Raw genomic sequence first — 57,671 nt, forward strand, 5'->3', positions numbered from 1 at the left:
GTTTAATTCGTCTGATCACAGATACTTTATAAAGCATTTTAATACTTTTTTGAATCTGTCAATGCGTAAGTCCTATATAATATTCACGCTTATGAATACCAACAGCAAACAATTCATCAGTCAGCAAAAAACCAAATAACAAACGCTGTTTTAATGGCAGTCTGGCAATTTCTTCACGAAAATATAGAGCATACAAATAATGCTGTGTGGTAATCAAAAATACTGAAATGATAATGGTGAGTGCAGGTGTACCCGCCATAACTAAACCCAGTGTCATCAACTGCGCTGCACCAGCAAAAACCAATGCAGACATTCCTATGGCTTGCCCAGTGGTCAGGCCAGCCTGAATCGCCATTGAGCCTGCCAGCAAGCCCCACGGCAATACCGCGAAACATAGCGGCAGTATTTTGATCACTCCTTGTAAAAAAGCATGCTGGGGGGAAGAAAGATTTTCAGTAGAATCTGGGGACATAAGAACAACAAGTTTGCGTTGGGAACTGAGGAATTATAATAAAGTTCAACATAAAAAGCGGAAAAATCATCTATTTTGAATGTAAAAAACCTCCCCGAAGGAAGGTTTTGTAAGTAGATTAAATTAGGTTATTTAGAACCTTTAATCCCTGCTTGTAATAACAAAGCACCTAAACCACCAATTTTTTGCTCTTGCGGTTTTTCAGTTTTTGGCTTGTTATTTTGTGGACGCTTAAAGTCACCTTCTTTACGTGGCGGACGTTGACCTTGGGGCTTACGCTCTGAACGTTCAGTTCGTTCTTGCTGTGGGCGCTGTTGTTGGCGTGGCGCTTTAGCAGGTGCAGAACCTTCTGCACGCATACTTAAGTTCACACGATTACGTTCCACATCAACTTGCATCACACGTACTTGCACAATTTGACCTGGTTTCACCACTTTATGTGGATCAGAAACAAATTCATTTGCAAGTTCAGAGATATGCACTAAACCATCTTGATGTACACCCACATCTACGAACGCGCCAAAGTTGGTCACATTGGTCACTACACCTTCAAGCTGCATGCCTTCAGTGAGTTGAGCAACTTCAGTAATATCTTCACGGAACTTGGCAGTACGAAACTCTGGACGTGGATCACGAGCAGGCTTTTCAAGTTCAGCTAAAATATCTTGAATCGTTGGCAAACCAAACTTGTCATCAACAAACTCATCTGCTTTGACTTGGCGAATAATTTCAGTATTACCAATAATGTCTTTTACTGTTGTGGCTTTTGCTGCAACAATCTTTTCAACCACGCCATAACTTTCTGGGTGAACCGCTGATGCATCCAATGGCTCAGAACCATTTTGAACACGTAAGAAGCCTGCTGATTGTTCAAAAGTACGCTCACCTAAACGTGGCACTTTTTTCAAGGCTTGACGGTTATCGAAACGACCATGTTCTTTACGATATTCAACGATTTGCTGTGCAATCGATTTATTTAAACCTGCAATATATGCCAAGATCGCTGGAGATGCGGTATTCACATCCACACCCACCGCATTCACACAGTCTTCAACCACAGCATCCAGTGTTTTTGCCAGACCAGTTTGATTCACATCATGCTGATATTGACCCACACCAATGGATTTCGGATCAATCTTCACAAGTTCAGCCAATGGATCTTGTAAACGGCGCGCAATTGACACTGCACCACGAATTGAAACATCAAGCTCTGGTAATTCTTGAGAAGCAAGTTCACTTGCCGAATAAACCGATGCACCTGCTTCACTGACCGTAATACGTGTGAGTTTTAAATCAGCATTGGCAGCCATCATCTCAGCAACAACGGCTTCGGTTTCACGACTCGCTGTACCATTACCAATTGCAATAAGTTCCACGTGGAACTCTCGGCATAAACGAGCTAACTCAGCAATTGAACCTTGTTTATCTTCTTTCGGTGCAAACGGGTAAATCGTGCTATGTGCGAGAACGTCGCCTGCATCACTCACAACCGCAAGCTTTACGCCTGTACGGATACCAGGATCAACACCTAAAGTGGTACGACCACCTGCAGGTGCAGAAAGGAGTAAATGACGTAAATTTTCAGCAAACACATCCATTGCTTCAGCTTCAGCAGCTAAGCGCTTATCAGTCAATAACGAATGTTCGATTTGCGGACGAATCTTACCAAGCCAAAATAATTTTGCAGTTTGTTTTAAATAATCTTGACGGCTTTGAGGCTGAATTTGTTCAAGATTATATTCAGTTTCAATACGAGCTAACGGCGTATCATCTTCGCCGTCTACTTTTAAACCCAATACATTTTCTTGACGACCACGTAACATCGCCAATAAACGATGCGAAGGTAATTTATTTAGGTTTTCAGAAAACTCAAAATAATCACGGAATTTTTTACCGACTTCTTTTTTCTCTTCAGAAGCAACTGCGCTCTTAAGAACTGCTGTTTTAGAGAAAATTTGTTTTAATTCAGTGGTTAATCCAATATTTTGTGCCCAGTCATCAATCAAGATATGCTGAATTGCATCAAGTTGGCTTTCGACATCTGGATAATCTTCATGACTAAAACCTGCCAATGCCTCAGTCGGATCAACTTGATCAGCAATAATTTTTTCAGCTATTGGACCTAGACCCGCTTCTTTTGCCTTAAATGATTTACTGGTACGTTTTGGACGGTACGGTGCATAAATTTCTTCTAATGCATTTTTAGTTTCTGCTGCATTCACACGCGCCAATAAATCATCACTTAATTTATCTTGTTCTTGTAAAGATTGAATCACCTTTTCACGACGCTCGTATAAATCACGTAGATAAGTTAAACGTGTGTCGAGTTGGCGTAATTGCGTATCGTCTAAGCCCTGCGTGACTTCTTTACGGTAACGTGCAATAAAAGGAACGCTAGCGCCTTCATCAATTAAACGAATAGCAGCTTCTACTTGGTTTGGACGTACGGCAAGTTCATTTGCCAACTGCTGAACTAAGTCAGTCATCGTGATTGATTCCACAAGGGTTAAGTCTAAAAGCACTGATTATAAAGTCCGTGACTATAAAATCCACTATTGTTTTTTTGAATATTTTTAGAGTAGATTATGCTAATTGATAAATACTTATAAAATACTAAGAATTTTTCGCCTAAATACTGAAAAATAGATCGATTGTCATAATTTTACCTGTATACATTTGGTATCTATCTCTTGATTTTATTGGCAATATTTGTTGCTTTATAACATAGCCAAAACTGTGCAATGAATCGTATACTCAAAGGTCTATTGATATTTCACAATCGCATTGCATAAAGACGATGACAATAAACGATAAAGGAGCACATCATGAGTTTAGTTGTACCTGCCGAATCGACGGAAACTGTACACCATGAGACAGACCGGGTCGAACGCATCTTAGTGGTCGATGATGATGTGCGTCTGCGTACCCTATTACAACGCTTTTTGGAAGATAAAGGCTTTGTGGTAAAAACTGCCCATGATGCAACCCAAATGGATCGTTTACTACAACGTGAATTGTTCTCGCTGATCGTGCTCGATTTTATGCTCCCAGTAGAAGATGGTTTAAGTATTTGCCGTCGTTTACGTCAATCTAATATCGACACACCGATTATTATGCTCACTGCACGTGGTAGCGATTCTGACCGTATTGCAGGTCTTGAAGCGGGTGCAGATGATTATTTACCAAAACCATTCAACCCAAATGAATTGTTGGCTCGTATCCGTGCAGTATTACGCCGCCAAGTCCGTGAAGTACCAGGTGCACCAAGCCAACAAGTGGAAGTGGTGAGTTTTGGTCCATGGTCGCTCGACCTTTCTACACGCACTTTAACGCGTGAAGGTCAGGTGGTCACGTTAACGACAGGTGAATTTGCAGTATTAAAAGCTTTGGTTCAGCACCCTCGCGAACCTTTAACTCGTGATAAATTGATGAATTTGGCACGTGGTCGTGAATGGGGTGCTATGGAGCGCTCGATTGATGTCCAAGTCTCTCGTTTACGTCGTTTAATCGAAGATAATCCTGCGCGTGCCCGTTATATTCAAACGGTTTGGGGTGTAGGTTACGTATTTGTTCCAGATGGTGCAGAGTAAGCTTAGGAAATTCTTCATTGAAACTTGAACCAATTGATCCACAAGCATTTACAGATTTCGCGACTTATTCAGAAAGACCGCGAACAAAATGGGAACGTTTTTTAGATAAAATTAAACCACGTTCTGCGGCCATGCGTACCACGATCTTGGTATTGTTCACGGTCGTTTTTAGCTTGTTTATGTCCTTGTGGTTCTTTTGGCGAACTTTATATTTACCAGAATTACAACAACATGCGCGTTATCTCGCCATTGAGCTTGAATTAGTCAATAATCCAGATATCCGTATTTTACATCGTGATACAGAAGTTGATATTGATACATGGCTTAAAAACCGTATTGGTATTGAATACATCACTGACCCCAAACAATTTCCAAAAATTGAAGATAAATTCTTAGCCGAGTTATTTACCAACCAAATCGAAACCAAACTTGCGAAAGAGCTGGGAGTCGATAACGCTGATAACGTTACTGTATATTTTAAATTCAAACCAATACCACGTATTTGGATTCAAACGCCTGAAATGCATGGCAACTGGGTGCGTGAACCACTAAAAACGTATACTAACTACAGCGTGGAACTGATTGCAGCATGGCTATTTGGCGTTCCAATTATTTCTTCAATTATTATTTTAATTTTAGTCCGACAAATGAATCGACCATTACGTCGATTACAGAATGCTGCCAACAATTATAGTAAAACTGGTAAAGCACCTTATCTTGATACCAATCATGGGCCACTCGAAATACGTCAAGTAAACCAAGCATTCAACCATATGGTATATACGCTTGAGCAAACTGAACGCGATCGACAAATCATGCTAGCAGGGATTTCACATGATTTGCGTACGCCTCTGACGCGTATTCGCCTGACCGCAGAAATGCTCCCAGATGAGTTTTTCCGCGAAGGTCTAATTTATGATGTGGATGATATGGATGCGATCCTGAATCAATTTATTTCGTATATGCGAGATGGATCTGATGAAGAACTATCACAAACCAATATCAATACATTGCTTCAAGAAGTCGCTGTACAATTTAAGCCCTTAGATATTCGTTTTGAAGCACAAGAGTTACCTATCATTCCTGCCCGAAGCCTATCTTTAAAACGTTTGATTGCAAATTTAGTCAACAACGCCAAACGTTATGGCGCAGAACCAATTGAATTATCGGCAAGCCATGTTGATGATCATATTCTGATTAGCGTCGCTGATCATGGTGAAGGTATTCCACCAGATCAAGTTGAAGAACTCATGCAACCCTTTGTTCGTGGTAATTCAGCACGCACGATTCAAGGAAGTGGCCTCGGCTTAGCCATTGTAAAACGTATTGTTGACATTCATCAGGGACAAATTAGCATTCGCAATCGCGAGCAAGGTGGTTTAGAAGTGGTGATTTCACTTCCACTCAACCATGAAAATCTTGAAGAATCTCAAACGAATGCAATTGATAAAATTAAACAGAGCATAACTGAACATTTTTAGAACAATTCATACTGGAAAAATAACTCTTTTTATCTCTGAAAAAGTATCACGCATTTCACATATTAGACCTTAGCCGTAGTCCAATTCCCTTTTCAAGTTTTAACGCTAAAATCCATATCTAACTAAGAAGTATATTGAGAATGGATCATGTCTTTAAGTCGTATTCGCCTTGCTACCCTACATGACAAAGTGATGAGCGCTGAACAGGCTGCTCGCTTTATTAAAAATGATATGACGGTTGGTATGAGTGGTTTTACTCGTGCTGGAGAAGCGAAAGCTGTGCCACAAGCATTGGTCGAACAAGCTAAAAAAAATCCGTTAAAAATCACATTAATTACAGGTGCAAGCCTAGGGAATGACTTAGACAAGCAATTGACGGAAGCAGGTGTACTTGCTCGTCGTATGCCATTCCAAGTTGATAATACTTTACGTCGTGCCATTAATAATGGTGAAGTAATGTTTATCGACCAACATTTGTCTGAAACTGTTGAGCAAATGCGTAATCAACAGCTTAAACGTCCAGATATTGCTGTGATTGAAGCGGTTGCGATTACAGAAGATGGTCATATCGTACCGACAACCTCTGTAGGCAACTCTGCAAGTTTCGCAATTTTTGCTGAAAAAGTGATCGTTGAAATTAATACCTCATTGAGCGAAAACTTTGAGGGTTTACACGATATTTATATTCCAACATATCGTCCAACACGTACTCCACTTCCATTAACTCAAGTCGATGATCGTATTGGTTCAACTGCAATCCAAATTGACCCAGCAAAAATCGTAGGCATCGTTTTTAATAATACGGCCGACTCACCTTCAACTGTGACTGCGCCTGACGATGAAACTCAAGGGATTGCAAATCACCTCATCGCTTTCTTTGAAAAAGAAGTTGCTGCAGGTCGTTTAGCGAAAAATCTAGGTCCTTTACAGGCAGGTATTGGTTCAATTGCAAATGCAGTTTTGACTGGTCTTAAAGATTCTAACTTTGAAGATTTGGTCATGTATTCTGAAGTATTACAAGACTGTACTTTTGAATTGATTGATGCTGGCAAAATGAAATTTGCTTCTGGTAGCTCAATTACGCTATCTGCACAATGTGGTGAGCGCGTATTTGGCAATCTTGAACACTACAAAGATAAATTAGTATTACGCCCACAAGAAATTTCTAACCACCCTGAAATCGTACGTCGTTTGGGGATTATTGGGATTAATACAGCACTCGAGTTCGATATTTACGGCAACGTGAATTCTACGCATGTTTGCGGTACAAAAATGATGAATGGTATCGGCGGTTCAGGTGATTTTGCACGTAATGCTCACCTTGCAATCTTTGTTACCAAGTCAATCGCAAAAGGTGGTGATATTTCATCAATCGTACCAATGGTAAGCCACGTTGATCATAATGAGCATGATGTTGACATTCTGGTAACTGAAGTTGGTTTAGCAGATTTACGTGGCTTAGCACCTCGTGAGCGCGCACGTGTGATTATTGACAACTGCGTACACCCACTTTATCAAGCTGCCTTAAATGACTATTTTGATCGTGCCTGCGAGCGCGGTGGCCATACACCTCATATTCTTCGTGAAGCACTGTCATGGCATGCGAACTTCGAAGAAACAGGTCATATGTTAGCAAACGAAAAATTAGCAAAAACTGCTTAATTTTTTGCTGCACATCTTGAAAAAGGCTGAATCTATTTGATTCAGCCTTTTTCGTTTTGATCAGAATTTCAGACCATATGAAACACCTAAAATATGCTGATCCATTTCAAGGTTAGCTTCACCACCGCCAAAGTTCAAAGGAATAGATTGACTTCCTTTTACGGTTTCTTTCAAACCATAGGTATATGCAACACTAAGCTCCTGCGCACGATCAATATTCCACGTCGCCCCCACGCTGAGATGATCTTGAATTACACCAGGTGCAAGAATATTCAAGAACGTTTGATCTTGGGGAATTGGCTGATCATTATGGCTATATCCAGCTCTTATCGTCACTTGTGGATTAACTTGATATGCCGCACCAATCTTGTAAATGTTGATATCTTTCCAACCAAAACCCTGACCTTTTTCTGAACCAAAACCATTACCCGCCATCACCGAAGCTAGACTAAAAGGATTTCCAACTGAATCTACATCCGAATAATTAATACGCGCTATATCGGTTAATACAGTTAATGCAGGCGTCAATTGAAAAGCGGCTCCTACACCGTAGCTCTCTGGTACATCAAAACCTCCTGCTTGAGCAAATAAACCGCGATATTGATCAAATTTGTCCGATTTAATTTTTGAAGAATAATTTGCACCAACAGTTACGACATCATTTAGCTTGGCACTCCAGCCGACTTTAACACCTATGCCTGTAGCAGAGTCCTTACCATTATTACTCAGTTTTTGCCCATCAACAGAAAATGGTGCAAAACCTGAAATTCCTTTAGCTTCAAATCGTTGATAAAGAATGTTGGTCGCAATACCGATGGATTGGTTTTCGCTATAACGCCAAGCCACAGATGGAGAAATAAAAATCTGCGCTAAATCCACCCCTGCTTCACCTGTATTCCCAAAAGCTGCATACGGATTTTTCTTGTAGGAGGTATTCATACCGCCGTTACCATAAATCGCTAAACCCAAAGCAACCGTATCATTTACTTTCTTATTTACCGCAAATTCAGGTAGAACAAAATATTCACGACCATTGCCACTGTATTGACCATTGGCACCTGCCAAATTCCCCTCAATTTCAGCAGAACGCTTAGGGTTAAATATAGTCGCGCCAATATCGACACGACTGTCTAACCAAGCCAATCCAGAAGGATTATTCGCAATCGTTAAAGCATCGTTAAATGCCGCTATGGAGGCTCCTGCGTTTCCCTGCACCTTTACCCCATAGCCATGCATAAAATAACCTGTTGTCGCGAATACTGATGACGATAAAGCGGATAAAAATAATGTAGGAAGTGTAAACCCAAGCAACTTTTGCATAACTTATCTTCAGTAAAAATAATATATGTACAAGTATATTGTTTTTCTTTTATTCAGATAACTAAGTTAATTTGAGAAGCATATTCTTTTTATTCATAAACAGATTTTTTGATCAAAACATATCCCATTTTGCTTCATGCATAAAAAAGCCCTAAACTTGAGTTTAGGGCTTTTTGAATATGGTGGGGGACCCTCAACCGAATTGAAGCCTGTAACCATTATGCAGCAAGGCTTTTATGTTTTACGATTTCATTTATACCAACAAAAATACCAACAATACGCAAAAGTACCCCCTATTTTTGAGCAATAAATTATTTTTTCGCTTCCTCTTTTTGGTGGAACGCAAAACCTAAATATTTGATCTACTCACCTTACTGGTGGCTCAGATTTAGAATCTTATCCTTTATGAGTAGCTTAAAGATACTCACTAACTATCTTTGAGCTAGTCACTTGCATGGGTTTCGGTGATTACCGAAACGATAACGTAATCCTAAATTAACTTAGCCGTCCAAGTGGCTGATTAAGTAGCTTGGTTGTTTAGATGCGCTCAAATTTGAGCATATCCCCCAGTGGGGGTAATCCTATGTTCAGGTTATTTGTAGCAGTAAACCGCCCGAATAATCACACTGTAATTCTATTGGGATTTTTAGCCTTAAAACCACATTTCCCTGTATCCCTCGCGTGCGCGCGCGTAGTTGTTGCGAAACTCAACTTTACGCACTGGAGAAAGTTAAGGGATGCCCATATTTTGGGTATCGGTACTGGTGACTGTACGAAAGTTCGTAGTTCATTACTGAGCGCAATTTTGCGTTTACCTTAGAAAACATGGACTTAGCCAACGCAATTTTACGCTGTCATGCTGTTAGTAAATGTTAGTTTTTCGGACTGCTTTAAAAATACAAAACCTTATAAAACCTAGTATTCAGAGATGCTCAAACGCTTTGAACCCCACAAAACCCCACTTTCATTACGGCATGATTACGGCATGTTTGTTATCAATTGTTATGGTTTGGACTACTGCAAAATACTGCATCTCAATTGCTGCTCGGACTTGTCAAAACTTGACATTGATAACCTGTCAAAACCTGTTATTCAAAACCGTGTCATTTTTTTAAAATAGTGTTTTGGGTGCGAACTTCACTGCGTACTTGTTCTTTGCGTACCAACTTATCAGACTTGTTAGAACCTGAGTTTTCCGTAGTAGTTGCTAAAAAATCCTAAGAAATCCTAAGCTCAAAACATGACATTTGAACGCGGTAGCTGTAAGCAATAGTAAGCACCTTTAACTTAATTTTAACTTTTTAACAAAAACAGAAATTTTTTTATACGTGCGGATGGTGGCGGTCTCCGCTTTGGGTTAATCCATAAGTTATGACTCCCCCCACTGGTTAGCCCTATCCAGTTTTGGATTGACCTTAAAAAACAATAAATTATTGATAGAACAATCAACACTTGCACTCTATAAAAAGGCTGCTTTGTTGTACGTAGTGATACAAGATAGGTATTCGTTAAAAACGGCGTAAACTTTGCTGCGACTGCATTTAAGCATGATTATCTTGACCATTCAGCCAATAAAAAAGCTCCCCATATTTAGGGAGCTATCCGTGCCAAGTTATCTAGCATCATAACAACTGTAGAACATCCGCCCGAATCTCGGTTACTTCACGATCTGCGCCACTTTGGTCTTTCCATTTTCTTGTTCTCAAGCTGCCCTCAATGTAAACCTTTCCGCCTTTCTTGAGATACTTACTCGCAATCTCGGCTAAACGTCCGTTGGTGCTGATTCTGTGCCATTCTGTGGCCTCTTTGCGTTCTCCAGTGGTCTTGTCTTTCCAGAACTCGGTAGTTGCAACACTGAATGTCGTAATGCTACCGCCGTTGGGAAAATTCTTAGTTTCAGGGTCACGACCTAGCACACCCATTAAAATTACTTTGTTCACGTTTGGCATTGTTCAACTCTCAAATATATTTCATTTATCTAAAAAGCTGACTAAATGACTAAATTGCTCTGTAACTATTGATATATAAGGCTTTGCGTTCAGCAGTCACCCAAAACCGCTATGACTAAATGACTAAATGAAAAAATTAATGATAAAAATCCATTTAGTCACTTAGTCACTTAGTCAAAACGTGACTGCTAAGTGAAAAGCCTTGCCCTGTAAGGCTTTCAGGCTCATTTAGTCATTTAGTCACGATTCCAGTAATAAGGGATTAATTACAACGTACCTTGTGCGCCCTATGGATTCGATCTTGATATGATTTGAGTCCTCTAGTTGCTGAATAACCATTTCCAAAAGGTTTTTGTTTTTCTGCATTGGTCTAGGGCATGAAGTTTGTATATATGAGTAAGTAAGTCTGTCTGTTTTTTGCTGCACACATTTACCGACAATCCACTTAATCAGCTTTTCGGCATCACTTTCCGCTTTAATCTCAATTTCTGCATACATTGCCCATTCATTTAATGAATGCTTAACGACCTCACAAGCTCCTTGTAGGGTTTTGCCGTCAATCTGTTGCAATCCCTCAAAATAAGCAAATACCGTTGCTAAACGGCGTGCTAATTGGCTTGCACGGCTCGCAAATGCTTGTAGGTACTCAAAACGCTTGCCTACACGTTGTAGCGACTCGATGACGTTATAAAACTCTGTATCAATCGCTATGGCTTCATTATTCATAGGAATGACATACCGCCCATTATGCAATTCATGCTCTGTCTGTACCTGTGGGCAGCTATCAAGCAATGATTCGCACCGTGTCCAATAAGCAATAAGCCTGTGGTCTTTGTTGGCGTTTTTGTTGCGATATGCTGCATTTTGTAGGCGTGTGCCTGCCAAGTTTTCAGGAATAGTTAAGAGGAATCTAGGTAAAAAGCCTTGCCCTCTCAGCACTGGGTCTTTTAAGGCATTGTCTAAAACTTCATGCTGACCTTGTAAATTAAACGTCACCCGAACATCATGCGCCCGACCACTGCCATTGAGGTTTGATTTTGAGCGTGTACGTTCCACATATCCATCATCAAACAATTTCGTATAACCGCCTAGTGCTTGGTTACGTGTATCGGCTTTCATGGTATGCCCACCGAAAAATTGACCTGCTTCATCACTTGAGATTGAAGCATTTTTCAAGATTCCATCAATAAACAATCCTGCAATAGATTCAAGGGTAATGTCACTGTATAGAGTGCTTGGGTCACTCGGTGGAGGATTCTCTGCACAGTACGCTTCACGGTCTTTTTTTGGTAATCCTGCTAGACCGCTTTTCCATTGCTCTAACTCGGTTCGATATATTTCGTACTGCTTGCGCTCATAGTCTAAAATCGCACGATCTGCTAGATTTTTGCTTGTACTCTTACGGCTTCCGCTTTGCCCCTCAGTCAGTAGAAACAAGCTGCATGGCTCGCCGTGTGCCTTGAATCTATCAGGTGCATTTACTTTAGCTTGGGCAATATGTGACATTGCACCAATCACACACTGGGCAGTCATAGCTATTGGTGATTGCACATACTCGGAGATTGCCAAAACTGCTTCTTTAGCCAATAAGGGTAGTGCATCAATAGGGTAAGGGTTGTTTGCTACTAATTCCGCTTGTTGTAGTGGCAGTAACTCGCCCCAGTGTTGAGAATCTACATCTTGATTGAATGCACCAGATTCAATAATTTGCTTCCGTTTCTCAAGAAAAAACGTTTCTATTTGTTGAGAGGTAAACGCTCTAAAAGAGTCATCAACTTGAACAAATAAATCTGAATTATCTTTAGGTGCAGACTTGCCTGCAATCAATCTAAAAACATTTTCAGGCATACCACTGTTTAAAATCTTGTATGCTTCATCTAAACTTTGATGCAGCAAAACCGCTTTGCCTGCCTTAGCAAGTTGAATAAATAAATCCATATCATTTGTACCGACTACATACGATAAATGAGGTTTATTTAAACTGCTTGCAAATACTCCAGCTTCACCAATCAAAAACGATACTTTCTGAGAATCAATTTCTTTGTGTGGTGTCTGCTCTGTGTCGTATTTTTTGGCGATACCTTTGATTGCATAGCCTATAACCTCGCTCAATTGGATTGGATTTATGAGCGTGTAGGCTTCGCAATTTTCACAGTTATAACTAGGCAATTTAGAACAAATATAGCTCTCAGGCTTAACTTTGAGATTGCGCTCATCAATACAATTTGTCGCAAAATCTTCTAGCTGAAAAAACTCTACCCGATGCCCTGTTACTGGGTCGATATTGACCACTATAGGCGTTGGTTTATTTAAAATATCGGGGTGTTTTGCATTCATACCTCACCCCCTTGTCCTTTCCATTCTTGTTCGTATTGTTTTGCTGTTTTTTCATGATAGGCATGACGTTCTTCTGCAAGATATGAGTACATATCTAAAACTGTACGCAAGTCATCAAAATAGATTTGATGTACACCTTGTTTCTGTAGTTTTTTGCTTAGGTCTATGAAGTCACGGCGAATACGATCAATAGCAGTGTGCATCCAGTTCATATCGTATTCAGCTAATGATTGAATATCATGCATGTCGCCAGCATCGTATTTTTTAGGTGTATTTGTAGAATTGTTTTGATTAGGCATGATGACTGCCTCCTTGTATTTTTGAGTTGAGATTCACGCTAATCTGAGAAATTAGGGTGAGGGGATTCACTCTCGGTATACAAGTACCGCCCGACATATTCACCATAGGCTTATTTTGTCGTGTCATCCCCTCATAGAGGGAGTACAGCCTTGTTTGTGTAGCTGAAACACTTGCGCCTGTTTTCTGCACAGCTTGAGAGGCTAGGCAAAAATTAAGCACAATAAAACCACAATGACGTTGTGGGGTGACGCTTGTATTTTTCGAGAGGTCTACAGCATAAGCGGAACGACTGCACGTTGCAAGAATTAAGCAAAACAAAACAAAACACACGCCTAAAAGTAAGCCTTTGAGTAACTCAAGAAAGATAATTTTCATGCTCACAACTCCTCTTGTATGATTTCTAGGACTTCAATCATTTGTGCTTGGATTTCTGACATTGAGAAGTTTTTTCCCTCCTCAATATCAATAATTAAACCGACTGCAACATCATAGATATTGGCTAACCGCAATTCGTCATCGGTCATGGATTGGCTGTCGGCTTGAGTTGCAGATTTAAAATCTATAATTTCGCTCATGCTGCCACCTCTTTTAATTCGTATCGGGCGTGTGTGCCTTTGCTGTTCAGGTTCTTTTCGTTATGGGTCACGATTTCAAAACCTTGCTTTCTTAATCGGTCAATGACAGCCGAAAGGCGGTAGCAGTCGCACAGCTCTATGGCTTCGGCTTGGCTTATGGTTTTGCCTTGTTGTAGGTGGTCTAGGATGACAGTTTGATGATTCATGGTTATGCCTCCAGTCCTTGCGCCTGCATCCATGCCTGCACATCAGATAAACGCCATACTGTGACGTTGCCTAATTTAATTGGTTGAGGAAATTCACCTTGTTTCACCCATTGCCATATCGTCTTGTCAGATACGCCTAGAATGCCCCTAGATGCTGGACGTGCGGAGATGCGCTTGGTTTGCCCTTTGCACTTGCCTGTTTTATGGGTTTGGATGCGTTCCTTGCGTTCGGGGAAATTAGCAAGGTCTTTGATACGTAGGAAAGCATCAGGGTTTTGTAGAATGGCTATTGTCATAGATTCACCTATCAATTAAACAATTCCCCTGTCAGTTCGTGGCAAGGGCGATAGATGCATCTAAACAGGTGAGATAATACGGCCCACAAGGGGCTTAAACGCAAAAAGAAAGGACGTAAAATTTACGTCCCTATAAGTACCTACCAATAAAATCATATAGTTAGAATATTATTTATTTTCTAATAATCTTTTTCTTGATTGGTGTAAGTCCCTAAATGGTGTAGCAATCTCTCTAATTCGCCGTGTTGGTGTATCGTCTTGCTCTCCATTATACGGCGTATTATTTTTTATCCATGTATTAGCTTTATTGTTATGGCTATCGGCTTTCGGGTTATTAACATACACGTCTAGCCACAACTTAATAGAATAGACTAAGTCAGGGGCATATCTATCTGTTTGGGTTTCATCAAGAATCAACGCTAGAATGTCAGGGTTATCGTCCTGAATAGTTGGATGTGTCTCCAGTTCCTGAATTTTAGATTTTAAATCCTGAATTTCTGTTGTTTGATCTGCTAAAAGATTCCTAAGCCGTGCAATTTCAGCATTTAGACTTTCAATGTTTGGTTCAGGTTGTTGGATGGTTGGGATTCCAACTTTTTCAATAGGTTTTATGGATGTTTTTTTAGTAACAACTCCCCAAAAGCCTAAATTGTTAATTGCGGAAAGTTCCCAATAATAATTTTTAATTTTTTCTTTCAGTTGATGGGATAAAGATTTTTCTTGAGAAGTAATACCCCCATTTAAATCAGACTCAGACTTAATATCTTTTAAAATTTCGTATGTGCTATAAATTTCTTTTTTGTCGTTATCAATATCAATAAAATCCAAGTATTCTGATTGTCTATAACAACATATATTTTCATCAATTTTATAATGTAGCAAAACCATTACCGCTTTATAGACACTCCCCTCATGGAGGGCAAGCAATTCAACTGCCGTGCTAATATTTATAAATTTGTTTTGATTCTGGTCTATTTCTTCAAATAACCCCATACATGCCTCCCACAGCATTCCCCAAAAGGTCACTAGGTCAACATATTGGGTATATGCTTTCGGATGCCTCCTAGACCTAGCTCGCCCAGTATATTAAACCGCTTAGGTAGTGGCTAGGTGTGGAAAGTATTAGCACGGCGTTATTTGTCGTCTATATGTTATGCGGTCTTATGCTTAGGGAATGGAATGAGATTCTGTTTTAGACTATCGAGATAGTCCGCCCATTGCTGCATCATCTTTTTACGCTGCGCTATAAACTTAGTACGGTTGTAGGCTGTACCCAAGTTATCAGCGACCTTGTGAGCCAATTGATGCTCAATAACGCTTACAGGGATGCCCATTTCTTCATTAAGAATGGTTCTAGCCATTGCCCTAAAACCATGCCCTGTGATTTCTTCCTGTGTGTCATAACCTAAACGGCGTATTGCTGCATTGATTGCGCCGTCACTCATAGGGATTTTATTGTTTCGGTAGCCAACAAATATATGTTCATGCTGACCTGTTAAGCATTGCAGTTCTTTTAAAATCTCGATTGCCTGTTTTGACAAAGGTACAATATGATCTTGCTTGGTTTTGGTAATGAAGTAACGCCACTCTTGTTTATCAAAGTCTATTTCACTCCATTTGGCTTTTCTTAATTCGCCAATTCTCACAAAGAACAAAGGTGCTAATTTAAATGCACTTTTTACAACAAGTGTTGTATTGGGAATGCTATCTATTGCCCTTAAAAATTCGCCTACTTTGCTTGGGTCTGTAATCGCTGCAAAGTTCCTTGTTTTTACGGGGAGTAATAAACCGTGTAATGCTTGGCTTGGGTCGTTTTCATTTTTACCTAATGCCATGCCGTACCTAAATATCTGGCCACATTCCTGTAATGCTCGTTTGGCTGTATCAGGTGAGCGTCCCTCAATACGTTTAATCACGCTCAATAGATCAGGTGATTTAATACTGGCAATATCCATTGCGCCGATAAACGGAAATATATCCGCCTCTAAACGTGCTTTGGTTTTTACACTGGTGCTTGCTGCCCATGTCTCTACTTTTTTCCTATACCACTCCATTGCCACATATTCAAAGCTATGCTCGCCGTTTAACTGGGTTAGGTTGCTCTTTTTAGCTTGGTTAGGGTCTATGCCCTCATTTAGCGTTTTCTTTGCCTCTGATAGCTTAATTCTTGCATCTGCTAACGATAGATCAGGATAGCTTCCCAAAGTAAGTGAACGCTGCTTGTTTTGGTATCGGTAGGCATATATCCAAGTCTTGCGACCAGTCGGAAAAACATGCAGTTGTAGCCCGTTGGTATCGCTGTATTTATCAGGCGTTTTTTTATTGGGATTGGCTTTAATTCGTCTTAGCTGTGCATCAGTCAACATAAGGCTTTCCCCCTTATTTGTTGGTATAAAATCTAGCGGACTGTTGGTATGAAATTAGGGCATTTGTTGGTATGAAATTGTTGGTATTGCTTTATACCAACAAAAATACCAACAAAGTATAGGTGATTAAGGGGGGTGGATGGTAGTGGCTAGGGGTATAAAAAAAGGCTTAAACCTTTATGATTTAAGCCTTTGGTAATGTCTAGTAGTGTCTATTCTTATCAATTTGGTGGCGGGACCCAGGATCGAACTGGGGACACACGGATTTTCAATCCGTTGCTCTACCGACTGAGCTATCGCGCCAATGGGGTGTATTAAGCCGTATCTCAGCTCAATAGTCAATAATTATCCTGAGCTTTTGATTTGATTGCCCATTTTTCACGCAATCAATTTTGGGTAAAAAAAATCCCCGATGGGATCGGGGATTGAAAATACAATTTATGGTGGCGGGACCCAGGATCGAACTGGGGACACACGGATTTTCAATCCGTTGCTCTACCGACTGAGCTATCGCGCCAAAGTGGGCGTATTAAACAATGTTTACACACGTGCGTCAAGCAAATTTGTGGATTTTCTTATCAAACGTCTAATTTTACTGCAAATCGCAAACCAATTAGACTTTAATTCTAGATTTTGCCCAAATGCGATAAACAACGATGAATTGCCCCACAACCTGGTTCAAAATGCTTTACACCTTGTTCCTCTTCTATACGGCACACTTCTTCAACCAAACGCTCTGCAACCCCACGTCCACGATTGGATGGATGTACGACAATATATTCTAAAACACGGCTTTCACCTTGTCCTGTTGCCCAAATTGCACCTATAATTTTGGTGTTAAATTCAGCGGTATAAACTGTGGTATATTGCTGTAGATTTTGCGCAAGTTGCTCCATTGCATCTTGCCCATCACCAAACTCTGGGCTGGTATCGTAGAGTCGCTCGAGCTGAGTACGAATTCCTAGATTATCTAGTGTACTGTAAGCATGTACGGTAATAGGCATTGATAAACCCTCCTGAGCAAACTATGATGCTGTCACTTTTTCGTCACAGCGAAACTATCGGTTTTTAATTCTATCATTTTTGACGTTTTTTGAGGAACGTGTCCATGACGCAACGTATCAGTGAAGTGGTAAGAAACACCAACGAAACCAAAATTCGAGTTCGTCTCAATCTCGATGGTACGGGTCAAGGCACACTCAACACTGGAGTTCCATTTTTAGACCATATGATTGATCAAATCAAGCGTCATGGTTTATTTGATATCGATATTCATTGCGATGGTGACTTAGAAATTGATGATCACCATACTGTTGAAGATTGTGGAATCACCTTGGGGCAAGCATTTGCACAAGCTTTAGGTGATAAAAAAGGCTTACGTCGTTATGGGCATTTTTATGCACCACTTGATGAAGCACTTTCTCGCGTTGTTGTTGATCTATCTGGTCGTCCGGGTTTATTTATGGATATTCCATTCACTCGCGCTCGTATCGGCACATTTGATGTCGATTTGTTCTCTGAGTTTTTCCAAGGTTTTGTCAACCATGCGTTAATGACCCTGCATATTGACAACCTGAAAGGAAAAAACAGCCACCACCAGATTGAAAGTGTGTTTAAGGCATTGGCTCGCGCATTGCGTATGGCATGTGAAATTGATCCACGTGCAGAAAATACCATTGCTTCGACCAAAGGTAGCTTGTAATGACACGTATTGCTTTACTTGATTATGGTATGGGTAATTTACACTCTGCAGCAAAAGCTTTAGAGCATGTGGGTGCAACTGTCGATGTGACCAATGATCCAAAACTGATTGCTAAAGCAGATAAAATTGTATTTCCTGGTGTAGGTGCTATGCGTGATTGTATGCAAGGCATGCATGAAGCAGGAATCGATGAGGTGGTACGTCAAGCTGCGTTTAACAAACCTGTATTAGCCATCTGTGTCGGCATGCAAGCACTACTGCAAAGTTCAGAAGAAAATGGCGGTGTCGATGCTTTAGGTATTTTTGACGGTGTTGTTAAACACTTTCCAGAAATTCCAAACTTGAAAGTACCTCACATGGGGTGGAATCAAGTGCATCAACTTGATCCAAGTCATCCGATGTGGAATAACATTGAACAGGATGCACGTTTCTACTTTGTGCATAGTTACTATGTAGAACCAAAAGATCCAGCGATCACGGCAGCAACTTGTGATTATGGCGTGAATTTCTGTACGGCGATTCACAAAGACAATTTATTCGCGACCCAATTCCATCCTGAGAAAAGTCATATTGCTGGTTTGCAGTTGTTAAAAAACTTTGTGGAATGGAAGATTTAATCCAATCAAACAGCAGCAATACGCTGAATAACGATTTTCCATAATGAAAAAGCCAAGTTTTCTCACTTGGCTTTTTCATTTCCATAAAACTGTTTAAGCTCAACCAAAAGTTTTGAGTTTCATAAAATGGAAATGCAGCAACAAACAACTCTTTTAAAAACGGCGGTGGCCCTGCTTTTTCAGCGTTATTTTGTCAAAAGTAAAAAATAAGCACCTCAAACTGGGCGGTCAAGCATCTAAGTCCTCAACAAATCAATTATGCTGCCGCTGATGCTTATGCCGCATTGTTGATATACCAATACCTATATCATCAGCAGTTACTACCTCCTCAAATTCAACAACAAATAGTAAGAATACTTCAAGGTTCAGCAGACAAGGCTTAGCGATTGATCAATACTTTGTTAATATGTAGCCAATTTAAACTTTATGATGACGCTAGGAGCGAAAGCATGCTAATCATCCCTGCAATTGACCTGAAAGATGGTAAATGTGTTCGTTTAAAACAAGGGCGCATGGAAGACGATACCGTTTTCTCTGATGATCCTGTCGCAACTGCACAACATTGGGTTGATGAAGGCGCACGTCGTTTACATTTAGTTGATTTAAATGGTGCTTTCGCAGGTACGCCAATTCATAAACCTGTGGTGGAAGCGATTGCACGTGCACAACCAGAACTTCCAATTCAAATTGGTGGTGGTATTCGCTCACTTGAAACCATTGAGCACTATTTGGAAGCAGGCGTATCTTTCATCATCATTGGCACAAAAGCAGTAAAAGAGCCTGAATTTGTTGAAGAGGCATGCAAACGCTTTGCAGGCCATATCATTGTTGGTATTGATGCCATCAATGGTATGGTTGCGACAGATGGCTGGGCAAATGTAACTGACGTGAAGGCAACTGATCTTGCAAAACGTTTTGCAGATGCTGGTGTTTCAAGTATTGTGTATACCGATATCGCACGTGATGGCATGATGCAAGGTGTTAACGTTGAGCAAACGGTTCATTTAGCACAATACTCTGGCTTACCTGTGATCGCTTCAGGTGGTGTGACCAATCTGGATGATGTTCGCAACTTAAAAGGTCAGCAAGGTATTTTAGGTGCAATTACAGGTCGCGCAATTTATGAAGGCACATTAAACCTTCGTGAAGCACAGCTCTTGTTGGATGATAATCGTCTTTAATTCAGTACAAAAGAAGCTATCTTTTCGGTAGCTTCTTTTTTATTTAATACAACACATTACGAATAAATTTTAATACGCTTGTACCACGATTAATATAACGATAGCTCACATCACTTTCAAAAAGCATTGACTGACCTGCGCAAATCACACGAGTTTCATTTTCAAACTCAAGGCTTAACTCACCTTCTAAAACATAAATGAGTTCTCTCCAGCCGATTGGATCTGCATCAGCACAATATTCCTCTCCTACCGCAAGTGACCAATTCCACAACTCAGTTTGGGTATGTGTTGGTACAGCAGCCAAAAGAGTAGCATGGCTGTCTTGAGCTTTTCCTTGCCATGCAAGCGCATTCACAATTGCGTTTTCACTAAGCTCAGGATTACTCACAAGTCTTTTAAAATCGACAGCCAAAACAGCAGCAATCGCATCTAACTTAGCTAAACTAATATTTACTTGTCCTGTTTCCAAGGCAGCAATAGTCCGCCGACTCACACCTGCCCGATCTGCTAATTCTTGTTGGCTGAGTTGTGATTGATCGCGGAAATAACGAATATTTTTTCCTACATATTGCAGAACAGTGTCAGCTTGGCTCATTTACATTCGTAATCAAATTAATTTAAGTGCAATATATTGCACAAAACTATAAAATAATACAATATGTGCAATATATTGCACTCTCATATTAGGTTTGTTATTGTGACAACTTTATCTCAATCTCCCAAAGCAGCTCAATTTGCACTTATTTTCATTACCATGATTTGGGGTGGAACATTTCTAGCGGTGCAATACGCCCTGAATTTTAGTAGCCCTATGTTTTTTGTGGGCTGTCGTTTTGCTATCGCAGCCTTGGCGATTTTTTTAATCTCAATGAAATCAATGCGTGGATTAAATCTAAAAGAGGTTTTAGCAGGAACGGCGATTGGTACCGTGATTGCGATTGGTTATGGCACCCAAACCATTGCATTACAAACGATTTTAAGTAGTGAATCTGCTTTTCTAACCGCACTGTATGTACCTCTCGTCCCAATTTTAATGTGGGTTATTTTCCAAAAAAGACCTTCTCTCATGACATGGTTAGGGACAGCACTCGCTTTTATTGGACTAGTTCTTTTAACTGGCAATGGTATCTCCAATATCAGTCTAAGCTATGGACAAACACTGACCTTAATTTGTGCCTTTGTGATTGCACTTGAGATTATTTTGATTGGTTATTTCGCAGGAAAAGTTAATTTAAGACGAGTCACCGTTATTCAATTGGCTGTTGCATCATTCTTATCATTTGCCAGTATGCCATTGGTTGGCGAACATAATATTCCTAGTTTTTCATGGCAATTAAGCATTCTAGTGATTAGTTTGGGTTTAGCCAGTGCACTGATTCAGTTTGTGATGAATTGGGCACAACGAATGGTCGATCCAACCCGCGCTGCAATTATTTATGCAGGTGAGCCTGTTTGGGCAGGTGTGTTTGGAAGAATCGCAGGCGAGCGACTGCCTTTACTGGCATTGCTGGGAGGTTTAATGGTGGTTCTGGGGGTGTTGGTCAGTGAGTTAAAATGGAACAAGCCCAAACAAAAAGAGCACTAAAAAGCGCTCTATGCTGCTGATGACTCTTTCTTTTTGATTAACATACACGAATGCACATACTCAATAATCATGGTTGATCAAATTTACTGATACATTGGCTTATTATCATTTAATGCAATTAAACCTCGAATTGCTCGATATACAATCCACACCCATCCAGCAAAAATCACGAACCCACAAAATATAGTACTTGAGAGTGCGACACCTGCAAAAGCATTGGCATTATCGCCTGTAAAAAACAGAAAGAAAAATGGGATAAATGCAATGATATTCCAGGCCAGATACCACCAAAAGGTACGAATTTGCCAAGTAAAATGACTCTCAAAAATTGAACCTTGCACATCACTACGTTTTACATAGTTAATAATCAAAGCAATAATCGCCAATAAACCAGCACTAAAAATCGCAATGATATAAAGGACATAGAGAACCAAAGTTAAGGTACGGTTTGGATCTTGATCAACGGAATAATTCATTTTTATTTATCTCAAAAAACTCCCCTCCCAATCAATAAAACACATTGAGTGGAGAAATTAACCAACATATCAACAATATATGAAAGATTATGGTACAGAAATAAATCTTACGAAACGGTTGTTTTTGTGTTTTATGTCTCAGTTTTTGCTGAGCAAACCACCCTCCACACCAACCACCCAAAGAGTCCACGATATGCAAAGTCTGCTCTGGAACACGGCGATTTCCCAATTGTGCTGCTTCTTTGTCTTGCGCATACAACCAATAACTAACGACATTCATCAAGCTAACAAACAGCAAAGTATACGGCGGCAGCAATTTACTAAAGCTTGCAATCAGCATAAATACAATATAAATCACAATACCAATCTGCATCGCTGACCAACGCTTGGCAGATGTCGGCTGAGCAGGTTTGCTGCGATGTTCAATTACTTGTGATGCTTTTAAATAAGTTGCTTGCTGAGCGCGATAACGACCGCGCTCATCCAAAATGACCACATATTCCAAGGCACACCCCACAATTGGACGCGGCCCTGTGCGAGCAAAGTCTTTGATATGGATAAAAACACGATCTTTATGTGCATCATTCGGTTGAATAAAGCCATAGCCTTTATCATCGAACCATTCAACTAAACGCCCTTGATCTCGCATATTCCTACCCTAAACCTAAAACTTGTTGTAAACGGTTTTGTAACATCATGCGCATTTCCATAGGGTCTTTTTGTGAAATATCTTCACCTGTCCGCCCTTCTGCTGCATTTTTCTGTGCGACCTGTAAACGCATACACCAAAAACGACAAGCAGCCATTGCTAGGAAAATATCCAGACAAGCCAATTCATCTTGTGTCAGTGGACGAATGCTTTGATAAGCACCTAAGAATGCCTCAGCTTTTTCTATATCCAAATGGGCTTGGGGATAAGCTGTACAGAAGTCATTGATACTAATCGCAATATCAAATAGCCATTCATCTTGATTGAGTTCATAAAAATCAAGAATACCTTGTAATTGATCTCCCTGAAACAAGGTATTATCCCGAAATAAATCAGAATGAATAAAGCCTATTGGTCTGTTTGGATATGCTTGCGTAATCACTGTAAATAAGTGAAAGACCTGATTTAAAAGTTGTTGATCTGCTTGAATCAATTGAGGACGTAATTGGTTTGCTACTTCAGACCAGTATTGATGATTGCGATTAAAATCACGTTCCAAAGGAAAGCCCTGCAAAGCCAAATGCAATTTTGCCTGCGCTTGAGCAATCGCCTGTACTTGTTTAATACTGGCTTGTTCAGGATGTTCACCCATCAAACGAGGTGCAATTTGAGCAGGTTTATCTGCAATGCTATGAATCGCCTGCCCATTGTATTTTAAGGGCACCGCCACAGGTACGCCTGCCTTACCCAAACAATCCAGTACAGGTACCAGTTCACCTGCCCCCTCAGCATCTAATTCTTCAAAAACCGTTAAAACATAGTGTTGTTTTGATTGATCCACCAAAAAATAATTGGTGTTTTGAATACCGCCTTGGATTGGAATCAGGTCAATTACTGCTAAACCATAAGGCTCAGCGAATGCTTGAACTTCTTCTAAACTCAACGGGGTATAAACCGACATGGAAAACCTGCAAAAAATAGCTGTGAAGTTTGATAGAATACCTGTTCCCTCCATGAAGGTGTAGCACCCCTTTCTTTATTGGCGATTTTTTGGAAAATTTTATGCTCGCAAAACGTATTATCCCTTGCTTAGATGTTGATAATGGTCGAGTCGTCAAAGGCGTTCAATTCCTTGATATTCGTGACGCAGGTGACCCTGTTGAAGTCGCACGTCGTTATAACGAACAAGGCGCCGATGAAATTACATTTTTAGATATTACTGCTACCCATCATGGACGCGATACGACTTACCGTACGGTAGAACGTATGGCTGAAAGCGTGTTTGTACCTTTAACTGTTGGTGGTGGTGTCCGTAAAGTTGAAGATATTCGCCTATTACTAAATGCGGGTGCTGATAAAGTCAGTATCAACTCGGCAGCGGTATTTACACCTGAGTTTGTTCAAGAAGCTTCTCAACGTTTTGGCGCACAATGTATTGTGGTCGCAATTGATGCGAAAAAAACTGGCGAAAATAAGTGGGAAATCTTTACCCACGGTGGTCGTAAGCCAACAGGAATTGATGCGATTGAATGGGCTGTGAAAATGGCTGACTTCGGTGCGGGCGAATTGCTGATTACCAGTATGGATGCCGATGGAACCAAAGCGGGTTATGACATTGCCTTGATGCGTCAGATCAATGATCGTGTCAATATTCCGACCATCGCATCAGGTGGCGTAGGTAATTTACAACATTTGGCTGACGGAATTTTGAAAGGTGGTGCAGATGCGGTACTGGCTGCTTCAATTTTCCATTTTGGTCAACACACGATTCCTGAAGCTAAGCAATATTTGGCTGAGCAAGGGATTGAAATGCGTCTCTAAAGCCTTCTAGCACATTGCTTTGAGCGTATTTCTACGCTCAAGCTGTTTCTCTTTCTAAATACAATATTTCCGCTTAGTCCTGTCGTTACTTTCTAATTCGGTTTATGTTCAATTTGTGCAGTCTTGGACTGAGCAACATCCAATTGTAAAGCTGTCCCTTTAAATTCGAGTTGTGCATTGTGTTGCATGACTTGCTCAATCTGTTCAATACGTTTAGTAACAACTAAATCGATATGAGCCTGCATCTGTTTTTTACTCTCAACCACCGAATCCAGTACAGTCTGACGGCGTTCATTCAATTTTTTCAGTTGTTCAGTTTTAAAATCAAAATGGGTTGCCATTTCCCGATCAATGCCTTGCATAAACATTTTATGGCTGGCTGAATCTTCTGGAAATTTATTTGCCATATCCAGTAATTGTGGTACTTTTTCAAACATAAATTGATCATTTTCAATGTCTTTGGCAAGATCAGCATACATGGCTTCCACTTTCTGCACCTGTTCACGGCTGCCATTTTCTAGCAAGATAAGACGTTCTTCAGCCAATATATTGACTTCCTTAAGCATATTCATCATTGCACCCTGCATGGCTTGAAATCCCCGACAACGTGCTTCAATCATTGCCACTTCAAGTTGTGCATTGAGCTGCATCAATTCCTGTTGTGCTTCTTTGACCAAATGAACTCGTTCATTTTCCAGTTTAGCCACTTCAACCTTATCTGGGTCGTAATTGGTCACGGTTGAACTGCTAGATGAGGAATATGAACCACCATAATCTCGTCCACCGCCACCACTTGATGAACTGCTACTAAAGAAATCTGTTACTGTATTCCATGCACTGCTTGCGAAATCAAGTAAACCCATAATCTATTTCCCCTATTTAATTACGATGCGGGTTTATGCAATAAATCCCTACAAAGTCAACTATATAAATTCATATAGGCGTATTGCATACACCCATTTGATTTGACAAATTTTGGTTATTTCTGCAACGCTTTACGCATTTTAAACATCAATGTTGCAAAATCTTTCTCTTGTTGTGTCAATGCTGCGCTGTATGTTTTGGCATCCTGTAAACAGGCGGCAAGGCTTTGCTGCTGAATTTTACGCATTTCTTCGCTCACAATTTGTGCAATATCACCACGATCCAACAGTTCTTCATTGCTTAAAAATGCAATGATTTCCTGAACAATGCCCTGTTGCCAAACTTCACTAAAACGTACAAGCCAAATTTTTTGTGCGGTTGTTTTTGCGGAAAAAATCACTTTTTCCAGATTTTGCATAAATTGATGCACAAGCTTGGTGATTTCCTGTTCTTTTTCCAGTTTTTCCTGACGATGTCCATTGGCTTGGAACGCATACGTGGTATGAATCCCTAAGCGTTTTCCCAAGTAGAATTTATCAAGGTTTTGTTGATATTGTTCCAAACATTGCAAAGTATCCAAAACTGTGTGTTGGGGAATCAGGTTATTTAAACCTGCCTGTATCAGAGGTTGCCATTGTTGTAAAATTTGTAGGCGTTCTTGTCGCCATTCGGCAAACCATTTGCTGACTTCTTCGCTTTCAATACTATTTTCCACACCGATTTGCAATAAATCCTGCTGATATTTATCCAGTAAAATCAGATAGTTTTCAGTGCTTTGTTGCTCAGATTTTACAATTGAATTGACAAAATCCAGCGAATTTTCCAGCCACTCCAGTTTTTTTAAAGTTTGGGTGCATCGTTTGGCGGTATGCTCTGCCAAAAGGGTAAAACTTGGGCGTGGTTGTTGTTCCAATTCTGCCAAAGCCGTTAAGCTATGGGTAGTTTGTAAAGTGGTTTCAATCTGCTGATTTTGCTGTAATAAATCAATCAATGTTGAACGTAAAGGTTCAAGGCTAAAGTTGAGTCGTTGTTGTAGATCAGTATGTCGAGTATTTAAAATTTCTTGTTCCGTAGCATTTAGATTTAAGCTAATTGGCAATTTTTTTGTCAAAGTTGTGTTTAATGCCAACGCATTTGCTAATAAATGTTGATGGTTGTTTTCCCAACTGTCGATTTGAGCCAGTAAATTATTTATCCATTGTTGCGCAGCTAAACTATATTGCCAAATCGATGCATTAATTTCAGCTAAATGATAGTTTTGAATTTCTACTCGGTAATCAAAGTCAGATGTAAATAGATTTTCAGGTTCGGGTTCATGAAGTTTAGCGATTTTTTGTTCTAAATTAATAAGCTGCTTTTGTATTTGATAACGTGCCAAAAAAGCAGCATAGATTTTATCTACCAATGCTAAACGTTCAGCTTCCTCTTCTTCATCCTTAATATAATCTAACTCAAAATTTGGAATCCAATCTTGCTCTATAAAGAAATCTAAAATAATTTTGGTCTTTTCATGGGCTGTGAGGCGTGGATAATCTGGTAATAAATCAGGATTATCAATAACCTTCAAAATAGGAAAAATACAAATGTCTTCATTAAAACCAGAAATCTCAGATCGACCGTTAGTTCCATTTTCTGCAAACTTATTATAATAATATGCTCGATATAAACTTCCATCCGTATTTCTATATCTACTCATATAAATTTCTACAGTTTTAAGCCCTCTATAAATAAAAGGATAATCAAAACTACCATAAGCATAGTCTACTTTTTCTTTAGAATTTAAAAAGCCTGTGTATTTTGATTTCTGTTGATCATAATAAAAAACTTCATGTAAAAGTTGCCATTTCCCTTTACCTATTTCGCTTGGTGCATACTCTTTTTGTTGTTTTTTCCAATCTCCATATTTTATATGTGGTATATATTGAAAGTTTGGGTATATATCCCCTGTGCGTTTATCAAATATAATTTCTCTTTTATTTTTAAAGCTATACCAATCTTGTTGACTAATTGCTTCCAGTAAAATTTGCTCTGCCCCTGTATCAAAATTTTCCAGCTCAGGGCTAAGTTGTGCCAGTTGTTGTTGTGCTTGTTGTAATATGCCTTGTTGCTTGGCTTTTTCCAGTTGGAGCTGATTAATATGCTCCACCACATCAGGCGAGGTTTTATCAAAAAGCTGAAACTGTAAAGTTTTTAATTGAGCAGTCAGTTGTTGTTGCTGTGCGACAAGCTGCTCACGCTGATTGGCTGGTAAAGTGGCAAGTTGGTTCATATTTTCCTCGAATATCGTTTTCAGTTTCATTTTTCTAAATTTACAATGCGGTTAGGACAGGTGGTGTCCTTTATTCAAAAAAATATTGAAAAATTTTCTTTTTATCGCTGATTTCTAAAGAAAATACAAGGGAGTTGGTCATCGTTTGTCGTTGTAATTTGAGACCAATTTAAAACGGATATTCTTCTACAAACAATTTTACAGGCAAAAAAAATACCTTGCTGAGCAAGGTATGGAAAATGCGTTTATTCAACGCTAGAGGGTAAGAGAAAATACAGCCATTTTGAGTAAATTCTGAGCATCTTCAATGCTTGAGCTAAGATAGCGGGATAATGCACAAAAATATTGACATTAAAATCAGATTTTATTGACAATTCACGACAAGGAATTATTTCCTGTCGTCGCGAATTGTCAAAATGGCAACTTCTCTTCACCACCTGCAAATTTGTTATTAAGCCACCGATTCTTTTTGCTCTTCTTCAGCAACGGCAGGCTGCACCAGTTTTGGCTTGTGCTCCACCCATTTTGCTGGAAAAACAGATTCAATTGCGTTACCTAAAACCTTGGAAATAGACTCTGGCAATGGCAGACCAAGTGGATTGGCTTCTTTTAAATCAGCCGAGGACACCACACGCGTTCCCATCACATAATCAAACCATGGTCGCGTTACACACCAGTTAGCATCTTGATTCGAATTCATATGATGATCATAATGCCAGGGAATACGTTTTTTTGCCCAATCAGGCTCAAGATGGGCACGGCGATGAACATAATAATAATTCCCCGCACTATAAATCGCTGCAAGCGCCATGCCTTTTGAAAAAGGATAGAACACAACACTTAGCACACCTGCGGCTACAGCAAGTGACATTAACTCATTGCGCGTACGCCAGTTGTCCAGACCCTCGACATAACAATCATCAGAAAAGCCCTGCTTGCGCACTTCACGGTGGTGTGCCCAATGCGATTCCATCTGTTTTGGCGTTGGGCTGAAACGTGGCTTGCCTTTACGGTGAACCCCATGCAGTAGATATTTATGGGCAAACCATTCATAACCGTTTGCAATCACCAAACCTGCAACAAAACCCTTCAACATGGTTTTCTCCAAATGTTTCCTTATTTTTTTAAAGATATAAATTTTTGTAGGCGAAGTATTGACGATACGATATATTTATATTGACAAAACACGACAGAATAAGGAGTAGACAGGATGTCTCAACTCAAGAACTATACAGGCTCTGTTTATGGCGGATTAGGACATTTATTAAAGGCTTATTGCGAAACAAAAAATATTGAAATTCCTGAGCAATTACAACAAGTCCAAAATCTTGAACGTTTTGATTACGTCGTTTGGCGTGACTTACTTGAAGATCTTAATCGTTTAAATCCCAAGACAGGTTTAGGCTTAGAAATTGCAGAGCACGTACAACCTAAACATTTAGGAATTATTGCTTATCTCGCACTGTCATGTGAAAACTTGGGCGAAGCATTGGCGTGTTATCATGATTTTCATCGCTTAATTTATGATGGTAGCCCTCTCGTCGTTGAATTTAACCCACCCTACGCATCAATCCGCTGGGAAGCTCCAGAACCCAACCCAACCCAATTAACAGATGAAATTGCAATTGCGCTGATGGTGCAATTCCTTAAGTTATTTCTGTCAGGTGAAGATCTCAATCTACACGAAGTGCATTTTGTGAATACCGCACCGAAAAACATTATGGTTTATGAGCAGTATTTCCGTTGTAAAGTCCGTTTTGATCAGCCTAAAACTCAGCTACTTCTACCTGTTACCGAAGCCTTTAAGCCACTTCGAACAGGCGATCACACTTTACAGCAATTGTTGCTACAACAAGCTCAAGCTTTATTGGATAAGCTTCCCAATTCCACTCAACTCGATCAACGTCTACAACATGCAATTTTGACTGGATTACAAAAAAATCAATATCAAATCGATTTTATTGCAGAAAAATTAGGATTATCGGTCAGACAATTACAACGCCACTTACAACAGCAAAACACCACCTTTCAAGAACGTGTGCAACAAGTACGTTTTATGCTCGCAACGGAATATTTAAAAGATCCGCATTTGAGCCTACAAGAAATTGCCTTGCTACTTTGCTATTCGGAACAAAGTGCTTTTCAACGTGCATTTAAAATTTGGACCAACCAAACACCACAACAATGGCGAAAGAACAATACCATTTATAGTTCTTAATCAAATTGATAAGGAAACGATGGTTTCTTAAAGCATTTTTTATAGAAATGGATTTTCGATTTCCTGTTCAGGTGGGCGCTGAATTTTCTCAGGGAGATTTTCCTGCTCCAGGGCTGTCACCACCTCATTCATAAAGGCCTGCAACTTTCTGGCAGCCTGTAAACCAACCTGATCTTTAGTGATCTGTAGGTTTCCATATAGACTGACACAATCGACCTGATTTTCCAGCGTCAGGTCATAGATTGCCGAAGACTCATTTCCATCCACAAAAGGCTTAAACATCTTTTCCTCTCATTGTTCTTTTCTGTTTTAGGCTATTTGAGTTAAGCATAACCACATTAGGATGGCTGCGAAATTAACGCAACAATTGTAAGAAATACTGAACCAATGCATCAATCAATTGCTTGATTAAAGCTTGTTTGGTTTCCTCATCAATCTGCGGCAAATTAGTCTCATCAGTTTGTGTCTTCCCAGAAGAGAATTGCTGCTGTTGCGCTTGAATACTTGCCGTGGTTGCTTCTTCAGCACATTGACTTTGTCTATCCCAACTCACATAGCTAATTTCTTTATTGGCTTTAACTTGTTGTGCCGATGTAGGCAATTGATAAACATTACGCTTTTGTTGTTCTGTGAGTTGTGGAAATAAATTAATTCCTAACTTTTCTTCTAAATAACAGATGCTCACCACTTTAACCTGTAATGAATCATTATTCGGTGCATAGTACGCCCCAATAATCCCCTGTTTAGGTAAATACACGGCTTTGTATACCGCTGTAGGAACTATTACGCCATTCCCTATGGTTTTTAAACGCTTATCTTCAAAGATCGGTCCAGTAACAACATAAGCATCTTTATGCTGTTTAGTCACAATAGAACGCACTGCTTCTTCGAGTTTACGCCAAACTTCCTGATTATTCTTCGGTGATTGTGGCACCATATTGGCTAAAGAAAAACTGTCATGTTGTGCCGCAGTGTTATTCATATCGCCATTCGGTGCCATATGTCCACGATCGTACCCAGAACCACGGTAGTCCGCTAACAATGCACGATGAGCGAGAGGCACTCGTGTTTCTTCGTGAAAACTATCTTCGCGCTTGATTTTAATACTTAAACGATCTGGGGTAAGGTATTCCGCTGACCACAATGGTGTTTTTGAAATACCTGAATACATCACATTAAAATCATTAAAACACAAAGCATAACTATCTTTTTTTAGACTTTCTTTTGTAAGTAAAGGAGGAACATCTCGATAAAATTGTTCTAAGCAAGCACCATGACTCGATGGCAAAGGAATTAATTTAGAAATTTTTTCATTACCAAATGCAATCGCGAAACTGCCTGTTGCGATCAAAGCAAGAACAATTTTTCCAAAATTTTGGCTCAAAAAAGCAAATTGTGTTTTACTCTTTTTGGTTGTTTTCTTCGCCATAACTAAATCAAAATCAATATGAATGCGAAGCTTAGCAATTCCATATTCAACTGTATATTGAGATAAAGCAAAGAACGACACTTTATGTCGCAAAACTGTTCACTTGATCACCAGATAATAAAAAAGGCACTCTAAAGTGCCTTTTTTTATGTTAACTAAATTTCAATTTGACTGCCTAACTCCACAACACGGTTGGTTGGAATTTGATAGAAGTCACTCACAGGGCTAGTATTACGTTGCATTGAGATAAATAAGCGTTCGCGCCACGGAGACATACCATCTCCCACACTATGAACAATACGATCACGTGAAATAAAGAAGCTAATTTGCATCAAATCGTATTCAAAGCCTAATTCTTCGTAAGCTTGAATCAAGGCTTTTGGCACATTAGGTTCATCTTTAAAACCGTAGAAAATTTTGATGCGATAGAAATGTTCATTCAACCTTTCAACACTAATTCGCTCCTCTTGAGGAACAAATGGAACATCTTCAATCACAACCGTGACTAAAATATTACGCTCATGTAGTACTTTATTGTGCTTAATATTATGTAGCATGGCATGCGGAACAACATTAGGCGTTCCGGTTAAAAAGACTGCATCACCAGGTACCCGATGAACATTGTCCCCAATACTTTTCACAAATAAATCGAGTGATAGGGTGTCATGTTCAAGCTTAGCAAAAGTAAGCTCACGCCCACGTTTCCACGTCATCAGGATCATAACCGCGACTGCACCGATCAATAACGGTACCCAACCACCTGAGAACATTTTTAATGATGCTGCTGCGACCAGTACGGATTCCAAAATAAAGAATGGAATAATCAACAGCATCACTTTTGGTAAGCTCCATTTCCATGCATAGTATATGAATACAGCAACCAAAATCGTGTCACATAACATGGTTAAGGTCACAGCCAAGCCATAAGCACTTGCAAGGTTTGAGCTGGTTTTAAAAATTAAAATTAAGATGACAATCGCGATCAGCAATAACCAATTCAGAAATGGCACATAAATTTGTCCTTCTTCAGAATCAGAAGTATGTTTAATGCCTAAACGTGGTAAATAACCCAATTGGATTGCTTGACGGGCTAAAGAGAAAACCCCAGAAATAACGGCCTGTGATGCAATCACAGCTGCCATCGTTGCCAAGATAATCATTGGGTACAAAGCCCAACTTGGGACTAGTAAATAGAATGGATTTTCAATCGCCGCAGGATTGCGAAGTAACAGCGCACCTTGTCCAGCATAATTTAATACAAGGCAAGGCAAAACGACACTAAACCAACCGAAACGAATTGGACGCGGTCCAAAATGCCCCATATCTGCATATAAGGCTTCACCACCTGTGACCGTCAGAACAACAGCACCCATAATAAAAAATGCTTGTACAGGATGAGTGAAAATAAACTGAATTGCCCAATGAGGACTAACCATACCGAGTACGATTGGTGTTTGCACGACGCTAATGACACCCAATATCCCCAATGACAAAAACCAGAGTAGCGTAATTGGCCCAAAAAATTTACCAACAAACGCGGTTCCGTGTTTTTGCATTAAAAATAATGTCGTTACAATCACGATTGCAATTGGCACAATAAACGGATCAAGTACATTGGTTGCAATTGATAGACCTTCAACAGCGGAAAGTACTGAGATTGCAGGCGTAATAATACCGTCACCAAAAAATAGCGATGCCCCAACAAAACCAATCGCAATTAAATAAATCTTCTTACTATCGGATATTTTTGCTTTGCGTAGATTCAAAGCAAGTAAAGCCATGATTCCACCTTCACCATTGTTATCCGCACGCATAACAATCGCGATGTATTTAATACTGATAATCAGCATTAAACACCAAAAAATAATCGACAAGATTCCCAATACATTTTCAGGTTGAATTCCTAAACCATGTGCAGCATGGAAGGATTCTTTCAAAGCGTACAGAGGACTGGTTCCAATGTCTCCAAACACCACCCCTAATGCTGCCAATGCAGTGGCAGGTAAGGCTGCTTTTTTTGCAGTACTTTGCATATATTGTCTTCAATATAGAACGTTATATTCCTTAATATTATCATTAGCCAAGAAGTTTTTCTGCAAATCTGTTCGACTACAACTTGGCAGTCTGCTTTTTTTTAGTTACTATCGCACACCTTGGTGAGGTGTCCGAGTGGCTTAAGGAGCACGCCTGGAAAGTGTGTATACGTTTGCGCGTATCGAGGGTTCGAATCCCTCTCTCACCGCCAAGTTTACTTTCTATGATATCTCATAGAGTCCTAAAAGCTTAAATCTAAAGGGTTTAGGCTTTTTTTATTGCCTTATGTTTTCCAATTGACCCTATTGAATCCTGATACAGTTGGGGGTATAACTGGGGGTATAATAAATTACCCTCATTTTTATACCCCCAAATTTCTACGGGAATCGTTGCAATGCTTACAGATGCTCAGGTCAGAAAAATCAAACCTGCTGAAAAGAAAACCAAATATTCTGATGAAAAAGGCATGTATCTGGAAGTCACACCGTCAGGTGGCATGCATTGGCGTATGAAATTTCGCATCAATGGGAAAGAAAATATTTTCACTATTGGTACATATCCAGACACCACACTTGCTCAAGCAAGAAGAATCCGTGATGAAGCACGCTTAAACTTAAAAGATGGAATTAATCCAAACGAAGCAAAGAAACAAAAGAAATTGCAGGCAGACGAAAGCACGTTTTTCAGGGCACTTGCAATGGAATGGATGCAAGACCGTCAAGCCGTTATAAAAGAAGCAACTTATTTACGTGATTTATCGGTATTTGAAAAAGACTTATTTCCGATACTAGGTGATATGCCTATTGATCAGATCAAAGGGAAAGATGTACTCGCTTGTGCCAAAAAAATTGAAGAACGTGGTGCATTGGAAATGGCAAAACGCTCAATCCCTTTAACTGGGCGTATTTTCCGCTTTGCGATTCGTAAAGGCATTATTGAGAATGATCCCACCCCTCACTTAGGCGAGGCTCTTAAGCCTCGTAAAGTAAAAAATATGGCTCGTCTGGATATTTCCGAATTCCCAGCCTTTCTTGAACGTATGGATCGTTACCACGGCAATCTCATCATTAGATCAGCTTTACAGTTAATGACTCTTACCTTTGTAAGAACAGCAGAACTGAGAATGATGGAGTGGAATGAAATTGATTATGAGAATCGTTTATGGCGTATTCCAGCACATAAAATGAAAATGGCTATGCCACACATTGTGCCTTTATCGAAACAAGCTTTAGAAATACTAGAAAAGATTCAACCAATCACAGGCATAAAACAGTACGTTTTCTATAATTACAGTACGGCTAAACCAATCAGTAGTAATGCCCTTTTATGTGCAATTCGTACAATGGGTTATAACGGTAAAATGACTGGACACGGATTCCGTGGGCTTGCCTCTACAACCTTGCATGAGCAAGGCTATATGCACGATGCGATTGAAATTCAATTAGCCCATAGAGTTGGGAATGCTGTATCTCAGGCTTATAACCACGCCCAGCACTTAGACTATCGAGTGAAAATGATGCAGGAATGGTCTGATTTTATTGATGGATTGAGGAGATAAATTCTGTCTTTTCCTAAGCATAAGGCAGTTTAATCTCAAAGTCATAGGAGCGTGTATACTCTATTTAACTATTAATTAACTAAAATTCAATCTAATTTAAGAAAAAATTAAAAGTCTTTATAAAATAAAGAAATAGAGCATAAAGTCCATTCAAAAAATTGCTTCTACCACAATGTTCTTATACTTTATTATTTATTAACTTATACAAGAGCAAATAGAAATATGGATGAAGCAACTAAGGACTATTTCTATAGTATTTTTTTCCGCTTAGAAATGTATAGACGCTCAGGAGAAGAGTTTCAGATTTTCTTCTCAGACTTGATGTTTTTAACAGATCCCCATTTTATAAAAGTAGCTCCTTTTGGAGGAGATGGTGGTAATGATGGATGTGTTGCCAACAAAGGACACTACTATCAAATTTATGCACCAAAACCTACGACACCAGCTCATCAAACACATAAAACCGTTTTGCAAAAATCTGTTACTGATTTTGAAAAATTAAATACACATTGGAATGGTCAAACAGGCCTACCCAATATATCAGAATATTATTTTGTCTATAATGATAGGTTTCAAGGTATTCCACCTGACATCATTACCACTTTAGCAACCCTAAAGAGTACTTATAACTTAGATAATTCTGAATGTATTCATTCAGCTATTATTGAAAATCACTTCGATATACTGACAGAAAAACAAAAGCTTAAACTTTTAAATAGATTACCAATAAATGAAGTACCTTTTACAGTAGATCCCTCGGCTTTAGGTAAATTACTCCAACATTTATCTAACCAAAATATCAATAGTTTAGGTTTTTTAGAAATTGATGTACCTATTTGGGATGAAAAAATTAAATTTAACGGAATTAGTCAAAATTTGGACTTGAAACTAAAAACTAATAGCTTACAAGGTCACAGGGTAAGAGATTACCTGAAAGGAAGTAAAAGTACAGACTCCCAAGATATTGCACAGCAAATTAACAATATTTATAAAGAAAGTAAAATACACCTCCCTGACACTTTAGAGAATTCGGCAGATATGCGATACTTTTGGATAGTTGATAGACTAATTCCCACAGATATCTTCCAAACTGCTTCGATTCCAGTCTTACAAGCATTTAGAAATGCTTCAGAGATCGTTTTAGCTCATTACTTTGACACTTGTGACGTATATGACAATCCTAACCAGCTTCATGCCTAACAAACATATTCTGTTTAGCAACTCCTTATTAGCAGTTGCAGGATTACTACGCTCAAAGTTAGCAGTAAGAGCATTGACCATAGATGAATTATGGTTAACTATAAAACATGATAATTCAATAATTAAACCTGATTTTACAGAAGTCATTTTAGCAATCAATATTTTATATGCAATACAGCAACTTACATTAAATGACTATTCTGAACTTGTGCTAAAACCTATAAGTTCTGCGGAGATTGCAAATGAAGTTGATTAGCTTATCTTGCAATCAGCCAAGTTTTAAAACCTTAGTATTCAACGAGAATGGTATTTCTATAATCTTAGGCGATGGTGCTAAAGATCTTAATGGTACGAGTAATGGGGTTGGTAAGACTTTATCTTTGAAGCTCATCCACCATTGTCTGGGTGCAAATGCTGATCCTGCTTTTACTGCCGTCTTTCCAGAATGGATTTTTAGTTTAAAGTTTAAGCATGAAAATGTTGTTTATGTCATTTCTAGAACGGGTGATGGAAAAAAAATATGGCTTGGTGATCAGTCTATTTCCTTGACAGATTACAGAAACTGGTTAAATGAACAAAACTTTTTTAACTTAAAAAACAAAATATCTGATCTTGGATTCAGATCATTATTTAAACGTTTTTCAAGGGTAAAAAAGGCTGATTGCGATAGTCCATCTAAAACAGATAAAGAACAGGATTACCCAGCCCTCCTACGGACTATGTTTTTGATGGGAGCAAATCATGAATTAATTGTAAACAAACATAATTCGAAAGCTGAATTAGATAAAGCCAACCAAAATATCAAACAGTACAAAGAAGACCCTGTACTTTTAGATTTTTTTCGGGCAGGGACTCAACCAAGAATAAGATTAGAATTCTTAGAACAGGAAATTCCAAGATTACGTAAAGATATTAATCTTTTTAAAGTAGCTGATGACTATCGTGATATTGAAATACAAGCTAATGAACTGACTGAACTCATCAAAAATACTGCCTTTGAACAAGAGTCAATAAAACAACAATTGACTGATATCAGCCAAATGATAATGGAACAGCCTGATATCAGTAAAGATGATCTACTAGAGCTTTATAAAGGCATTGAAATGGTCTTTAAACCAGAAGCTCTTATGCATTTCGACTCAGTAGAGAAATTCCACCAACAACTATCTGTTAATCGTAAAGTTCGCCTTGAAGAAGAAAAAAGCCACTTACTTGATAAGCTAGACCGTTTAGACTCGGAGAGATTTAATTTTGAAAGTGAGCGTGATCAAAAAATTCAATATTTACATGGAAAAAGAGCACTTGATGATTATGTTGCATTAACCCAAGAATTGTCCAATCTAAACAATGAATTTGAACGTCTCACTGAATATTATGGCGCTATTTCAGCTCTTGAAAAAAAGAAGCTTGAAATTAAGCAAAAGAGACTTGAAGATGATAAAAGGGCTACTGCTTACGTTGAAGCCAATCCATTAGAGAATTTTGATAAAAATTTTAAATCACTTGCAAATCAACTATATCCAAGAACTCCCGCAGGTATAACACTTTCAGCAAATACTAGTGACCGTAATCAGATTAGATTTAATTTAGATATCAATATAGAAGGTGATAGCTCAGATGGAATAGGTGATGCAGTTATTTTATGCTTTGATTGGATTATTTTAACTTCTGGTCTAAACCATTCCATTGAGATGTTATGGCATGATAATCGCCTCTTTGCAGATATTGATCCAAAGGTTAGGTCGAATTGGCTCAGCTCTATAGCATCGGAAGCAGAAAAAAGAGGATTACAGTACATCATTTCAATTAATACTGAAAACTTTGAAGCAATGGAAGATTATCTATCTTCTGAGGAATACAATAGTTTAAAATATAGACAGATAATTCAACTTAAGGGGGATACTCCAGAAAATAAACTTTTAGGCATTCAATTCGGTTGATAAAAATTTAATCATTATAAGCTTTAATGATATTAAGTATTTCATGCACTTCTTTAGGTTAGTCAATCACAGATTTTCCTTTCAAGATCACCGTGATTTTTTCTGTGCTTAGCGTATTTCCAGGTTTTATTAAAACCTTGAATGGTACGGATAGAATTAGCTTTACTAAGTTTTCAACTACCCTAAGTTTCTGATAAAACAGTTAAACACCCTATATTCTCACTAATCTATCCAATCAGAGGAATAATTTTTAAGATGATGCTATAGAAAGTTAGTATTTTATTATTAATTTACCTCACCAGACAGTATTTTAGAATAGAACTAGTAGCTTTCACCCCAAGAAATCATACGTCCTTCAAACTCAGGTATTAAAAACTCAATAAAGTGATTTAAATCATGTTTATATATCTTAGCGTCTTCAGGCTGTTGTGTATACTTTTTATAACGTTCTTTCCATTTACCCGAACTATCTCTCTCGTTCAATAAATTAGGTTTTCCAGTTACTTTTAAAGTAAGCATGAAATGCTTAATGTAAGCTGGATGATGTTCCATTAAGTTATGGGCTACACTTACCATATCGTTAATATTATTACCTACAACATAACCAAATTTTGCACTTAAAATTGAGTTGATCACTGTTTTATAGGGTGCATGTAAAAGATATTTGGGTGTAATAACTCCCAGTAGCTCAAGCTCTTTACGAATAGAGAACCACTGAAAGTTGAATTGACTATCAGTAAGATAATGAGTTTTTACCCATAGTTCAGTAAACTCGACCAATAATTCAGGTTTAGTCTTTGATGGTACTTTTACCTCGAGCTCCACCTGTTCCAGTGACTCAAGATACTTTTTAACTTTTAGTTTATCTTTTTGATTCTTACTTTCTTGTAAATAGCTTTGTTGTAAGCCTAATTTCTGCTTTAACTTTCGATATTCAGCTTCATAATCAAAAAAATATATTTGCTTTGTAGATTCATTATGAACCAAACTCTGGAATTCAACTAATTCACTATTCCACTTATTAATGATCTGATTATTCTGTATTTCTGGTTTTAGATAATGGCACTCTAATGTAAAGACTTTTGTTTTAATAGACTGAGCAACTGTAGAAGCATTCACTACAAAAGCATTGGCGTTGTTATTGTAGTAAATATCTTGGATTGACTGCTTCTTCGCTTTTTCAGTTGGCTCAAAATGATTGAAAATCCACAGTAGACAAGCATTGTTATCCTGATAGAAAACCTTACGATCAATGATTACATTCAAAAAAGTTGTAGAAAGTTGCCCCTCAAAAACAACCAATTGCTTCTTATAAAATGCAGATACATCTGGTCTCCGCCATTGCTTTAGATCAATACTTTTACGAACTTGCTCAATATGAATATCACTAAAAGCCTCATCCGCTTGAAGACTCTTATATATATTCTCTTTTAGCGATTTATGTTGTTGAGTTTCTTTAGCAATTTGATATTTAAGAGCAGTTTTTTCATTTTCTGAAAGCTGTTTAATATTCTTTACAGGGCACTTGAAGTTGGGGTTATTTTCTAACTCAGGAATATGCCTAAAAAAGAATGTTGCCGAAGTGTTGATCCGCATGTGATCTGTACGTCTAGCGAGGATAACAGGAGTTTGACACCATGCACAGGTAAAATAAGGATTGTTGTTATCCCGTTTATATTGTTCACTTACTTTGCTACGCCATTGGTTAAGCTCCATTTCAGATTGCTGAAAGAATACATCGATATCAATCCACATATTTTGATTTTTATCAACTATATGAACTAATTTCATGTATTCTTCCCCATTGCCAATAAATTAAGCTAACTGATAATACACTTTCAAAGCCTCGACCAAGTCTGCTTTTAATCGAAGGGTGTTTGTAAATCTAATTTGCTTAATATCTGTCAAATTAAAACCAACTCGATTTGCATCGAAGGGAGAACTATCATTTTTAATCAAAATAAAATTCTTTTGACCTAGTCCCTTACCTCGATTCAGCCCCATCAAATAACCAATTTCATGATAAACATTACCATTTTGATGACTGATATCAGCAATTAATAATCCACTATCTTCTATAAGCTCTAAAATTTCGTCATTGATATTGTGAGAATATCCTTGATTAAATTGATCAATTCTAATTTCGCGCAATAGAATTTCTTGACCAAACTCTTGATTAATTGTCTGAACAGCTTCTTTAATAGCATCATAGTGTGGAGTTGTATCAGGAGAGAACTGCATTGAAATAAAGACTTGCTTACTCTTTACCTCTTTAATTTTTTTATAAATTTTTATAAGTGATTTCGAGTGTACTTGATCCAGATCAAAAATATGATTTCTCTTTAGCCAATTGATAAATATTGGTAATTTCATTTGTGAAAGTTGAATAAACACACAAGCTACTACAATATCTACTGATATTTCTGTGAGATTTTCATTTCCCAAAATTTGGTTTACTTCTCTCAGAGCTTGCTTAATTTTATTTATTTCTTCATCTAACTCAACAATCACATTTTCTGTGAGTGCTATATCTATAATTTTTTTGGAGAATGTTAATGGACAATTAAGAAAATCTTGACCTAAATTCGGGTAGACATCTGCTAAATTAGATATCAAAGCTATACCTAACTTACGAACAGCATATGTTGCCCAATCGAATTTTTCCTTTAACTCTTCATCATCAAATCCATCTACACCATCTTGTAAAATAATCGCTTTTAAATTTTGTTCCATTGTCAAAGGAACAGCTTTGGCATTGATATTATTAAAAATTATACGTTCGGCTTTTTTCCCTTCTTGCTGTAAAATTAAACCATCCACCCCCTCAACCGACGAACTCAGGATGATACAAAATGGACAATCTTTTTTTGATACATTCTCATCATTTAGGTCTTCGACTGCTGAAAGACGGTGATTACCATCAATACGATTGAATGGTCTCTTACCTTCTCCTATTTGCCTATCATCTAATATTATTTCAACTAATTTAATTTCTGTCTTATTTCTAATATCTGACTTATTTCTATATGAGACTGATTTCTCCCTTAATTCAGTTCCATCAATATTTGATTTAAAACTTCTTGTAGAACTTTCTTTAAATTGTAGTAATGGGAGCTCATTACTACTACCATCATAAGTGAGTTTATGCTTGAGATCTAAACTCAAAACAATTTCTGAAAAAAATAAATAATTATTATTTTTAAGATACTTTTGCAACTCTTCTTGACGTTCTTGAATATATGCTCGTTGATAGCTTTCATCTGGCTGAGACAACCGTGCAAGCTCACCTAAAGGTGCAAAACCACGAATACACAGTTGACCGCCTAATGAATATTCTAAAATACCTCTAATAATCATACTGCTTCCCCAAGAATCATTTTTTCTATTTCTTGCTTTGCACTCTCAAGGGCATGATTAGCTTCATCTTCTAGCCTTTTAGCCTCATCACGAATTTTCTGAATATGAGAAATTATTTCCTCCTGAATAGGCATTGTTGGGATAGCTATTTTTAGTTTAGCTAAATCACTTGGATAAACATGCGGTTGTCCCGCACCTTTTTGTAAGTAATAGACTTCTTTCTGTTTAACTTTTAAAAGTTCAGCTAAATATAGAGGTAACACTAGATCATCTTTAACTTTTATAACACTACAATCAGATGCAAAAATCGGATAGTCATGATACCAAATATAACCTGAATAAGCCCCAGAAGCGCTAACCGTTATGGTTTCATCTTTATAGTTATATCGATTATGTGTATAAGGACTCGTTTTACCACCAGCAATAACTGGATAACTACCACTTATAACATCTGAAGAAGTAATACTTTGACCTTTTTGAATACTAGCTATCTCAAATAATTTTTTGTTAGGATAGATTCCACCTTCAATTTTAAATTTTTCTCTAGAAATTGAAATAGGATCCCACTCTTCTCCAACAATTTCAGAAAAATTTTTCAGAAAAATACGATTCGTAAATGAATAATCTTCCTTAGGCAGAAAAATACCTAATTTATCTAATAAATAGGCATCAATAGATGCTAATTTTTCTTTAGCTTTACGATTAGTATTACTAAAAATATTGAATGCAAGATTATAAATTTCTATAACTCGTCTTTGCTCTGCTAAAGAAAGTTTAGGAATTTGAATACTGCCAATTTCTTTATTGTTTAAATTATTTTGAGCAGCGCCCTTACCAATAATATCAATTTGCTTTCTAATAAAGTTAAGCTCAAACAAAATACATAAAAAAAATTTATCTAGCTCTTGAGATAAATCTAAGCGTACTAATGCAGAGTTTAGGTTGGCTTCTTTTAAATCCTCTGGGATGATTGCTAAAGTACCTAAATTATCTTTCGTACCACTTATCGCAAATATCAAATCACCAGAAGTTACTTGAGTTCTTTTTAACTTAGTATTATGAATATTTCTATGTATAAATTTAATATTGGTTTTATCAATAGTGTGATTCTTCAAGTTGTTCACACGAATAAATGGTACTCGATCATCATCTAACGATTCAGAATAATAACCATCACGAGGTCCATCTCCACGATTCCAAGAATCAATATAGTTCTTTAAAAATACGCAACCAATTGATTTTAGAGATTTTCTAAAATCATGATATTCAGGTTTATAAAAATAAGGATCCCAACGCTCTACTATTTCAGATTTATTTATTAAAAAGCTAGATTGATTATTCATTTTTCAATCTCCTGAATAAATTCAGCTAATTCAGTAGAAATCAATTCAAGCTCATTCACCTGAGTCTGTTTACCTGTTGCGTCATAACCAATATCCTCAGCAATTGCCATAAATATCGGATAATCAGGAAGCTCATTTTGCTTATTCTGCAAATACAAATCTTCTAAATTTTCTTTAAGCTCATTTATTTTTTCACGGTATTCAGCATCAATTTCAGCTTTCCATGCTTTATATTCTTCGGTCTTTTTCAATTCCGTTAATGTCATATCTTCTTCATCATAAGGATTATCAAAATCTTTCATATTCTTAATAATTAAGGCTTTCTCTTTGTCCCAAGCTTTTAATTGATTTTCATAAGCATTCTTAGTTTTCAAATTATTTTGAATATTTAACTTACGTTGTTTTAATTCTTCTGTATGTGTCTTTGAATATTTCTTCAAGAACAGTACAGAACTCTTCACACCCGCCCCTGTAGCAGAGAATGCAGTTTGAGGCATAGAAATAACAGCTACTATTCGATACCAATCTTCAATTTGATCACGAACATATTGCAAACTACTATTGGTTAAAATCCCATCAGGAATAACCACTGCTAAATAACCACCCTCATTTAAGAAGTTATATGCTTGCTCTATAAATAAAACTTCAGTGCTTTGTGAATCACGGTTTTTTACACCAGAATTTTTTACATCCAACCAACCTGGTTCATTGTTGCCCAAGTTATAAGTCTTTAAGTAGGCTTGCTCAGTTAACTTCACTGCTGAGCCAAAAGGAGGATTAGTAATAATGAAATCAAATGTTCCGTATTTGAAACCTTTGTTATGACTATTTTTTTCAATCGTTTGCTCATTTAGTAAACCATCTGATGAAATCACATTAGTATGACCATCATCATGAATAATCATATTCATTTTTGCAGTACGAGCAATCTGTTCATTGATTTCAATCCCGTAAAGATTTTTTTCAGCAAAATCATGCCAGTATTCATGCCATGCACGATAATCCTCATTATCCGTTTCAAAGTCAGGATATTCTAAATCTGCTTGATGACGTACTTTATCTAAGGCATGTAATAAAAAACCGCCACTACCACAAGAAGTATCTAAAACACGTGACGTGTTCTTAATCGGTAAAACATCAACAATAAATTTAACGATTGGACGAGGTGTAAAGTATTGGCCAAACTCACCACGGAAAAAGCTTCCCATAAATGTCTCGAAAGCTCGTCCTTTACTATCAAGATCAGTTTCGCTTAAGTTGATTTCTTGTAAATAATTTACAATAGTACGAATACGCTCATTAGATAAGCGAATATCGTCTTTAAAAACTTCTTTGTCGAAATCTTTACCTTTTTCATAAATATGCTTTATACGATCTGCAAGTTCTTGATTAGTTTTCCTAATTGAATCTGCCTCATCTTTACCTTGAACAGTAATAACCTGAAATTTATAAATTTCACCTTTCTTTCTTCTTTTTTTAGTTGCTCCCTCTAAGTTGTAACGCTCATCCCAGATCTTACAAAAAATTAATTTATCCAGTTCGTCAAAGGCCTCTGATGGATTTAACTGACCGCCAGCCCACAGTGCATCATGTGCTTGTTTAAAACGACGTGTTAACTCATCTTCTGCAACTTTTTTTATATCTTTAAATTCTTGTGTAACTTTTTTCCCAGTTTTAGGATCTGTATATTCATGTTTCCCACCGCCTTTAACAAAGGTATAAGGTGCTACAGTATCTGAACCAAAATGAGGCAAATCTGTTAAAGCTTCACGTGTATTTTTTTCCTTGTTGAAGCGATAAATTTCACTAAGTAATGTTGAATACGCCCAAATATACTTCACTGTACCAGAGAGAGCATTTGCATAACTAAAACATTGATTAATAGCTTGATTAAATTCTGCCTGTGTAACTTCTTGTTTTTTAGCCTCAACAATTATGATCGGCTTCGTATGTGAAGAATCCTCATAGACAATGATGTCAGCTTCACGTTTATCTGACCCAAGTGTTACTGTTACGAATTGTTTAATATTTTCAACTGGATAACCAAATTCTAGAACTAAACGAATAAATGCTTCTACTTGAACTTTTTCTTCTGGATTATTAAAATTTCTTGATTTACCTTGCTTAACATAAGTAATAGTTGAGCCATCTGCACTCAACTCAATTAATTTTGCTTGTAAACCTTGTTGAATCCAATTGTCCATATGTATGTTACTGCTATCTAAAGATAAAAAATATGGAAGATTCTAGCAAATATTTACATCTTTCCAAATAAAAGAAAAAATTAGAACTGATCAACTATTAGACACATCACCAGTAATTTAAATTCTTGTGCCAGACATCAAGAAAACTAGATTGATAATCTGTATATTACATTTATTGCATAATCTGATTTTCCTCCCAATCCTTATAACTTGTTTGAGGCTGACCTAAAAGCTTCCAAGTAGATGGTCCTGATGTTGGACGGCCAAATAATATTGCAGCAGGTGTCGAAGTGCTTGTAAAAGATACATCTTGAGTAAACTCAATTTTATCATCGACCACTCGGATCATACCTTTATCTATCAAAGATTGACGTTGATTGATAATGAAATTATGTTGAGATGAGGTCTGCTGTTCCTTACCAATAGAACCTTGTCTCACATAGAAAATTCCTTCTTTTATATAAGCTTTTCCATCTACTTTTTTATCACGACTTAAAACAAAAAATTCTGCCTCTATTGCTTCATCTATAGTAGTAGCCAATTGGGTATTTAACTGACTTGAAATTTTTACCACAGGCGTAAGTAAGTTGACCCCTAATGCAGGTAACACAAAACTTAAGTTATCTAAAAAAGTATCCATATCAGAAATATCAGCATCTGATAATCTACCTGCATAGCTTTTTAATTCTTGTTTATTTTCAATTTGATAGAGTGTTTTATCTTTAATAAATTTATAAACCTAATATTCTAAATACGCACAATGAGTTTTAGTTAGTGTCGTATCCTTACATTGGACTAAAATGACTGTATCCCAGAAATCTTTATTATAGTCATGATGTTGCATTCTCTGAATTCCATTGACGGTTTCTCCAACATAAACATTGTATTTGCCTTCAAGCTCTTGAGACTTACTGATAAGAAAATAAATTCCAGAACCATGTGCATCTTCTTTTTCAAGAAGTTGTTTTAGACTTGCTCTCGGTGCTGCATATACATAGCCTGTCCAATTCATTAGCTCGGCTCTAACAATACCATTATGTTGTCCATCAACATAAAACAGACGGATTTGACGACCACGTTTTTGCATTCTTTCCTTTCCAATCAAGATGGTTACAAACCAATCAATCTAAAATATTTCTTACTTATTTTTATCAAATCGTAAGACTATCACTAAACACAGCTTTTACATTAAACCCCACAACAAATACCCATTCTCATTAGCCTGCCGATATGCCCAGCTTGCAACACCATGTGATCTTTCAATATTTGCCAGAAAACCCAGCTTTGATAACTGCTCTGTAATGAGGTGATCAAAGTTTTGATTGCGCTCCTGCCATTGGAACAAAAACTCTTCTGATGCTAAAAAATCACTTTTAGCTGAATTGCACTTTTCATCTGCAAGCACAAAATTATGACCTGTATCTGCTGGGTACATCGCCCAAGGTATGAAATGATCCACAGCCCATTTATTTTGTTTAATTGGCTTTTGGCAGTAAAAGCACTTACATGCTTGTAGGTCAACCAAGAACTCTCCTACTTGACGAAGCTGATTACGGCTTGGCTCAAACATGAATGTTGCCAAATCAGGTAAGCCATCCAGAACCAATAAATTCCCTTTATTTAACCTGACAAAATCAACCCACTTTTTTTGGCATAACTCTTCAATAATTTCACTGAATTGACGTAAGCAATACATGACATTTGGCAAAAGTATAAGTTGTTTTCGAGAATCTTCTAAGCGATATAAAAACTCAACATTTTGACCTTTAAAATTTTGTAGGTAGGTTACAGGCATCTTCTTTACGATATCTGCCACTTTCTTTTTCAATTGCAACCAGTAGACATGATCTCGTCTAGCTAAGGCAAGGGATTTATAACTTTGTTGGGCGTTGTGAATTAAGCTAATAATTCCTGCTTGCTTGCCATTATTCTGTTGTAATAGGAACGGTTCATTTTCATTAAAATGAAATGGAAGAGTCTGCTTCCAGTATAAATCTATAAATTTTTCTGCAATATCCAGATAGTCTAAAGTTAAGCTTTCCCCAGTATCATCTCCTTGCTCAATCGCTAAGCGAGAAAGACTCATCAACAAAGCAAATTTATAAGTCGAAGAAAAACTTCCTGAATGCAAAATTTGCTGGATCTGTTTCAGAAACCTGAGTTGCTGCTGTGGTGTAGGTATAGATACTGACATTATTTTTTCAATTTTGTTTTTGAAATATGATATTCAGCCAATCTTCATGATGATCGGGACGCTTATCAATGGTAATCCATTGTTGTAACAGTAAAATATTATCAAATTTTTTTAACAGGATCTGTGCCTGTGATTCATCCATATCTGTAAATTGTCTTCCATCCTTATAACGATCTCCCACACCATATTTAAATGACATATAGCAGATACCATTCACTTTTAATGCTTTTAGTATTTTTTCCAGTACCTCAGGTAAACGATTTCTTTCACAATGTAATAATGAAGCACATGCCCAAACACCATCATACTGATTTAGCTCAGACAACTCATAGAAGCTTTCAAAACGTACATCAACTCCAGACAATCGACTTGCCTTATCGACTAGTTCTTTTGAATAATCCGTTGCTGTAACCTGATAACCTTTATTCTTAAAAGCCAAGGTATCCCTACCTGAACCACAACCTAAATCAAGTATAACGGCATGGTCTGGTAGATAGCGTAAAAATGGTTGATATAGGCTCTCCATATCTACTTTGAATGTAGACTCGAAGAACCCTAATGCATTGATATCGTAATAATCTAAAGTTTGTTTCATTTATAACATGAGTAATTTTTTTCGATTCTACCAAAAAAATAAGGGAGCAAAAGCTCCCATTACTCTCGTTCTTCCATCTTAGATTCAATCCACTGATGGATCTCCCAAGCAGACCAGCCGATACGCATCTCTGTTAAGCGTATAGGTTGAGGAAATGTCGGATCATAATACTTTGATTTCTTGTTGATCATCTCATAGATTTTTGACTTGCTCAGAGCAGTAAATTCAACGACATGCTTGATATTAATGATTTGATTCATTTGAAAAGTTTGACCTGTGAACGCATTCATGATGTTTTTCTCCTGATCATTGATGCGAGCGGCAATTCGCTCAAATGATAGAGCGCTCCGTAAGAAAAAACTTTTGGCTTCCCACGCAATCAATTCAAAGCCTGCACCGACTGCTGCAACCCTTTCTGAATATCCTGAACATGAGTTAGGTCATGCGGTGGCTGAGATGATTCTTGTTTGGATTCATCTGAGTAAAACTCCTCAACAATATCCAAACCCTCTTCACCACCCACCTCAAAGCTGGCATTGCCATAGCCCTGCCGTGCCACATGATCCAAAGCCTCCTGATAAAACCCTGCTACTTTGCTTTGCTCATCTATCTGTTTGGCTGAGCTAATTGCATCTTTCAGGTTTATGCCATCCCTTAAGGTTAAATCCACGTAGTAGATCGGGGTTCGGTAACTTTGTGTGGTGCTTTTGCCTCTCAGAGTGAGTTGCAATGGCAGGCATGAAAGCAAGTCACCCGATGCCGCATGGTAGTAACTTAATCGGGCTGCCAAAGTACGAATACTATTAAAACCAGTAGTCCTAAAGATAAATGTACCGAACTCATCTGATTCATCCAAGTTTACATATAGTCTGCCATATGGCTTGCACAGTCCACCCTGTGCCAATGGACAAAGATCAGGTGATGGGCATGGATGTTGTTCAATGCCGTTCTGTCCGAGTCGCTGACAAGTTTCTCCATTGCCTGAGCAGATTAAACGCCCTGTTTGTCGGTCAAATAGGCTGTACTCTGCCCGTAGGTTCAACTCAGGATCATTAAAAATCATGCGGACTGGTATGGTTCTGAGCTTTTGGTTTTGGTTCGGTGCTTTGGCACGGAGTTGTTCATCCAGTGGATGTTTGACCCAACCATCCTTGTTCTGGATTTGACTGGTAATCGTAAATTGATCGTCCTTTTCAGGCAGACGTTTTCCATTCTTTTCCACGATCTTACCGATGCTGATACGACCTAAAACGGGTGGTGTGATTGCTAAACCTTTAATCATGTTGGATTCCTCTTCGGTAATTTTTGACTGATGCCCCTTTGATATGAGTAACAAGCAGTCATTTTTTGAAATGCATATAAATCTCGCAAGGCAGTCCATTTGCTCTCTATAGGTACGTTTCCTCAACGTGCTTATGGGGAGCGGGGGCTGTTTTGCGCTTTTTTGATGAATTGGGGATTTGATGGGTTGGATGGATTTTTGTGGGAATGTTTATGGATTCAGCTTAGGCTAATTTATTTAGACTGATCATCATCCGCATAAATCTGAAAACGCCGTGTGCCCTGCTTGTTCTGTGGGAACTGTTGCAGGAACTCAGGATGCTGTTGCAACAAGGCTTTACTGTCCAGACCGACTGAATCCTTGGATTTCTTCCACGTCACTGAACCTGTTTTAAAAGTCGCTCGTTCACTGTCCTGCATTTTGGCTTGAATTTGATGTTTAAGTTGATCAAAGCTGGCTTGATGCTGTTCAATCAAATGACGTTGTTTTAACAATTGCTCAAAGTCATGATTGGCTGCCACATCTTCAGATAAATCTGTCGTACTGAGTGGGACATGCGCTGGATATAACAGTAGTAAAGCTTTGGCTGCCGATTCAGAAGCATCCACATCAGGTGGTATATCCTTTTCCACACATTCCCAGAAATAGCGTTCGGCATTGATGAGATATTTGATCACCGTTTCATTCCGTGTGACCTTAAAGATTCGGGCTTCATGCCCACAGATCAAGGCGCATATATGTGCTGCCTGCTTTCCTGTTACTGCCAATTGATGCTGCACCTGACACAGCACATATAAAGGCACGCCATCTCGCCATAGTTTTGAGCCATATTCCCCCACCGTTTTACATTCCAGAATCTGCACTTCATCATTACCGACTACGGCATAATCCAGATTTGCCAACATAAAGTGTTTGTCTTCATCGGGGTGTTGCAGCACTGCATTGACTCGACGGACTTTATGATTGGTGTGCATGCTGTAGTATTCAGCTACCAATGGCTCTAGCTGCTTACCCCAGTACAACGGTGCATAGCCTACGCTTTCATCCTCGATATTTTGTTGCATCCGCCCTGTCTTGATCATCCACAGTTCCAGCATCGACATATACGGATTCAGTCCACAGGCGGTGGCGGCATCACTACTGCCAATGCCCTGTTTTCTGACTTCCAGCCATTGTTGGTAATTCATCTGTTTGGTGTTGGCAAGTCGTTTTGCTACAGGTGTTTTGGTTTTTCGTGGCTGCGTATTCGGTCGGTCTCGTTTGGTTCGAGTTCCGACTTCAACCTGTTGAGTCGATGAGTTTTGAGTAGTTGGATTCAGGTTGGGTGAATACGGCTGTAACGGTGGATTGTTTAAGGTGTTTTGAATTTGAGTATGACTATTCATTAGAAATATTCCTGTATCGATAAAAGTGTAAAAGCTGAATTTCGGGCATAAAAAAGCCACGTCGGGGGAGACGTGGCGAAAGGGTTCTGCGGTTCAGGTTTTACCTGATGGTTAAAATAAGACAGTTTCCTTAAATAAAACTGAACAATGACAGGGTTTATTAAGCCACCATTCTTAATGCCTGTTCTAGACCACGCTGCTTGATCGCTGCACCTGCGCCAAACCAAGCTGAATCAAGTCGGTGATCGGTACTCATGGCTCGACGTTCGTGATCAGTGAATTCTGTAATAGCGCACAGTAATCCATAGGCTGTATCCTTGGCTGAACTCAGTTCCGCCCCACGTCCATGTCCGTTAAACATGGTCATGACTTTTGACATTGCTCGTCCATTCGGTTCAGTTTTATTATCTGCTTTGGATGGGCTTGTTTGATTTGGCATCGCTGCATTACGGTAGTACTGGATGATGCTTTCATCCTGTTCCGCCATACTGAGACTGGTATTGTTAAATACCGCATCAAAGTAAGCTGCCGCTTCCTGCTGCGTCACCTTGCGCTGACTCAGTTGCTTCATTTCATACATGTGTTCATCCCATGCACGAACTGAAATCCCCAGTTGCCGTTTGACCCGTTCCGCATCGAATCGGGTGCTATGTGGCACTTTGACCACACCACTATTGCCTTGCTGTCCACGTAAAGCGATTGCCAAAGTGTTGTTACACACCACCCGAATACTGGTAAATTGTGCCGTGGTGGCTAATGTCCCATCGCAAGCAGTAGCTAAAAGAATATAGCCATTGCTGACATCTTTTCCTTTTAAGGCTGCGCTTTGCCCTGTCCGTGCCAGTGCCCAGAATTTCTTACCGCCTTTAAGTACCCCTGCTGTTTCCAGTTCAAAGCCTGATTGTTCAGTCAGGTCACGGTAGAAATGCAATATTTCTCTAGGCTGGACTTCCTGAAATCGTTGACTGACCACCGACAAGGGTGCATGGGTATCAGAACGATATAAAACCCGTTGTTCTTCAAAGGGCATAATGATGTTTTGCCCCCGATGGTTTTGTGCCATGTAGCTGACATCGGAGGATTCAATCCGCCAATCCATGCCTGCCTGCTCTGCCCAGACTTCCAGTGGTTGATTAGGTGTCAGCTGGTTGCCGAGCCCATGCCACGGGGTTTGTCCAGTAAATGCCATTGTTTCAACTAAATGTGCCATAAGATGTGTCCTTTAATTTTGCTGTAAATTGTGTCTTGTTCAGTATTTATGTGTGCTGATGCTAGATCGGGTTTGATCGGCCAATACCAGAATCACGCCACCCAGTGCTGCACCTGCCACGCCACCAAGCATCGGTGAGAATCCCATCGACTTGGCGAGGTTCATGCCCAGCATTGCCAAGGTCGTCGGTGCGCTGGCAAGGCTGAGTTGCAGGGGTTGGGGTTCTCGAAAGCGAGGGCTATACGATTCTTCTTCTGTATCCAAATACGACATGGAGTTTCTCCAATAGTTAAGAAATGAGTGTTTAAAACGCTGTAGCAATGCCCCTAAGTTCAGTGCTTGGCGTTGCTTCATTTCAGTAATATGTATTTGAAATAATTTGGAATCGTATACCTGTTCATTTTTTACTGAGTTGTACAAAACAGCAGGACAAATCGAATTGACCTATGAAATCGTTATGATTATGATGGGCTTGCTGACCCTCATGGTCAGTCGGTTTTAGCAGACCGTGTACAAAAGGCGCACAACAAACGCAATATCGGTTTTTGTGCGTTCTCTTAAGTCACGCCTTTATGGTGAGGCTAGGAGGGGCACGCTTGCGTGCGCTGGTTTCCTTTTGTGCCAGTCTGCTAACCTTTCTAGTCTTGCCACCATTATTTAGCAGTAAGTTGGCAAGACTCTTTTAAATCAAAAGGAGTCAATCATGACTGTTTTCTTTATTTCCAATCACGCCCCACCCTTGCCTATCTGTCATGGCACGTTGCCTTATAACGTTACTCATCTGACAGACTAAATCGATATCAGCACAACTTTTTTGATGTGAATCAGGTTTGCATTGCCCTTTCAATGATGTTCAGTCATTGCTGCGTTGCTGTGCCTAAATTCTGCAAATCAGTTTGTTCTGTGCCTTCTAAAAAAGTAATAAAAAACAATAATTCAGGATCACAATTTCATGAACAATCGAATCAAAGCATTTCTACAATGCAGTGCTGTTGCTGCCTGCATGTCATTTGCTAGTTTAAGTCATGCCGACATGAATCAAGTGATGGCACTGATCAATGATCCCGCATCCGCACCTGCAATTAGACGTTGTGACAACAACCCAAACTGTAATGCTTTTGTGGCAATCAGCAAACAATGGCAAGTGATTCCTAAAGACGATCCTTTGCGCTACTACATTTACAGTGGTGATTTAAATGCACTGATCAAAGAAGGCAAAGATTTAAATGATCAAAAGCTAAAAGACATTGACGATTTTGCCTATCAGATCTTTGACTACAATGCAGAGAATTTTAATGACAGGTGGCTGTATATCAAAGGTTTAACTGTTCTGAAGTACGTACAACGTATCCAGTCTGGACAGTAATAAGCCTATCGACTGCCCTACACCACCATCATTGATTTAAAAGGACATCCAGTCATGAAGAGACTGATACTCACGGCTGTTATTTTATCTAGCCTCACTGCCTGTAATAAACAACCTACCGAAGAATCTACAGTAGCAGCCGATGTTGCCCATGCAGATTTAGCCGATCTAAAACCACAGGACGGTACAGTAAACCAAGCCGACTGGCCTTTGGATGCAGCCAAGGAACAAAAGGCTGAGGCTGCGGCAATTGCCCATGACCAATATGATCCTGACAGTATTTATACAGGATCAGACAATATTGCCATTCCACCACCACAACTGAAAAGAAGATTGCTGGAGGGTGAAGCCATTGAAGTGAAGTTTAGACCTGTCGATTCTTCGCCAATATTCCAAGTCATCGCCAACACTGTTAATAAAACTACTCGTTTACGTGTGGTATCTGAAGTTGAAGAAGTGATTGATAAAGTTGAAATCAACAATGGTGATTGCACTGTTAAAGGCGTTGAACCAGTTACGGTCAAGTTTCCGAAAGTCATGTACTACGGTGCTGTATTCGACCTGATACTGAATAACTGTACCTCGCAACAGATTCAACAAGTTGACCTTTACACCACACACGGCAAATTGACCTACAGCCCAATTATTGAAGAGTAGCCCAAACAGGAATACACCATGAAAACCCAATTACTGATCTTGGCTTGCAGCTCATTCATATTATTCGGCTGTAACAAGAACACCGCATCACAACAAACTAAAGATAGCACAGAAACGCAGGCAGCCAGTGCACCTGCGACGATTGATCCTGATCGTCAGAAACTGATGGATGAACTGGCAGAATATAAAGACAATCCTGATATTCCCCCTGTACAGGAAAAACTGGCTCGTGCCTATTACCAGATGCTTAAAACAGGTGGTGGTGACTTAGAAGAGATTCGTGGTTTTATTAGCGAACTACAGGACACGGAACAGGCTGCGGTTGAACAAGCGGCACAACAAACTGAAACAGCCAAGGAGCAATTTGAAATTCGACTGTCTGCAAAACCATTGCCTGATGCCACTGCACATTATGCGGCAACTATTATTAATCGACTTGAAGTAACCTCACTCAATGATGCGAGCACGTCCATCACTTCAGTGAAAGTCAATCGTGGTAATTGTCCTGTCGGTAGCGGCGAAAACTACAAAAACATGCAATATGGAACGGTAGCTGAAATCATTATTCGCTGTGATGCCCGTCAGGTTCGTGAAGTCACACTAACCACATCTAGTGGTGAATATACTTATAACTTCAATGGACAATAATCAGTATGAGAAGTACGACAAGTCAGTACTTCTCTTCATTACATTTCGATCATCGTGATGATTTTTAAGGCACATAGATGTCTTGAATCGAGTACTCAAATACACCATCCGTCTCAAATACCCTAATAGACAGAATTAAATCGCTAAGCCCTTCTCGTTCGGTAAACAAATCAAGAATGACATCCCAACGAAATCCCATCCACAATGCTTGTGAAGTTTCCCAAGTTTCGTCAGGCAAACTCACTAATGTTTCACCATAATCAGTAATATTTTCTGCGATTTCATGAAGATGCTCTAACTCAATATTTTGAACACCCTCAATACGACTAATAGCTGCTAAATCATTATTTTTAAAGGCGTCTACTATTCTAATAAGCGTCTCTCTCCAGACAGTAGGCACTTGAGAGGCGGTCTCTTCATCATATACAACAGGAATATCTGTGGTCATATTGGCTACTTTTTTATGGATTAAACTATGATAACAAGTTAGACAAGTGCATAACTATTTCTCATTTAAAAGATTATTTTCTACATGATTACTATTGTCTAGCAGATTGATTGAATCAATGGCTACAGCAATACGTCGATTTGCCTTGTCAAACTGTGCAATACCAAAAGTTCGCATTCTCAGTCGTTTAGATCGTAAGTACTGGAACCCCTTTTCAGGATTGACCAAGTACATGGCTGCATTAATGGCATTGATCACCTGCTGAGGATCGTTACGGTGAATCATACCAATACCCAGCGTACCCTCTCGCTCAAACTTCCTGATGTAATCAGTATCATGGCAATTAAAGTACATACCACTACGCCCTGTGATTTCCAACCAAGCCTCACCGACCAACTTGGCTAAACCATAACCCTGCTGGTGTTTATGCCCATCATAGATCAGTAACACATGTGCATGTAGACCTTTGGTAGCACCCTCTTCCAGTGCCCACGCATAACCCTGTAGGTTACTAAAACAACCGTCCTGATTGGCTAAACGACTTCTAAAGGCATTCATGTGCTGTTGAAAGACACCGACATCCACTTGATACTGTTCTTCTTTTAAATAGCCTAAATCAACACGAACAAACAACAACTTGGAATAATGCTCAGTTAAATCCGTTAAGTACTGCTGTAAACGTTTCCGATTTCTTTCCTCTTGACTCTGATGCTGACTAATGTATGCCTGCATACCATGCAGACTCTCACGAAATATGATGCTGAGGTATGACATATCCTCATCATTGAAATGAATCATCTGATCATAAGGTTGGAACGAAAGCATTTCATCTATTGCAGCAATGATATTCTTAAAGCCTTGAATACTTGGTACATAGTGTAAGTCATTCCGATAGAACACTTTAAATGCGGGTACTAGATCAACCAAGGCATACTTTAATTGTTCATTGCTGATCTGGTCGTTATAGACCTGATGCATTACGTGATCAATTGCTGTTAAGACATAAGATGGATTAAGTAGTATTGTATTGAAATCTAACATGAAAGTTCTCTAGGATGATTGAATCATACTAAACAGACTCATGTGATAATTTACTTATTGTGAGATGGATATGAATAAGTATCATAGCAGTGATATGATCTTACTCTATTGATTAATATCAATAATCTTGGATATAGATACTAAGATATGTATATAGAAACATAAATGAATATAAGATTGGTTATATATTCATAATATTAATAACCTGCTCACCTGAGCACATAGACCTTCGATGAAGTGGCGGCAGCCCCATCACCGAATCCACCACTGCAACGGCAAAACAATAAATTACCCTGTAAGCTAAAGTTACGTATCAATCAGCTACTTTGAAGTAGTCATTGAACCTTTGGAAAATAACTTTTTCTTTTGAATACGAGGGCCAAGGAAAAAGTGTCGAAAAGTAAAAAAAGGAACAATAGTATGATAAATATCTTGCTTTAGTTTTCGATCAGAAGCCTCTACTGCAACAAAGCGCTGCCTTAATGAGGGTATGATAAATGATAAATCAGTATCCTCTCTAACCTGTGGGGCAATAACAGTTTCTAATTTTACCTTACCCTGATTAAATGCTTTCCATTCTTTATCCAACTGAATGATAAATTCTTTATTTTCATAATTCTTACTGTATTCTAAGATAAAAATCATATCTACAAATGGTAATCCATCATTGCCCAACAGCCAAACTAAGAAATAACCTTTTAACCCTTTCAATAAGGGCTTCCGCTTATAGACTCGTAAGAACTCCGTTAGATTCTTTGAGAAGAAGTCTAAATCTTTTAATGATGTGCAATAAAACTGAACACGAGTGACAAAACTATCATGCTTAAATAGGCTTTTCACATAACTTGTGGTCGCTTCAGTTTGCTTTATAAAATATAAAATGTTTCTCTTTTCAGTTGATTTTTTCTTTGCCTCAGAGTCAGTTTCAGCGTAGCTGATTTCACGACCACCAAACCTTTCCTTTGCAGCAATCAAGCCACTATTTCTCAAGACATCATTGAAATAGCTCAATTTCTTTTGGTTAAGAAAAATGCTATGCGTTTCATACTGAGCCTCTGGCTCCTGAACACTAAGTACCTTATGCCATAAATTGCTAGAAAGTAGTTGGGATAGCACACCACCCCGTTGTGCGTTATACATCTGTATGTTTTCAATCGAAATATTTTTCTGCTTAAAGTATTTATATAAGAATAGGAATTGATTTCCTAAACGGGTCACACGAATTTGATTCTTCTTTTTTGTGGTCACTGCAATGTCAAATTTGAAAAAAGGTTCGTCTGAATGTAAAAGTGTATCGTTAAAAATTTCTAAATACTGTAGAACTCGCTTACTATCCAGATCTCGGCCTGAAAGATCAATCTCATTGACAAAGACTTCAAGATATTGGTGCTTTTGAATATATGCTTCTGGCAAATGATCCACTTTCCAGACCACATTGCTGTCAGCACTATAGTTCTGTAGCGTGTGGTATTGAATCACTCGCTCCCTATCAGAATCCTCTTGAGTAACCAGTAAATCAATATTCCAGTCATGGCTTTCAATATGATTAATTTTTAGAGCATATCGATTCTGAACAACTGGGTTTAAACTAAAATAAAAATCATACAGGTAATAAAACCCTAAATGCCAGTGGCAAAAATTGTGTAAGTCCTCAAGATGCTCAATTGCACCTGATACACGCTTACCTGCGATTTGATCGACAGTCCGCCCCCAATCATCCATTCTTACATTAGTCATTTCTATTAGCGGTTTTAATTGATTTTCTATAACTTGCTTAGTGACTTTGGCTTCCTTGGGATAAATTAAAATACAGCTATAACGCAAACCATATTGCCCATCATCTT

55 protein-coding genes, 3 tRNA genes and 2 pseudogenes (1 of these 60 running past the window's edge) are annotated in these 57,671 nt (G+C 38.6%); 19 read left to right on the plus strand and 41 right to left on the minus strand.

From position 1 onward, the window contains the following. Positions 1-73: 73 nt before the first annotated feature. Together NO346_RS01280 and NO346_RS01285 are read right to left on the minus strand one after the other, a co-directional pair. Positions 74-472, minus strand: a pseudogene (locus NO346_RS01280) (AzlC family ABC transporter permease); the annotation flags it as partial. A gap of 128 nt (positions 473-600) precedes the next feature. Next, positions 601-2,958: a Tex family protein gene (locus NO346_RS01285; protein ID WP_256413958.1), complete on the minus strand. Its 2,358-nt coding sequence runs from the start codon at positions 2,956-2,958 to the stop codon at positions 601-603. Between the two features lie 339 nt (positions 2,959-3,297). Between NO346_RS01285 and ompR the strand changes: the two genes are divergently transcribed. The 3 genes from ompR to NO346_RS01300 all read left to right on the plus strand — a co-directional run bounded on the left by ompR (position 3,298) and on the right by NO346_RS01300 (position 7,205). Continuing rightward, entirely contained in the window at positions 3,298-4,062 is a 765-nt protein-coding gene (ompR, locus tag NO346_RS01290; protein ID WP_004657337.1) for a two-component system response regulator OmpR, read from the plus strand. Between the two features lie 17 nt (positions 4,063-4,079). Next, positions 4,080-5,543, plus strand: coding sequence for an ATP-binding protein (locus NO346_RS01295; protein ID WP_256413959.1), 1,464 nt, complete (start codon positions 4,080-4,082; stop codon positions 5,541-5,543). 147 nt (positions 5,544-5,690) lie between these two features. Next, positions 5,691-7,205, plus strand: a complete 1,515-nt coding sequence (locus NO346_RS01300) for an acetyl-CoA hydrolase/transferase family protein (RefSeq protein WP_046739932.1) — start codon at positions 5,691-5,693, stop codon at positions 7,203-7,205. A 60-nt stretch (positions 7,206-7,265) separates the two neighbouring features. Here NO346_RS01300 and NO346_RS01305 read toward each other — a convergent pair whose 3' ends face one another. Beyond that, positions 7,266-8,525: an OmpP1/FadL family transporter gene (locus NO346_RS01305; RefSeq protein WP_256413960.1), complete on the minus strand. Its 1,260-nt coding sequence runs from the start codon at positions 8,523-8,525 to the stop codon at positions 7,266-7,268. A gap of 583 nt (positions 8,526-9,108) precedes the next feature. Between NO346_RS01305 and NO346_RS01310 the strand changes: the two genes are divergently transcribed. Continuing rightward, entirely contained in the window at positions 9,109-9,345 is a 237-nt protein-coding gene (locus NO346_RS01310) for a hypothetical protein (protein ID WP_256413961.1), read from the plus strand. A gap of 802 nt (positions 9,346-10,147) precedes the next feature. Here the strand turns inward: NO346_RS01310 and ssb are convergent. The 12 genes from ssb to NO346_RS01370 all read right to left on the minus strand — a co-directional run bounded on the left by ssb (position 10,148) and on the right by NO346_RS01370 (position 17,558). Further along, the gene (gene ssb / locus NO346_RS01315; protein ID WP_371924478.1) at positions 10,148-10,474 is read right to left on the minus strand and encodes a single-stranded DNA-binding protein; all 327 of its coding nucleotides are present in this window, start codon (positions 10,472-10,474) and stop codon (positions 10,148-10,150) included. Between the two features lie 240 nt (positions 10,475-10,714). Continuing rightward, the gene (locus NO346_RS01320) at positions 10,715-12,811 is read right to left on the minus strand and encodes a DUF3987 domain-containing protein (protein WP_256413962.1); all 2,097 of its coding nucleotides are present in this window, start codon (positions 12,809-12,811) and stop codon (positions 10,715-10,717) included. Then, entirely contained in the window at positions 12,808-13,110 is a 303-nt protein-coding gene (locus NO346_RS01325) for a hypothetical protein (RefSeq protein ID WP_256413963.1), read from the minus strand. The genes NO346_RS01320 and NO346_RS01325 overlap by 4 nt, the downstream gene beginning before the upstream one ends. Next, a complete protein-coding gene (locus NO346_RS01330) occupies positions 13,103-13,486 on the minus strand; it encodes a hypothetical protein (protein WP_256413964.1) in 384 nt (127 codons plus the stop codon). Before NO346_RS01330 ends, NO346_RS01325 begins: the two co-directional genes overlap by 8 nt. A gap of 2 nt (positions 13,487-13,488) precedes the next feature. After that, positions 13,489-13,686 carry a hypothetical protein gene (locus NO346_RS01335; protein WP_256413965.1) on the minus strand — a complete coding sequence of 66 codons (198 nt, stop codon included), beginning with the start codon at positions 13,684-13,686 and terminating at the stop codon, positions 13,489-13,491. After that, entirely contained in the window at positions 13,683-13,892 is a 210-nt protein-coding gene (locus NO346_RS01340; RefSeq protein WP_208728066.1) for a helix-turn-helix domain-containing protein, read from the minus strand. The genes NO346_RS01335 and NO346_RS01340 overlap by 4 nt, the downstream gene beginning before the upstream one ends. 2 nt (positions 13,893-13,894) lie before the next feature. Then, on the minus strand, positions 13,895-14,188 hold the full coding sequence (locus NO346_RS01345) for an AlpA family transcriptional regulator (RefSeq protein ID WP_256413966.1): 294 nt from the start codon (positions 14,186-14,188) through the stop codon (positions 13,895-13,897). Between the two features lie 168 nt (positions 14,189-14,356). Next, positions 14,357-15,181: a hypothetical protein gene (locus NO346_RS01350; RefSeq protein ID WP_256413967.1), complete on the minus strand. Its 825-nt coding sequence runs from the start codon at positions 15,179-15,181 to the stop codon at positions 14,357-14,359. Positions 15,182-15,339: 158 nt separating this feature from the next. Further along, positions 15,340-16,554 carry an integrase arm-type DNA-binding domain-containing protein gene (locus NO346_RS01355; RefSeq protein ID WP_256413968.1) on the minus strand — a complete coding sequence of 405 codons (1,215 nt, stop codon included), beginning with the start codon at positions 16,552-16,554 and terminating at the stop codon, positions 15,340-15,342. A gap of 227 nt (positions 16,555-16,781) precedes the next feature. After that, positions 16,782-16,857, minus strand: a tRNA-Phe gene (locus NO346_RS01360). Positions 16,858-16,995: 138 nt separating this feature from the next. Next, a tRNA-Phe gene (locus NO346_RS01365) sits at positions 16,996-17,071 on the minus strand. Between the two features lie 109 nt (positions 17,072-17,180). After that, positions 17,181-17,558 carry a GNAT family N-acetyltransferase gene (locus tag NO346_RS01370; protein ID WP_005156683.1) on the minus strand — a complete coding sequence of 126 codons (378 nt, stop codon included), beginning with the start codon at positions 17,556-17,558 and terminating at the stop codon, positions 17,181-17,183. A 104-nt stretch (positions 17,559-17,662) separates the two neighbouring features. On the opposite strand from NO346_RS01370, the gene hisB reads away from it, so the two are divergent. From hisB to hisA, 4 genes and pseudogenes are all read left to right on the plus strand, one after another. After that, positions 17,663-18,256 (plus strand): imidazoleglycerol-phosphate dehydratase HisB, encoded by a 594-nt coding sequence (gene hisB / locus NO346_RS01375; protein WP_000194096.1) that lies wholly within the window; start codon positions 17,663-17,665, stop codon positions 18,254-18,256. Continuing rightward, the gene (hisH, locus tag NO346_RS01380) at positions 18,256-18,873 is read left to right on the plus strand and encodes an imidazole glycerol phosphate synthase subunit HisH (RefSeq protein ID WP_005156686.1); all 618 of its coding nucleotides are present in this window, start codon (positions 18,256-18,258) and stop codon (positions 18,871-18,873) included. Before hisB ends, hisH begins: the two co-directional genes overlap by 1 nt. 153 nt (positions 18,874-19,026) lie before the next feature. Next, positions 19,027-19,256, plus strand: a pseudogene (locus NO346_RS01385) (3'-5' exonuclease domain-containing protein 2); the annotation flags it as partial. Positions 19,257-19,322: 66 nt separating this feature from the next. Next, the gene (gene hisA / locus NO346_RS01390) at positions 19,323-20,054 is read left to right on the plus strand and encodes a 1-(5-phosphoribosyl)-5-[(5-phosphoribosylamino)methylideneamino]imidazole-4-carboxamide isomerase (RefSeq protein ID WP_256413969.1); all 732 of its coding nucleotides are present in this window, start codon (positions 19,323-19,325) and stop codon (positions 20,052-20,054) included. A gap of 43 nt (positions 20,055-20,097) precedes the next feature. On the opposite strand, the gene NO346_RS01395 is transcribed toward hisA, so the two are convergent. Continuing rightward, positions 20,098-20,649, minus strand: a complete 552-nt coding sequence (locus tag NO346_RS01395; protein ID WP_249570943.1) for an XRE family transcriptional regulator — start codon at positions 20,647-20,649, stop codon at positions 20,098-20,100. Between the two features lie 102 nt (positions 20,650-20,751). On the opposite strand from NO346_RS01395, the gene NO346_RS01400 reads away from it, so the two are divergent. Beyond that, complete coding sequence (locus NO346_RS01400; protein ID WP_256413970.1) at positions 20,752-21,639, plus strand: DMT family transporter; 888 nt, start codon at positions 20,752-20,754, stop codon at positions 21,637-21,639. An 83-nt stretch (positions 21,640-21,722) separates the two neighbouring features. Here the strand turns inward: NO346_RS01400 and NO346_RS01405 are convergent, their stop codons facing one another. From NO346_RS01405 to NO346_RS01415, 3 genes are read right to left on the minus strand one after another with little or no spacing between them, the layout of a single operon-like run. Next, the gene (locus tag NO346_RS01405) at positions 21,723-22,115 is read right to left on the minus strand and encodes a hypothetical protein (protein ID WP_256413971.1); all 393 of its coding nucleotides are present in this window, start codon (positions 22,113-22,115) and stop codon (positions 21,723-21,725) included. 31 nt (positions 22,116-22,146) lie between these two features. Continuing rightward, entirely contained in the window at positions 22,147-22,764 is a 618-nt protein-coding gene (locus NO346_RS01410; protein WP_256413972.1) for a DUF1294 domain-containing protein, read from the minus strand. 4 nt (positions 22,765-22,768) lie between these two features. Beyond that, a complete protein-coding gene (locus NO346_RS01415; RefSeq protein WP_256413973.1) occupies positions 22,769-23,725 on the minus strand; it encodes a homoserine kinase in 957 nt (318 codons plus the stop codon). 101 nt (positions 23,726-23,826) lie between these two features. Between NO346_RS01415 and hisF the strand changes: the two genes are divergently transcribed. Next, positions 23,827-24,585, plus strand: coding sequence for an imidazole glycerol phosphate synthase subunit HisF (gene hisF / locus NO346_RS01420; protein ID WP_004659983.1), 759 nt, complete (start codon positions 23,827-23,829; stop codon positions 24,583-24,585). 92 nt (positions 24,586-24,677) lie between these two features. Here hisF and NO346_RS01425 read toward each other — a convergent pair whose 3' ends face one another. The 3 genes from NO346_RS01425 to NO346_RS01435 all read right to left on the minus strand — a co-directional run bounded on the left by NO346_RS01425 (position 24,678) and on the right by NO346_RS01435 (position 28,814). After that, entirely contained in the window at positions 24,678-25,448 is a 771-nt protein-coding gene (locus NO346_RS01425) for a hypothetical protein (RefSeq protein WP_256413974.1), read from the minus strand. 116 nt (positions 25,449-25,564) lie between these two features. Next, positions 25,565-27,718 carry a hypothetical protein gene (locus NO346_RS01430; protein ID WP_256413975.1) on the minus strand — a complete coding sequence of 718 codons (2,154 nt, stop codon included), beginning with the start codon at positions 27,716-27,718 and terminating at the stop codon, positions 25,565-25,567. A 451-nt stretch (positions 27,719-28,169) separates the two neighbouring features. Beyond that, the gene (locus NO346_RS01435) at positions 28,170-28,814 is read right to left on the minus strand and encodes a sterol desaturase family protein (protein ID WP_256413976.1); all 645 of its coding nucleotides are present in this window, start codon (positions 28,812-28,814) and stop codon (positions 28,170-28,172) included. Positions 28,815-28,928: 114 nt separating this feature from the next. Here NO346_RS01435 and NO346_RS01440 point away from each other — a divergent pair, with 114 nt between their 5' ends. Continuing rightward, on the plus strand, positions 28,929-29,936 hold the full coding sequence (locus NO346_RS01440; RefSeq protein ID WP_256413977.1) for an AraC family transcriptional regulator: 1,008 nt from the start codon (positions 28,929-28,931) through the stop codon (positions 29,934-29,936). Positions 29,937-29,975: 39 nt separating this feature from the next. Here the strand turns inward: NO346_RS01440 and NO346_RS01445 are convergent, their stop codons facing one another. The 3 genes from NO346_RS01445 to NO346_RS01455 form a co-directional block, all read right to left on the minus strand. Continuing rightward, complete coding sequence (locus NO346_RS01445; RefSeq protein ID WP_005156717.1) at positions 29,976-30,218, minus strand: hypothetical protein; 243 nt, start codon at positions 30,216-30,218, stop codon at positions 29,976-29,978. A 73-nt stretch (positions 30,219-30,291) separates the two neighbouring features. After that, the gene (locus NO346_RS01450) at positions 30,292-31,365 is read right to left on the minus strand and encodes a DNA/RNA non-specific endonuclease (protein WP_034602596.1); all 1,074 of its coding nucleotides are present in this window, start codon (positions 31,363-31,365) and stop codon (positions 30,292-30,294) included. Positions 31,366-31,520: 155 nt separating this feature from the next. Further along, the gene (locus NO346_RS01455; RefSeq protein ID WP_256413978.1) at positions 31,521-33,398 is read right to left on the minus strand and encodes a potassium transporter Kup; all 1,878 of its coding nucleotides are present in this window, start codon (positions 33,396-33,398) and stop codon (positions 31,521-31,523) included. Between the two features lie 122 nt (positions 33,399-33,520). On the opposite strand from NO346_RS01455, the gene NO346_RS01460 reads away from it, so the two are divergent. The 5 genes from NO346_RS01460 (at position 33,521) to NO346_RS01480 (ending at position 38,097) form a co-directional block, all read left to right on the plus strand. Then, positions 33,521-33,610: transfer RNA gene (locus NO346_RS01460), tRNA-Ser, on the plus strand. A gap of 183 nt (positions 33,611-33,793) precedes the next feature. Then, complete coding sequence (locus tag NO346_RS01465; RefSeq protein ID WP_256413979.1) at positions 33,794-34,957, plus strand: integrase arm-type DNA-binding domain-containing protein; 1,164 nt, start codon at positions 33,794-33,796, stop codon at positions 34,955-34,957. Between the two features lie 222 nt (positions 34,958-35,179). Then, positions 35,180-36,157, plus strand: a complete 978-nt coding sequence (locus NO346_RS01470) for an ABC-three component system protein (RefSeq protein WP_241306500.1) — start codon at positions 35,180-35,182, stop codon at positions 36,155-36,157. Further along, the gene (locus tag NO346_RS01475; protein WP_241306499.1) at positions 36,150-36,413 is read left to right on the plus strand and encodes an ABC-three component system middle component 6; all 264 of its coding nucleotides are present in this window, start codon (positions 36,150-36,152) and stop codon (positions 36,411-36,413) included. Before NO346_RS01470 ends, NO346_RS01475 begins: the two co-directional genes overlap by 8 nt. After that, on the plus strand, positions 36,400-38,097 hold the full coding sequence (locus NO346_RS01480) for a DUF2326 domain-containing protein (protein ID WP_256413980.1): 1,698 nt from the start codon (positions 36,400-36,402) through the stop codon (positions 38,095-38,097). Before NO346_RS01475 ends, NO346_RS01480 begins: the two co-directional genes overlap by 14 nt. A gap of 321 nt (positions 38,098-38,418) precedes the next feature. Here the strand turns inward: NO346_RS01480 and NO346_RS01485 are convergent, their stop codons facing one another. The 13 genes from NO346_RS01485 to NO346_RS01545 form a co-directional block, all read right to left on the minus strand. Further along, positions 38,419-39,888: a DUF6035 family protein gene (locus NO346_RS01485; protein WP_256413981.1), complete on the minus strand. Its 1,470-nt coding sequence runs from the start codon at positions 39,886-39,888 to the stop codon at positions 38,419-38,421. Positions 39,889-39,912: 24 nt separating this feature from the next. Next, positions 39,913-41,454: a DNA sulfur modification protein DndB gene (locus NO346_RS01490; RefSeq protein ID WP_256413982.1), complete on the minus strand. Its 1,542-nt coding sequence runs from the start codon at positions 41,452-41,454 to the stop codon at positions 39,913-39,915. Further along, complete coding sequence (locus tag NO346_RS01495) at positions 41,451-42,797, minus strand: restriction endonuclease subunit S (RefSeq protein WP_256413983.1); 1,347 nt, start codon at positions 42,795-42,797, stop codon at positions 41,451-41,453. The genes NO346_RS01490 and NO346_RS01495 overlap by 4 nt, the downstream gene beginning before the upstream one ends. Next, positions 42,794-45,001, minus strand: coding sequence for a restriction endonuclease subunit M (locus NO346_RS01500; RefSeq protein WP_256413984.1), 2,208 nt, complete (start codon positions 44,999-45,001; stop codon positions 42,794-42,796). Before NO346_RS01500 ends, NO346_RS01495 begins: the two co-directional genes overlap by 4 nt. A gap of 172 nt (positions 45,002-45,173) precedes the next feature. Next, a complete protein-coding gene (locus tag NO346_RS01505) occupies positions 45,174-45,641 on the minus strand; it encodes a DUF4357 domain-containing protein (RefSeq protein ID WP_256413985.1) in 468 nt (155 codons plus the stop codon). A 99-nt stretch (positions 45,642-45,740) separates the two neighbouring features. Beyond that, positions 45,741-46,088 carry a GIY-YIG nuclease family protein gene (locus tag NO346_RS01510; protein WP_256413986.1) on the minus strand — a complete coding sequence of 116 codons (348 nt, stop codon included), beginning with the start codon at positions 46,086-46,088 and terminating at the stop codon, positions 45,741-45,743. 96 nt (positions 46,089-46,184) lie between these two features. After that, complete coding sequence (locus NO346_RS01515; RefSeq protein ID WP_256413987.1) at positions 46,185-47,195, minus strand: HNH endonuclease; 1,011 nt, start codon at positions 47,193-47,195, stop codon at positions 46,185-46,187. A gap of 7 nt (positions 47,196-47,202) precedes the next feature. Beyond that, a complete protein-coding gene (locus NO346_RS01520) occupies positions 47,203-47,790 on the minus strand; it encodes a bifunctional 2-polyprenyl-6-hydroxyphenol methylase/3-demethylubiquinol 3-O-methyltransferase UbiG (protein ID WP_256413988.1) in 588 nt (195 codons plus the stop codon). 59 nt (positions 47,791-47,849) lie between these two features. Then, on the minus strand, positions 47,850-48,080 hold the full coding sequence (locus tag NO346_RS01525; protein ID WP_005193972.1) for an AlpA family transcriptional regulator: 231 nt from the start codon (positions 48,078-48,080) through the stop codon (positions 47,850-47,852). An 89-nt stretch (positions 48,081-48,169) separates the two neighbouring features. After that, positions 48,170-49,072, minus strand: coding sequence for a hydrolase or metal-binding protein (locus NO346_RS01530; protein ID WP_256413989.1), 903 nt, complete (start codon positions 49,070-49,072; stop codon positions 48,170-48,172). A 233-nt stretch (positions 49,073-49,305) separates the two neighbouring features. Continuing rightward, positions 49,306-50,457, minus strand: a complete 1,152-nt coding sequence (locus tag NO346_RS01535; protein ID WP_256413990.1) for a YqaJ viral recombinase family protein — start codon at positions 50,455-50,457, stop codon at positions 49,306-49,308. Positions 50,458-50,617: 160 nt separating this feature from the next. Then, positions 50,618-51,667 carry a DUF932 domain-containing protein gene (locus NO346_RS01540; RefSeq protein WP_256413991.1) on the minus strand — a complete coding sequence of 350 codons (1,050 nt, stop codon included), beginning with the start codon at positions 51,665-51,667 and terminating at the stop codon, positions 50,618-50,620. Between the two features lie 39 nt (positions 51,668-51,706). After that, the gene (locus NO346_RS01545) at positions 51,707-51,940 is read right to left on the minus strand and encodes a hypothetical protein (protein ID WP_087542822.1); all 234 of its coding nucleotides are present in this window, start codon (positions 51,938-51,940) and stop codon (positions 51,707-51,709) included. 679 nt (positions 51,941-52,619) lie between these two features. Between NO346_RS01545 and NO346_RS01550 the strand changes: the two genes are divergently transcribed. The 3 genes from NO346_RS01550 to NO346_RS01560 are packed head-to-tail and all read left to right on the plus strand — an operon-like array spanning position 52,620 to position 54,338. Then, positions 52,620-53,033 (plus strand): hypothetical protein, encoded by a 414-nt coding sequence (locus NO346_RS01550; RefSeq protein ID WP_256413992.1) that lies wholly within the window; start codon positions 52,620-52,622, stop codon positions 53,031-53,033. A 54-nt stretch (positions 53,034-53,087) separates the two neighbouring features. Next, positions 53,088-53,690 (plus strand): hypothetical protein, encoded by a 603-nt coding sequence (locus tag NO346_RS01555; protein ID WP_256413993.1) that lies wholly within the window; start codon positions 53,088-53,090, stop codon positions 53,688-53,690. Between the two features lie 18 nt (positions 53,691-53,708). Continuing rightward, positions 53,709-54,338 (plus strand): hypothetical protein, encoded by a 630-nt coding sequence (locus NO346_RS01560; protein ID WP_256413994.1) that lies wholly within the window; start codon positions 53,709-53,711, stop codon positions 54,336-54,338. A 64-nt stretch (positions 54,339-54,402) separates the two neighbouring features. On the opposite strand, the gene NO346_RS01565 is transcribed toward NO346_RS01560, so the two are convergent. The 3 genes from NO346_RS01565 to NO346_RS01575 form a co-directional block, all read right to left on the minus strand. Continuing rightward, positions 54,403-54,786 (minus strand): hypothetical protein, encoded by a 384-nt coding sequence (locus tag NO346_RS01565; protein WP_256413995.1) that lies wholly within the window; start codon positions 54,784-54,786, stop codon positions 54,403-54,405. A 54-nt stretch (positions 54,787-54,840) separates the two neighbouring features. Further along, positions 54,841-55,827: an inovirus-type Gp2 protein gene (locus NO346_RS01570; RefSeq protein WP_256413996.1), complete on the minus strand. Its 987-nt coding sequence runs from the start codon at positions 55,825-55,827 to the stop codon at positions 54,841-54,843. Between the two features lie 321 nt (positions 55,828-56,148). Continuing rightward, positions 56,149-57,671: the 3' portion of a hypothetical protein gene (locus tag NO346_RS01575; RefSeq protein ID WP_256413997.1), read on the minus strand. 676 nt of this gene lie beyond the right edge of the window; 1,523 of the gene's 2,199 nt are visible here — the last part of the coding sequence; its start codon lies beyond the right edge, outside the window; the stop codon is at positions 56,149-56,151.

The organism is Acinetobacter sp. 5862, assembly GCF_024494585.1.
GTDB lineage: Bacteria > Pseudomonadota > Gammaproteobacteria > Pseudomonadales > Moraxellaceae > Acinetobacter.

Excerpts from the sequence above, each read along its gene's own strand:
- NO346_RS01550 (WP_256413992.1), top strand. The coding sequence starts at position 52,620 with ATGAACAATCGAATCAAAGCATTTCTACAATGCAGTGCTGTTGCTGCC.
- NO346_RS01500 (WP_256413984.1), bottom strand. The coding sequence starts at position 45,001 with ATGGACAATTGGATTCAACAAGGTTTACAAGCAAAATTAATTGAGTTG.
- NO346_RS01445 (WP_005156717.1), bottom strand. The coding sequence starts at position 30,218 with ATGTTTAAGCCTTTTGTGGATGGAAATGAGTCTTCGGCAATCTATGAC.
- ssb (WP_371924478.1), bottom strand. The coding sequence starts at position 10,474 with ATGCCAAACGTGAACAAAGTAATTTTAATGGGTGTGCTAGGTCGTGAC.
- NO346_RS01355 (WP_256413968.1), bottom strand. The coding sequence starts at position 16,554 with ATGTTGACTGATGCACAGCTAAGACGAATTAAAGCCAATCCCAATAAA.
- NO346_RS01395 (WP_249570943.1), bottom strand. The coding sequence starts at position 20,649 with ATGAGCCAAGCTGACACTGTTCTGCAATATGTAGGAAAAAATATTCGT.
- NO346_RS01470 (WP_241306500.1), top strand. The coding sequence starts at position 35,180 with ATGGATGAAGCAACTAAGGACTATTTCTATAGTATTTTTTTCCGCTTA.
- NO346_RS01515 (WP_256413987.1), bottom strand. The coding sequence starts at position 47,195 with ATGTCAGTATCTATACCTACACCACAGCAGCAACTCAGGTTTCTGAAA.
- NO346_RS01410 (WP_256413972.1), bottom strand. The coding sequence starts at position 22,764 with ATGCGAGATCAAGGGCGTTTAGTTGAATGGTTCGATGATAAAGGCTAT.
- hisF (WP_004659983.1), top strand. The coding sequence starts at position 23,827 with ATGCTCGCAAAACGTATTATCCCTTGCTTAGATGTTGATAATGGTCGA.
- NO346_RS01570 (WP_256413996.1), bottom strand. The coding sequence starts at position 55,827 with ATGTTAGATTTCAATACAATACTACTTAATCCATCTTATGTCTTAACA.
- NO346_RS01540 (WP_256413991.1), bottom strand. The coding sequence starts at position 51,667 with ATGGCACATTTAGTTGAAACAATGGCATTTACTGGACAAACCCCGTGG.
- NO346_RS01475 (WP_241306499.1), top strand. The coding sequence starts at position 36,150 with ATGCCTAACAAACATATTCTGTTTAGCAACTCCTTATTAGCAGTTGCA.
- hisA (WP_256413969.1), top strand. The coding sequence starts at position 19,323 with ATGCTAATCATCCCTGCAATTGACCTGAAAGATGGTAAATGTGTTCGT.
- NO346_RS01310 (WP_256413961.1), top strand. The coding sequence starts at position 9,109 with ATGTTCAGGTTATTTGTAGCAGTAAACCGCCCGAATAATCACACTGTA.
- NO346_RS01490 (WP_256413982.1), bottom strand. The coding sequence starts at position 41,454 with ATGATTATTAGAGGTATTTTAGAATATTCATTAGGCGGTCAACTGTGT.
- NO346_RS01565 (WP_256413995.1), bottom strand. The coding sequence starts at position 54,786 with ATGACCACAGATATTCCTGTTGTATATGATGAAGAGACCGCCTCTCAA.
- NO346_RS01350 (WP_256413967.1), bottom strand. The coding sequence starts at position 15,181 with ATGGGGTTATTTGAAGAAATAGACCAGAATCAAAACAAATTTATAAAT.
- NO346_RS01520 (WP_256413988.1), bottom strand. The coding sequence starts at position 47,790 with ATGAAACAAACTTTAGATTATTACGATATCAATGCATTAGGGTTCTTC.
- NO346_RS01545 (WP_087542822.1), bottom strand. The coding sequence starts at position 51,940 with ATGTCGTATTTGGATACAGAAGAAGAATCGTATAGCCCTCGCTTTCGA.
- NO346_RS01485 (WP_256413981.1), bottom strand. The coding sequence starts at position 39,888 with ATGAAATTAGTTCATATAGTTGATAAAAATCAAAATATGTGGATTGAT.
- NO346_RS01300 (WP_046739932.1), top strand. The coding sequence starts at position 5,691 with ATGTCTTTAAGTCGTATTCGCCTTGCTACCCTACATGACAAAGTGATG.
- NO346_RS01450 (WP_034602596.1), bottom strand. The coding sequence starts at position 31,365 with ATGGCGAAGAAAACAACCAAAAAGAGTAAAACACAATTTGCTTTTTTG.
- NO346_RS01405 (WP_256413971.1), bottom strand. The coding sequence starts at position 22,115 with ATGAATTATTCCGTTGATCAAGATCCAAACCGTACCTTAACTTTGGTT.
- NO346_RS01435 (WP_256413976.1), bottom strand. The coding sequence starts at position 28,814 with ATGTTGAAGGGTTTTGTTGCAGGTTTGGTGATTGCAAACGGTTATGAA.
- NO346_RS01340 (WP_208728066.1), bottom strand. The coding sequence starts at position 13,892 with ATGAATCATCAAACTGTCATCCTAGACCACCTACAACAAGGCAAAACC.
- NO346_RS01495 (WP_256413983.1), bottom strand. The coding sequence starts at position 42,797 with ATGAATAATCAATCTAGCTTTTTAATAAATAAATCTGAAATAGTAGAG.
- hisB (WP_000194096.1), top strand. The coding sequence starts at position 17,663 with ATGACGCAACGTATCAGTGAAGTGGTAAGAAACACCAACGAAACCAAA.
- NO346_RS01455 (WP_256413978.1), bottom strand. The coding sequence starts at position 33,398 with ATGCAAAGTACTGCAAAAAAAGCAGCCTTACCTGCCACTGCATTGGCA.
- NO346_RS01425 (WP_256413974.1), bottom strand. The coding sequence starts at position 25,448 with ATGGGTTTACTTGATTTCGCAAGCAGTGCATGGAATACAGTAACAGAT.
- NO346_RS01345 (WP_256413966.1), bottom strand. The coding sequence starts at position 14,188 with ATGACAATAGCCATTCTACAAAACCCTGATGCTTTCCTACGTATCAAA.
- NO346_RS01465 (WP_256413979.1), top strand. The coding sequence starts at position 33,794 with ATGCTTACAGATGCTCAGGTCAGAAAAATCAAACCTGCTGAAAAGAAA.
- NO346_RS01305 (WP_256413960.1), bottom strand. The coding sequence starts at position 8,525 with ATGCAAAAGTTGCTTGGGTTTACACTTCCTACATTATTTTTATCCGCT.
- NO346_RS01370 (WP_005156683.1), bottom strand. The coding sequence starts at position 17,558 with ATGCCTATTACCGTACATGCTTACAGTACACTAGATAATCTAGGAATT.
- NO346_RS01480 (WP_256413980.1), top strand. The coding sequence starts at position 36,400 with ATGAAGTTGATTAGCTTATCTTGCAATCAGCCAAGTTTTAAAACCTTA.
- NO346_RS01555 (WP_256413993.1), top strand. The coding sequence starts at position 53,088 with ATGAAGAGACTGATACTCACGGCTGTTATTTTATCTAGCCTCACTGCC.
- ompR (WP_004657337.1), top strand. The coding sequence starts at position 3,298 with ATGAGTTTAGTTGTACCTGCCGAATCGACGGAAACTGTACACCATGAG.
- NO346_RS01440 (WP_256413977.1), top strand. The coding sequence starts at position 28,929 with ATGTCTCAACTCAAGAACTATACAGGCTCTGTTTATGGCGGATTAGGA.
- NO346_RS01505 (WP_256413985.1), bottom strand. The coding sequence starts at position 45,641 with ATGGATACTTTTTTAGATAACTTAAGTTTTGTGTTACCTGCATTAGGG.
- NO346_RS01325 (WP_256413963.1), bottom strand. The coding sequence starts at position 13,110 with ATGCCTAATCAAAACAATTCTACAAATACACCTAAAAAATACGATGCT.
- NO346_RS01525 (WP_005193972.1), bottom strand. The coding sequence starts at position 48,080 with ATGAATGCGTTCACAGGTCAAACTTTTCAAATGAATCAAATCATTAAT.
- NO346_RS01560 (WP_256413994.1), top strand. The coding sequence starts at position 53,709 with ATGAAAACCCAATTACTGATCTTGGCTTGCAGCTCATTCATATTATTC.
- NO346_RS01320 (WP_256413962.1), bottom strand. The coding sequence starts at position 12,811 with ATGAATGCAAAACACCCCGATATTTTAAATAAACCAACGCCTATAGTG.
- NO346_RS01430 (WP_256413975.1), bottom strand. The coding sequence starts at position 27,718 with ATGAACCAACTTGCCACTTTACCAGCCAATCAGCGTGAGCAGCTTGTC.
- NO346_RS01285 (WP_256413958.1), bottom strand. The coding sequence starts at position 2,958 with ATGACTGACTTAGTTCAGCAGTTGGCAAATGAACTTGCCGTACGTCCA.
- NO346_RS01510 (WP_256413986.1), bottom strand. The coding sequence starts at position 46,088 with ATGCAAAAACGTGGTCGTCAAATCCGTCTGTTTTATGTTGATGGACAA.
- hisH (WP_005156686.1), top strand. The coding sequence starts at position 18,256 with ATGACACGTATTGCTTTACTTGATTATGGTATGGGTAATTTACACTCT.
- NO346_RS01415 (WP_256413973.1), bottom strand. The coding sequence starts at position 23,725 with ATGTCGGTTTATACCCCGTTGAGTTTAGAAGAAGTTCAAGCATTCGCT.
- NO346_RS01535 (WP_256413990.1), bottom strand. The coding sequence starts at position 50,457 with ATGAATAGTCATACTCAAATTCAAAACACCTTAAACAATCCACCGTTA.
- NO346_RS01330 (WP_256413964.1), bottom strand. The coding sequence starts at position 13,486 with ATGAAAATTATCTTTCTTGAGTTACTCAAAGGCTTACTTTTAGGCGTG.
- NO346_RS01530 (WP_256413989.1), bottom strand. The coding sequence starts at position 49,072 with ATGATTAAAGGTTTAGCAATCACACCACCCGTTTTAGGTCGTATCAGC.
- NO346_RS01335 (WP_256413965.1), bottom strand. The coding sequence starts at position 13,686 with ATGAGCGAAATTATAGATTTTAAATCTGCAACTCAAGCCGACAGCCAA.